General features: G+C 62.8%; 55 protein-coding genes (1 of these 55 cut by a window edge). 34 read left to right on the forward strand and 21 right to left on the reverse strand.

Translation table 11 applies throughout. The features are described from left to right. Positions 1–313: 313 nt before the first annotated feature. The 4 genes from C7I87_RS14175 to C7I87_RS14190 all read right to left on the reverse strand — a co-directional run bounded on the left by C7I87_RS14175 (position 314) and on the right by C7I87_RS14190 (position 3,428). The gene (locus C7I87_RS14175; protein ID WP_149904797.1) at positions 314–751 is read right to left on the reverse strand and encodes an HIT family protein; all 438 of its coding nucleotides are present in this window, start codon (positions 749–751) and stop codon (positions 314–316) included. 200 nt (positions 752–951) lie between these two features. Continuing rightward, positions 952–2,166, reverse strand: coding sequence for a GNAT family N-acetyltransferase (locus tag C7I87_RS14180; RefSeq protein ID WP_149904798.1), 1,215 nt, complete (start codon positions 2,164–2,166; stop codon positions 952–954). 54 nt (positions 2,167–2,220) lie between these two features. Beyond that, a complete protein-coding gene (locus C7I87_RS14185) occupies positions 2,221–2,949 on the reverse strand; it encodes a glycerophosphodiester phosphodiesterase (protein ID WP_149904922.1) in 729 nt (242 codons plus the stop codon). Positions 2,950–2,963: 14 nt separating this feature from the next. Continuing rightward, the gene (locus tag C7I87_RS14190) at positions 2,964–3,428 is read right to left on the reverse strand and encodes a RidA family protein (RefSeq protein ID WP_149904799.1); all 465 of its coding nucleotides are present in this window, start codon (positions 3,426–3,428) and stop codon (positions 2,964–2,966) included. A gap of 138 nt (positions 3,429–3,566) precedes the next feature. Here C7I87_RS14190 and C7I87_RS14195 point away from each other — a divergent pair, with 138 nt between their 5' ends. From C7I87_RS14195 to tsf, 4 genes are all read left to right on the forward strand, one after another. Continuing rightward, positions 3,567–4,397 carry a cell envelope integrity EipB family protein gene (locus C7I87_RS14195; protein ID WP_149904800.1) on the forward strand — a complete coding sequence of 277 codons (831 nt, stop codon included), beginning with the start codon at positions 3,567–3,569 and terminating at the stop codon, positions 4,395–4,397. 36 nt (positions 4,398–4,433) lie between these two features. Then, positions 4,434–4,712, forward strand: coding sequence for a DUF4031 domain-containing protein (locus C7I87_RS14200; RefSeq protein ID WP_149904801.1), 279 nt, complete (start codon positions 4,434–4,436; stop codon positions 4,710–4,712). 206 nt (positions 4,713–4,918) lie between these two features. After that, complete coding sequence (rpsB, locus tag C7I87_RS14205; RefSeq protein WP_023777441.1) at positions 4,919–5,701, forward strand: 30S ribosomal protein S2; 783 nt, start codon at positions 4,919–4,921, stop codon at positions 5,699–5,701. A gap of 110 nt (positions 5,702–5,811) precedes the next feature. After that, positions 5,812–6,732: a translation elongation factor Ts gene (gene tsf, locus C7I87_RS14210; RefSeq protein WP_027142611.1), complete on the forward strand. Its 921-nt coding sequence runs from the start codon at positions 5,812–5,814 to the stop codon at positions 6,730–6,732. A gap of 13 nt (positions 6,733–6,745) precedes the next feature. On the opposite strand, the gene C7I87_RS14215 is transcribed toward tsf, so the two are convergent. Then, entirely contained in the window at positions 6,746–7,681 is a 936-nt protein-coding gene (locus tag C7I87_RS14215; RefSeq protein ID WP_149904802.1) for a LysR family transcriptional regulator, read from the reverse strand. Between the two features lie 117 nt (positions 7,682–7,798). On the opposite strand from C7I87_RS14215, the gene C7I87_RS14220 reads away from it, so the two are divergent. The 13 genes from C7I87_RS14220 (at position 7,799) to lpxB (ending at position 20,910) form a co-directional block, all read left to right on the forward strand. Next, on the forward strand, positions 7,799–8,326 hold the full coding sequence (locus tag C7I87_RS14220; protein ID WP_149904803.1) for a nuclear transport factor 2 family protein: 528 nt from the start codon (positions 7,799–7,801) through the stop codon (positions 8,324–8,326). Between the two features lie 29 nt (positions 8,327–8,355). Then, complete coding sequence (locus tag C7I87_RS14225; protein WP_149904804.1) at positions 8,356–9,465, forward strand: aldo/keto reductase; 1,110 nt, start codon at positions 8,356–8,358, stop codon at positions 9,463–9,465. Positions 9,466–9,618: 153 nt separating this feature from the next. After that, the gene (gene pyrH / locus C7I87_RS14230; RefSeq protein ID WP_140757466.1) at positions 9,619–10,341 is read left to right on the forward strand and encodes a UMP kinase; all 723 of its coding nucleotides are present in this window, start codon (positions 9,619–9,621) and stop codon (positions 10,339–10,341) included. A 109-nt stretch (positions 10,342–10,450) separates the two neighbouring features. Beyond that, the gene (frr, locus tag C7I87_RS14235; RefSeq protein WP_027142617.1) at positions 10,451–11,005 is read left to right on the forward strand and encodes a ribosome recycling factor; all 555 of its coding nucleotides are present in this window, start codon (positions 10,451–10,453) and stop codon (positions 11,003–11,005) included. Between the two features lie 32 nt (positions 11,006–11,037). Next, complete coding sequence (locus C7I87_RS14240; RefSeq protein ID WP_149904805.1) at positions 11,038–11,772, forward strand: isoprenyl transferase; 735 nt, start codon at positions 11,038–11,040, stop codon at positions 11,770–11,772. Continuing rightward, the gene (locus tag C7I87_RS14245) at positions 11,769–12,584 is read left to right on the forward strand and encodes a phosphatidate cytidylyltransferase (protein WP_149904806.1); all 816 of its coding nucleotides are present in this window, start codon (positions 11,769–11,771) and stop codon (positions 12,582–12,584) included. The genes C7I87_RS14240 and C7I87_RS14245 overlap by 4 nt, the downstream gene beginning before the upstream one ends. A gap of 97 nt (positions 12,585–12,681) precedes the next feature. After that, entirely contained in the window at positions 12,682–13,824 is a 1,143-nt protein-coding gene (rseP, locus tag C7I87_RS14250) for an RIP metalloprotease RseP (RefSeq protein WP_149904807.1), read from the forward strand. Between the two features lie 217 nt (positions 13,825–14,041). Then, positions 14,042–16,423: an outer membrane protein assembly factor BamA gene (gene bamA, locus C7I87_RS14255; protein ID WP_149904808.1), complete on the forward strand. Its 2,382-nt coding sequence runs from the start codon at positions 14,042–14,044 to the stop codon at positions 16,421–16,423. Positions 16,424–16,496: 73 nt separating this feature from the next. Next, positions 16,497–17,552, forward strand: a complete 1,056-nt coding sequence (gene lpxD, locus C7I87_RS14260) for a UDP-3-O-(3-hydroxymyristoyl)glucosamine N-acyltransferase (RefSeq protein ID WP_149904809.1) — start codon at positions 16,497–16,499, stop codon at positions 17,550–17,552. After that, positions 17,545–18,012, forward strand: a complete 468-nt coding sequence (gene fabZ / locus C7I87_RS14265) for a 3-hydroxyacyl-ACP dehydratase FabZ (RefSeq protein ID WP_015317790.1) — start codon at positions 17,545–17,547, stop codon at positions 18,010–18,012. Before lpxD ends, fabZ begins: the two co-directional genes overlap by 8 nt. 13 nt (positions 18,013–18,025) lie before the next feature. Next, positions 18,026–18,859, forward strand: a complete 834-nt coding sequence (lpxA, locus tag C7I87_RS14270; RefSeq protein WP_149904810.1) for an acyl-ACP--UDP-N-acetylglucosamine O-acyltransferase — start codon at positions 18,026–18,028, stop codon at positions 18,857–18,859. Then, on the forward strand, positions 18,831–19,745 hold the full coding sequence (locus C7I87_RS14275; protein ID WP_149904811.1) for an LpxI family protein: 915 nt from the start codon (positions 18,831–18,833) through the stop codon (positions 19,743–19,745). Before lpxA ends, C7I87_RS14275 begins: the two co-directional genes overlap by 29 nt. Then, positions 19,738–20,910: a lipid-A-disaccharide synthase gene (lpxB, locus tag C7I87_RS14280; RefSeq protein ID WP_149904812.1), complete on the forward strand. Its 1,173-nt coding sequence runs from the start codon at positions 19,738–19,740 to the stop codon at positions 20,908–20,910. The genes C7I87_RS14275 and lpxB overlap by 8 nt, the downstream gene beginning before the upstream one ends. Positions 20,911–20,944: 34 nt before the next feature. Here the strand turns inward: lpxB and gltA are convergent, their stop codons facing one another. Beyond that, entirely contained in the window at positions 20,945–22,267 is a 1,323-nt protein-coding gene (gltA, locus tag C7I87_RS14285; RefSeq protein ID WP_149904813.1) for a citrate synthase, read from the reverse strand. Positions 22,268–22,450: 183 nt separating this feature from the next. Continuing rightward, positions 22,451–23,875 (reverse strand): glutamate--tRNA ligase, encoded by a 1,425-nt coding sequence (gltX, locus tag C7I87_RS14290; protein WP_149904814.1) that lies wholly within the window; start codon positions 23,873–23,875, stop codon positions 22,451–22,453. Positions 23,876–23,978: 103 nt separating this feature from the next. Between gltX and C7I87_RS14295 the strand changes: the two genes are divergently transcribed. Then, positions 23,979–26,432 carry a ComEC/Rec2 family competence protein gene (locus C7I87_RS14295; protein WP_149904815.1) on the forward strand — a complete coding sequence of 818 codons (2,454 nt, stop codon included), beginning with the start codon at positions 23,979–23,981 and terminating at the stop codon, positions 26,430–26,432. Here the strand turns inward: C7I87_RS14295 and lexA are convergent. Then, positions 26,426–27,169 carry a transcriptional repressor LexA gene (gene lexA / locus C7I87_RS14300; protein WP_149904816.1) on the reverse strand — a complete coding sequence of 248 codons (744 nt, stop codon included), beginning with the start codon at positions 27,167–27,169 and terminating at the stop codon, positions 26,426–26,428. The genes C7I87_RS14295 and lexA overlap by 7 nt on opposite strands. 412 nt (positions 27,170–27,581) lie before the next feature. Then, positions 27,582–28,355 carry a GntR family transcriptional regulator gene (locus tag C7I87_RS14305; RefSeq protein WP_149904817.1) on the reverse strand — a complete coding sequence of 258 codons (774 nt, stop codon included), beginning with the start codon at positions 28,353–28,355 and terminating at the stop codon, positions 27,582–27,584. 151 nt (positions 28,356–28,506) lie between these two features. Here C7I87_RS14305 and C7I87_RS14310 point away from each other — a divergent pair, with 151 nt between their 5' ends. The 4 genes from C7I87_RS14310 to kynU are packed head-to-tail and all read left to right on the forward strand — an operon-like array spanning position 28,507 to position 32,541. Next, positions 28,507–29,493, forward strand: coding sequence for an ABC transporter substrate-binding protein (locus C7I87_RS14310; RefSeq protein ID WP_149904818.1), 987 nt, complete (start codon positions 28,507–28,509; stop codon positions 29,491–29,493). A 58-nt stretch (positions 29,494–29,551) separates the two neighbouring features. Further along, on the forward strand, positions 29,552–30,331 hold the full coding sequence (locus C7I87_RS14315; protein ID WP_149904819.1) for an ABC transporter ATP-binding protein: 780 nt from the start codon (positions 29,552–29,554) through the stop codon (positions 30,329–30,331). 5 nt (positions 30,332–30,336) lie between these two features. Continuing rightward, positions 30,337–31,260: an ABC transporter permease gene (locus tag C7I87_RS14320; RefSeq protein ID WP_149904820.1), complete on the forward strand. Its 924-nt coding sequence runs from the start codon at positions 30,337–30,339 to the stop codon at positions 31,258–31,260. Positions 31,261–31,293: 33 nt separating this feature from the next. After that, positions 31,294–32,541 carry a kynureninase gene (gene kynU, locus C7I87_RS14325; protein ID WP_149904923.1) on the forward strand — a complete coding sequence of 416 codons (1,248 nt, stop codon included), beginning with the start codon at positions 31,294–31,296 and terminating at the stop codon, positions 32,539–32,541. A 4-nt stretch (positions 32,542–32,545) separates the two neighbouring features. Here kynU and kynA read toward each other — a convergent pair whose 3' ends face one another. Both kynA and C7I87_RS14335 read right to left on the reverse strand, forming a co-directional pair. Next, entirely contained in the window at positions 32,546–33,382 is an 837-nt protein-coding gene (kynA, locus tag C7I87_RS14330) for a tryptophan 2,3-dioxygenase (RefSeq protein ID WP_149904821.1), read from the reverse strand. Next, positions 33,379–35,004 carry an AMP-binding protein gene (locus C7I87_RS14335; RefSeq protein ID WP_149904822.1) on the reverse strand — a complete coding sequence of 542 codons (1,626 nt, stop codon included), beginning with the start codon at positions 35,002–35,004 and terminating at the stop codon, positions 33,379–33,381. Before C7I87_RS14335 ends, kynA begins: the two co-directional genes overlap by 4 nt. A gap of 317 nt (positions 35,005–35,321) precedes the next feature. Between C7I87_RS14335 and C7I87_RS14340 the strand changes: the two genes are divergently transcribed. Continuing rightward, positions 35,322–36,152 carry an alpha/beta hydrolase gene (locus C7I87_RS14340; protein ID WP_149904823.1) on the forward strand — a complete coding sequence of 277 codons (831 nt, stop codon included), beginning with the start codon at positions 35,322–35,324 and terminating at the stop codon, positions 36,150–36,152. A 46-nt stretch (positions 36,153–36,198) separates the two neighbouring features. Here C7I87_RS14340 and glp read toward each other — a convergent pair whose 3' ends face one another. Genes glp through C7I87_RS14365 form a run of 5 tightly spaced genes read right to left on the reverse strand, consistent with a single transcriptional unit; the run spans position 36,199 to position 41,604 of the window. After that, positions 36,199–37,404, reverse strand: a complete 1,206-nt coding sequence (gene glp / locus C7I87_RS14345) for a molybdopterin molybdotransferase MoeA (RefSeq protein ID WP_149904824.1) — start codon at positions 37,402–37,404, stop codon at positions 36,199–36,201. Next, positions 37,404–37,886: a cyclic pyranopterin monophosphate synthase MoaC gene (gene moaC / locus C7I87_RS14350; RefSeq protein WP_149904825.1), complete on the reverse strand. Its 483-nt coding sequence runs from the start codon at positions 37,884–37,886 to the stop codon at positions 37,404–37,406. The genes glp and moaC overlap by 1 nt, the downstream gene beginning before the upstream one ends. Positions 37,887–37,888: 2 nt before the next feature. Beyond that, positions 37,889–38,701, reverse strand: coding sequence for an indole-3-glycerol phosphate synthase TrpC (gene trpC, locus C7I87_RS14355; RefSeq protein WP_149904826.1), 813 nt, complete (start codon positions 38,699–38,701; stop codon positions 37,889–37,891). A 3-nt stretch (positions 38,702–38,704) separates the two neighbouring features. Then, positions 38,705–39,715, reverse strand: a complete 1,011-nt coding sequence (gene trpD / locus C7I87_RS14360; protein ID WP_149904827.1) for an anthranilate phosphoribosyltransferase — start codon at positions 39,713–39,715, stop codon at positions 38,705–38,707. After that, positions 39,712–41,604 (reverse strand): SurA N-terminal domain-containing protein, encoded by a 1,893-nt coding sequence (locus C7I87_RS14365; protein ID WP_149904828.1) that lies wholly within the window; start codon positions 41,602–41,604, stop codon positions 39,712–39,714. The genes trpD and C7I87_RS14365 overlap by 4 nt, the downstream gene beginning before the upstream one ends. Before the next feature lie 143 nt (positions 41,605–41,747). Here C7I87_RS14365 and tpiA point away from each other — a divergent pair, with 143 nt between their 5' ends. The 5 genes from tpiA (at position 41,748) to C7I87_RS14390 (ending at position 46,867) form a co-directional block, all read left to right on the forward strand. Next, a complete protein-coding gene (gene tpiA / locus C7I87_RS14370; protein WP_149904829.1) occupies positions 41,748–42,518 on the forward strand; it encodes a triose-phosphate isomerase in 771 nt (256 codons plus the stop codon). Positions 42,519–42,685: 167 nt separating this feature from the next. Then, on the forward strand, positions 42,686–43,153 hold the full coding sequence (gene secG, locus C7I87_RS14375; RefSeq protein ID WP_149904830.1) for a preprotein translocase subunit SecG: 468 nt from the start codon (positions 42,686–42,688) through the stop codon (positions 43,151–43,153). 212 nt (positions 43,154–43,365) lie between these two features. Further along, positions 43,366–44,484: a L,D-transpeptidase gene (locus C7I87_RS14380; RefSeq protein ID WP_149904831.1), complete on the forward strand. Its 1,119-nt coding sequence runs from the start codon at positions 43,366–43,368 to the stop codon at positions 44,482–44,484. Positions 44,485–44,681: 197 nt separating this feature from the next. Continuing rightward, positions 44,682–46,319, forward strand: coding sequence for a CTP synthase (locus tag C7I87_RS14385; RefSeq protein WP_137931184.1), 1,638 nt, complete (start codon positions 44,682–44,684; stop codon positions 46,317–46,319). Positions 46,320–46,327: 8 nt separating this feature from the next. Further along, complete coding sequence (locus C7I87_RS14390; protein WP_149904832.1) at positions 46,328–46,867, forward strand: DUF1697 domain-containing protein; 540 nt, start codon at positions 46,328–46,330, stop codon at positions 46,865–46,867. 33 nt (positions 46,868–46,900) lie between these two features. On the opposite strand, the gene C7I87_RS14395 is transcribed toward C7I87_RS14390, so the two are convergent. Further along, positions 46,901–48,358, reverse strand: coding sequence for an NCS1 family nucleobase:cation symporter-1 (locus tag C7I87_RS14395; RefSeq protein WP_149904833.1), 1,458 nt, complete (start codon positions 48,356–48,358; stop codon positions 46,901–46,903). A gap of 362 nt (positions 48,359–48,720) precedes the next feature. Between C7I87_RS14395 and C7I87_RS14400 the strand changes: the two genes are divergently transcribed. Further along, positions 48,721–49,023 (forward strand): DUF982 domain-containing protein, encoded by a 303-nt coding sequence (locus C7I87_RS14400; protein ID WP_149904834.1) that lies wholly within the window; start codon positions 48,721–48,723, stop codon positions 49,021–49,023. A 512-nt stretch (positions 49,024–49,535) separates the two neighbouring features. After that, entirely contained in the window at positions 49,536–50,525 is a 990-nt protein-coding gene (gene dusA / locus C7I87_RS14410) for a tRNA dihydrouridine(20/20a) synthase DusA (protein ID WP_149904835.1), read from the forward strand. 59 nt (positions 50,526–50,584) lie between these two features. On the opposite strand, the gene C7I87_RS14415 is transcribed toward dusA, so the two are convergent. After that, positions 50,585–51,289 (reverse strand): TIGR02281 family clan AA aspartic protease, encoded by a 705-nt coding sequence (locus tag C7I87_RS14415; RefSeq protein WP_149904836.1) that lies wholly within the window; start codon positions 51,287–51,289, stop codon positions 50,585–50,587. 10 nt (positions 51,290–51,299) lie between these two features. Continuing rightward, the gene (locus C7I87_RS14420; protein ID WP_140824460.1) at positions 51,300–51,530 is read right to left on the reverse strand and encodes a DUF1289 domain-containing protein; all 231 of its coding nucleotides are present in this window, start codon (positions 51,528–51,530) and stop codon (positions 51,300–51,302) included. A gap of 198 nt (positions 51,531–51,728) precedes the next feature. Here C7I87_RS14420 and C7I87_RS14425 point away from each other — a divergent pair, with 198 nt between their 5' ends. Beyond that, on the forward strand, positions 51,729–52,727 hold the full coding sequence (locus C7I87_RS14425; protein ID WP_149904837.1) for a nicotinate-nucleotide--dimethylbenzimidazole phosphoribosyltransferase: 999 nt from the start codon (positions 51,729–51,731) through the stop codon (positions 52,725–52,727). Positions 52,728–52,747: 20 nt separating this feature from the next. Here the strand turns inward: C7I87_RS14425 and C7I87_RS14430 are convergent, their stop codons facing one another. Continuing rightward, entirely contained in the window at positions 52,748–53,272 is a 525-nt protein-coding gene (locus C7I87_RS14430) for a GNAT family N-acetyltransferase (RefSeq protein ID WP_246696273.1), read from the reverse strand. Between the two features lie 52 nt (positions 53,273–53,324). After that, complete coding sequence (locus tag C7I87_RS14435; RefSeq protein ID WP_149904839.1) at positions 53,325–54,845, reverse strand: sensor histidine kinase; 1,521 nt, start codon at positions 54,843–54,845, stop codon at positions 53,325–53,327. Between the two features lie 76 nt (positions 54,846–54,921). Between C7I87_RS14435 and C7I87_RS14440 the strand changes: the two genes are divergently transcribed. The 3 genes in view from C7I87_RS14440 to C7I87_RS14450 are tightly spaced (at most 33 nt apart) and all read left to right on the forward strand, a layout consistent with a single transcriptional unit that may run on beyond the window. Further along, positions 54,922–55,545 (forward strand): thermonuclease family protein, encoded by a 624-nt coding sequence (locus C7I87_RS14440; protein WP_149904840.1) that lies wholly within the window; start codon positions 54,922–54,924, stop codon positions 55,543–55,545. A 33-nt stretch (positions 55,546–55,578) separates the two neighbouring features. Next, entirely contained in the window at positions 55,579–56,190 is a 612-nt protein-coding gene (locus C7I87_RS14445; protein ID WP_149904841.1) for a glutathione S-transferase, read from the forward strand. After that, positions 56,187–56,737, forward strand: partial view of a uracil-DNA glycosylase family protein gene (locus tag C7I87_RS14450; protein ID WP_373424698.1) — the 5' portion only. The gene runs 67 nt beyond the window's last position; the window shows 551 of its 618 coding nt (coding positions 1–551); its start codon is at positions 56,187–56,189; the stop codon falls past the right edge of the window. The genes C7I87_RS14445 and C7I87_RS14450 overlap by 4 nt, the downstream gene beginning before the upstream one ends.

Here is a 56,737-nt window from a genome sequence, read left to right on the forward strand (position 1 = left end):
GAACCGAGGACACTTCCGGGCGACATGCATTAGGGCGGGAATGGTGCCGCTGGCCTTCAGAGGACTTCGGATCCGTCCTTTGCCGCGTTCCGGCTTTCCTGATCCATCTGGCGGCGAATGACTGCACGTGGATAAGCGCCATCTGCCACGGCCCCGGCCATGACCCGGTTGCGGCCTCAAGCGAATGAGCGACGAAGCGCCGATGTCGGATAGTCCTTCCGAAACCGTGACGGTTCCGGCGTGCGCCCGGTACGATGGCGCGCCAGTGATTTTCCGGATCGCAAGGGCAATAAGCGCGCCGGTTTATAAAGGATTAAAATCCACTCTGGAGGACGCTGCGGATCTTGTCTGCGTTCTGCGCCAGCACTTCAGGATTCTCCATCGCGCCCGTGTGCGGCTTCAGGGGGATGCCGTCGAAACGCGGGATGACATGGACATGCAGATGATAGACGGTTTGTCCGGATGCAGGCTCATTGAACTGCATGACGGTGACGCCATCGGCATTGAGAGCCTTGCTGACCGCGCGTGCCACTTTCTGAACGACCGTGAAAAGGGGGCTGAATGTCGACGGATCGGCGTCGAGCAGATTGCGCGACGGCGCTTTCGGCACCACCAGTGTATGGCCCGGTCCTTGCGGCATCACATCCATGAAGGCCACGACAGCCTCGTCCTCGTATACACGGTGCGAGGGTATTTCGCCGCGCAGGATTTTCGCGAAGATGTTGTCGGTGTCATAGGCGGCCTCAGTCATGGCGAACGCTCCGGAATATGCCTTATAGTCCGATGTAGCGAAGCCGCCTCCGAGCGGCAAGACGAAGCTGCGGAGATCGGCCGAGATCGACCGTGCCGGCCTCGACGAGATGTGCCAGGCCGAAAAGGAGAAAGAAGGTTGCGAAGCCGAGGGCCAGTCGTACGCTTGCCTTCGAGCCGGGCAGGCGTGTCGAAAAGCTGCTATTCCTCGAGATCCTTGCGAAACGGAGTATGTTCTTCCAGATATTCGCTCATCCGCTCCACCTCGCGCCGCTCGCGCCCGAGATAGTCGGCGACCGCTTTGCGCAGGCCGGGGTGCGCGATGTAATGCGCCGAATGCATGGTCACCGGCCGATAGCCGCGCGCCAGCTTGTGCTCGCCTTGCGCGCCGGCTTCGACCACCGTCAGCTTGCGTTCGATGGCGAAGTCGATGGCCTGATGATAGCAGACCTCGAAATGCAGGTAGGGGTGATCCTCGATGCAGCCCCAATTGCGGCCGTAGAGTGCGTCGGAGCCGATGAAGTTGATTGCGCCGGCAATATAGCGCCCGTTGCGTTTGGCCATGACCAGCAGGATATCGTCCGCCATGCGTTCGCCGATTAGCGAGAAGAACTGGCGATTCAGGTAGGGACGGCCCCATTTGCGGCTGCCGGTGTCCATATAGAAGGCGAAGAAGTCGTCCCAGGCCTTTTCGGTCAGGTCCTTGCCGGTCAGCCAGTCGATCGTGATGCCATCGCCAAGGGCTTCGCGCCGTTCCTTCTTCATCGCCTTGCGCTTGCGTGAGGCAAGCGTGGCGAGGAAGTCGTCATAGGTGGAAAAGCCTTCGTTGAAGAAGTGGAATTGCTGGTCGGTGCGATGCAGGAAGCCTGCGGCTTCCAGCGTCGCGACGTCGCTCTCCTGCGCGAAAGTGACGTGTGCCGAGGATACGCCGAGTTTGTCGGTCACCATTTTGAGCCCGGCGGCAAGCCCGGCCTTCACCGCATCCTGATCCTCGCCTTTGCCGACCAGCAGGCGCGGGCCGGTGACGGGCGTGAACGGCACGGCGCTTTGCAGTTTTGGATAGTAACGGCCGCCGGCGCGCTCGAAGGCATCCGACCAGCCGTGATCGAACACATATTCGCCCTGGCTGTGCGACTTGAGATAACAGGGAACAGCGCCGAGCAGCCTGCCTTGCGCGGTTTCCAGCCGCAGGTGATTGCCTTGCCAGCCAGTGCGCCGCACGGCGCAGCCGGAATCCTCCAGAGCGCTCAAAAAAGCGAATGAAACAAGCGGGTTATACCCAACTTCCGCGTCGCCACGCGTGGTTCCGGCAAAGCCGTTCCATTCATCGCAGGTAAAGGCTCCGATACCGGCGGCGATGCGGATCGAATAGTCCGCGTTCGCCGTTTGTCCGTCGCAGTCGTCGCCCTGATCCATGAGGCTTATTTAAGCTCCATTCGGGCCGCTACAAGTCACGTTTCGGGCACCTGCTCAGGCGACTTTGACCAGGTCGGGTTCGAACCCTTCGAACGTCATCTGGTCGGCATATCTAAAGGTCAGGTCGACCGCCGGCTGGTCATGCACCGTCCAGGTGATGACAGGCATTCTGAGCTTTTCGCGTACGAAGCTGACAAACGGGTTCGGCAGGTCGCCGGCGGCATAGGAGGTAAAGCAGAGTTCGTGCGCCAGCATGGAAAAATGTGCCTCGATCAGCTTGGCGTCCTTGCCATAGGCGGTCAATCCGGCCGGAATGCCGGGCGCATATTTGGGGAAATCGCGGATCAGCCAGTGATCGAACGACATGATCGCCGCCTTGCCCTTGTATCGCTTCAGCATCTTGCCGACTCGCCCCACCAGGCCTTCGTCACGGCCGGGAATCCCCTTCAGCTCGACAACCATGGGCACGCGGCCGTCGACAAGGTCGAGCGCTTCCTGCAGCGTCGGCACGTGATCCGCCGTGCCGCCGACCTTGAGCGCGGTAAGTTCGGCCGCGCTGCGTTGCCAGACGAAACCGTCCTGTCCGGTCAGCCGTTGCAAATCGTCATCATGGATGACCACGGGAACGCCATCCGACGACAGATGCGCGTCGCATTCGATGGCGTAGCCGCGTTCGGCCGCGGCAGCGAAGGCGGAAAGCGTGTTTTCCCAGCGCGTCTTGTTCATGTCGTGAAAGCCGCGATGGGCAACCGGCCGGGCAGTCAGCCAGGAGAGGTCGGTCATGTCCGCACCTTCACTCATTCGACTTCGAAGATCGCTTCGATTTCCACCGCGGCATTAAGCGGCAGGGAGGCGGTGCCGACGGCGGAGCGTGCATGCTTGCCGGCTTCGCCAAGCGCGGCAACCAGGAAATCGGACGCGCCGTTGGCGACCAGATGCTGCTCGACGAAGTCGGGGGTCGACGCCACGAAGACGGTGATCTTGACCAGACGGCGGATCTTCTCGAGGTCGCCAAGTGCCGCCTTGACTTGCGCCAGGATGTTGATGGCGCAGTATTTCGCCGCGTCCTTGCCGCTTGCCGTGTCGACGTCGCGGCCGAGCAGTCCGCTCGCCTGGAGCTTGCCGTCCTTGAGCGGCAATTGTCCTGCCGTGAACAGCAGGTTGCCGGTCCTGCAATAGGGCACGTAGTTGGCGGCAGGCGCGGCGGCAACAGGAAGCGTCACGCCGAGATCACTTAGCCGCTTTTCGATTGTTTCACTCATTGCTTTTCCCTATTGCTGGAAGGTGCTGCGCTAGCCGGGCCGAAATTGCTATTTTTGCCTCGCTTCCGCCACGACTTTTTTTAAGCTGGACCATCTTTCCCTGCGGCCTGCCATCAGCCGCGACGATTGGAGTACCTCATGCGCGCAACGCGCCTTGCATTCCGCGCCGTTCTGTTGTCGGCGCTCTTCCCCGTGGGCTCCGCTTTCGCCGTGCCGGCGCTGCAGGCGCATCGCGCCGTCTACGATCTCACCCTCAAGAAGGCGGATGATCGATCCGGCATCACCGGTATCACCGGCCGCATGGTCTACGAGTTCAACGGCTCGGCCTGCGAAGGCTATACGGTGAAATTCCGCTTCGTCACCCAGATCGCGACCAACGACAACACCAAGCTGACCGACCAGCAGACCACCACCTTCGAGGACGCGGAAGGCAAGATGTTTTCTTTCGTGACGAAGTCCTTCGTCGATCAGAACCTCGACAAGGAGGTCAAGGGCGTCGCGACAAAGAATTCCAAGGGGCTGAAGGTCGATATCGACAAGCCGGAGAAGAGCAGTCTGGAACTCGCGGCCACCCAGTTTCCGACCCAGCACCTGGTCGAGCTGATCGGCAAGGCCGAAAAAGGCGAAAACTTCTACCAGACCAACCTGTTCGACGGCTCGGAGGACGCCAACAAGGTGATGACGACCACGGTTGTGGTTGGCAAGAAGACCGAAGCCGACAAGGCCGATCCGGAAGCGCCGGCACTGGCCAAGCTTGCCGCCGACAAATATTGGCCGGTCGACATCGCCTATTTCGACGACAGTGCCCAGAACGGCGAGGAAGTGCCGGAATACCGGATCAGCTTCAAGCTGCACGAGAACGGCATCACCCGTGATCTCGTCATGGACTATGGCGACTTCTCCATGACCGGCAAGCTGGTCAACTTGTCGCTGTTCGACCAGACAAAGCCTTGCCCGGTATCGAAATAGCAGCGATGCGCAGGTGAGCTGGCCGCGGCGGGCTTGATGGCGGTCTATGTCGATGCGGCGATCTGGAAGTGGGCCGGCCATCGCTGGTGCCATCTGATGGCCGACGACACCGACGAGCTGCACCGTTTCGCATCGCAGCTTGGCGTGAAGCGCTCGTCCTACCAGGGACCGCCCAGGACATCGGCTCCCCACTATGACATAACCGGCTTCGAGCGCGACCGGGCGGTGCGGCTCGGCGCCGTCGAATGCAGCCGCGAGGAGATCGTCGCGATCTTCCGGCGCGTGCGGGTGCCCAACGGCAAGGTAAAGCGCTGAGCGCAGGGCGCGGATCGTCGCATGTCACGCCGCGGATGCCGCGGTGCTTGCGTTTATCGCGCTTCCCCTCTATATGCGCGCTCATTCCACACACGGACTTTGGTGTCTGCCCGGGAGAAATCCGGCTGAAACCTCCGGTGGCGTTCGAGGACCTCGGTCCAAAAAATGCCTGTGTCCGTGGAGGCTAACCGGAAAGGAAAATGAGAATGGCACTGCCTGATTTCAGCATGCGCCAGCTTTTGGAAGCTGGCATTCACTTCGGCCACCAGACCCACCGCTGGAACCCGAAGATGGCGCCCTACATCTACGGCGCCCGCAACAACATCCACATCATCGACCTGTCGCAGACGGTGCCTTTGCTGCACCAGGCGCTGAAGCAGGTTTCCGACACCGTTGCCAAGGGCGGCCGTGTGCTGTTCGTCGGCACCAAGCGCCAGGCATCCGACATCGTCGCCGATGCCGCGCAGCGTTCGGCCCAGTACTACGTCAATTCGCGCTGGCTCGGCGGCATGCTGACCAACTGGAAGACGATCTCGAATTCGATCCAGCGTCTGCGCAAGCTCGACGAGATGCTGGCCGGCGAGGCGCAAGGCCTGACCAAGAAGGAACGCCTGAACCTCGATCGTGAGCGCGAGAAGCTCGACAAGGCGCTCGGCGGCATCAAGGACATGGGCTCGACGCCCGACCTGATGTTCGTGATCGACACCAACAAGGAGGCGATCGCCATCCTCGAGGCGAAGCGCCTGGGCATTCCGGTCGTCGCTATCATCGATTCGAACTGCGATCCGGACAAGATCGACTTCCCGATCCCCGGCAATGACGACGCGGCCCGCGCCATCCAGCTTTATTGCGACCTGATCGCCAAGGCTGCGATCGACGGCATCGCCCGTCAGCAGGGCGCGCTCGGCGTCGACATCGGCGCTTCGGTCGAAGCTCCGGTCGAGCCGGCGCTCGATCCGGCTCCGGCGTCGGAAGCCCCCGAGGCTTGATAATCGAAGGCCGGCTTGCGGCCTTCATCTTTCTCATATTTTGGCACGCTAAACAGACGCACCGTCGAGATTCGATGGTGCGTCGGCGCATTTGAAACAAAGAGGCGACAATGAGCATTTCGGCTGCACAGGTCAAAGAACTCCGCGACTTGACCGGCGCGGGCATGATGGACTGCAAGGCGGCGTTGAACGAGACCAACGGCAACATGGAAGAGGCCGTCGACTGGCTGCGCAAGAAGGGCATCTCCAAGGCCGACAAGAAGGCCGGCCGCACCGCCGCCGAAGGGCTGATCGGCGTCGACAACGGGGTGCGCGAAGCCGCCGTCGTCGAGGTCAATTCCGAGACCGACTTCGTCGCCCGCAATGCAGCCTTCCAGGAAATCGTTGCCAACGTCGCCAAGGTGGCGCTTGCCTATGGCACGACCGAGGCTGTTGCCGCTGCCAAATATCCGGGCTCCGACAAGTCGGTCACCGACACCATCAAGGATGCTGTCGGCACCATTGGCGAGAACCTGGGTTTCCGCCGCTCGGCCAAGCTGACCGTGCCGCATGGCGCGGTTGCGACCTACGTCCACAATTCGGTTGCCGATGGCCTTGGCAAGCTCGGGGTGCTGGTCGCGATCGAGACCACCGGCAATGAGCATGCCGCCAATGCCTTTGGCCGCCAGGTCGCCATGCATGTCGCCGCCACCAACCCGATGGCGCTGACGGCGGAACAGATCGACCCGGCAGCAGTCGAGCGCGAGAAGGCAATCTTCTCCGACCAGGCGCGCCAGTCCGGCAAGCCAGAAGCCATCATCGAGAAGATGGTCGAGGGTCGCCTGCGCAAGTTCTATGAGGAAGTCGTGCTCTTGAAGCAGGCCTTCGTGCTCAATCCCGACATCACCGTCGAGAAGGCGCTGAAGGATGCTGAAAAGGAAATCGGCGCGCCGGCCAAGATCACGGCCTATCTGCGCTTCGCGCTTGGTGAGGGCATCGAGAAGGAAGAGTCCGATTTCGCCGCGGAAGTCGCGGCGGCGGTCAAGAAGTAAGCGTCCTACCGCATTATTGCGACTGTGTTTTTCGGCCGGGCGTCCGCAAGGAAGCCCGGCCGATCTCGTTTGCGGTATCGATAAAGGCCCTGAGCTTCGGCGCCATTGCCGCGCGACGCGGAAAGTAGAGGAAAAGGCCGGGTTCCTCGATCGCCGATTGCGGCAGAACCTGCACCAGGCGCCCGGCCGCCAGATCCGCGCGCGCCAGCGGCTCGAACATATAGGCCAGACCGACGCCAGCGAGCGCCAGATCAATGGCCGCGAGAGAGTCCGTCACGATGGCTGTACCGCTGGTTTCCATGACGACATCCTTGCCGTCCTCGGTCAAATCCCAGCGATAGAGGGCACCCGAGCGGACAAGCCGGTAGCCGATGCAATTGTGATTCGCGAGATCGGCTACGCGGCGCGGACGGCCGCGTCGCCCGATATAGGCGGGAGAGGCGACGATGACGACTTTGAAGGGCTGCGTCAGCCGGATGGCCACCATGTCCTGCGCGATCATCTCGCCGAGCCGGATGCCGGCGTCAAAACCTTCGCCGACGATGTCGACCAATCCCTGATCGGCAAAAACCTCCACCGTAATGTCGGGATAGCGCTCGGCCATCGCGGCGACGACCGGCGTCACCGCCAATGGGATCGCGATGTTGGAGGCGTTGATCCTGAGCAGGCCGGACGGCCTGCCCTTGACGCTGCGGATACGGTCCATCCGCTCGGCAATATCCTGGAGGGCAGGGGCCGCCGTTTCCACAAGCGCCTTGCCGGCCTCAGTGAGTGAAACGCTGCGCGTCGTGCGCGCAAACAGCGGCTGGCCGATCCGCTCCTCGACGAGGCGCACCGCATGGCTGACCGCCGACGGGCTCATCCCCAGTTCGGCCGCGGCAAGCGCGAAGCCGCCGCGCCGGGCGACGGCAACGATGACAGGCAAGTGGGTGAGCAGGTCCCGGTCCATTCATGAACTGTATCGCATAGTTCATGCAGATAATGCAATCTTATCAGCGCCAAGACAGAGGTCCACATTGTCACCAATACATCGGCGATCGGGCTGACGGCATAAAGGAGAAGAGACATGAATGACTTGAAACACGTTACCTTCGCCGCAGGCCTTGCCTTGGCACCCGTCGATGCCGGTGGTGCCGAACCCATCGGCTGGCAGGCGCTTGCAGATGAACGCGCCGTCATCCGTATCGCCGATGCCATCGATCGCGCCGTCGACGCGCAGGACTGGAAACGCGCCCGCTTCTATTTCGCGGATCGCGTCACCGCCGACTTCAGCAGCCTATCCGGGCAGCCTGCGGCCAACATTGCTTCCGACGATTTGATCGGCGCCTGGGCCGGTAACCTCAAGGGCAGCAAGACCAGCCTGCACCTGCGCACCAATCACCAGGTCGTCCTCGAGGCGGACACGGCGACCGTTCTGTCGAACGGCTATGCCTGGAACCGAATGGAGGGCAATGGCGACCCGCTCTGGGAAGTCTGGGGCACATACGAGCACCACCTGACGCGTTCCGGCGCGACCTGGAAGGTCGATGGCTTCACCTTCCGCATGACGCATGAACGCGGCAATTCCTGGGTCAAGGCGACGCCTGGCCAATGACGCCCACATCAAGCGGATAGGGAAAGACAATGACGATGAGCTACTACACACTCGGCAACAGCGGTCTGCGCGTCAGCCGGCTGGCGCTGGGCACGATGACCTTCGGCACGGAATGGGGCTGGGGCGCGGACCGGGATACGGCGCGCGCGATGTTCGACGCCTATGTCGAGGCCGGGGGCAATTTCTTCGACACCGCCGACCTTTATACCCGCGGCACGGCCGAGACCTGGCTCGGTGAATTCGTGGCCGAGCGAGGCTTGCGCGACAAGGCGGTGATCGCCACCAAATTCACCATGAACTCCAACCCCGGCAATCCGAACGCCGGCGGCAATGGCCGCAAGAACATCATGCGTGCCGTCGACGCCTCGCTGAAGCGACTGGGGACGGACTACATCGATCTCTATCTCATGCATATCTGGGACAGGCTGACGCCGGCCGAGGAAGTGCTGCGGACGCTCGACGATCTGGTTCGGGCAGGCAAGATACGTCATGTCGGCCTGTCCGACGTGCCGGCCTGGTATGCCGGACGGGCGCAGGCGATCGCCGAACTGCGCGGCTACGAGCCAATCTCGGCGCTGCAGCTCGAATATTCGCTGGCGGAGCGTGCCATCGAGCATGAATTCGTGCCGTTCGGGACACGACATGGCGCCGGCATCATGGTCTGGAGCCCGCAGGCCAGCGGGCTGTTGAGCGGCAAGTATCGCCCGGCGCAAGCGCGCAATGCCGGCCGGCTCGACGGCTTCCGCAACACCACCCATCCCGGCTTCCAGAAATTCACCGAGCACAACTGGACTGTCGTGGCGGAGTTGGAAAAAGTCGCCGCCGAACTCGGCCGCGGCATGGCTCAGGTGGCGCTCAACTGGGTGGCAACACAGCCAGGAATTGCCACCGTCATTCTAGGGGCAACGCGGCTTTCGCAGTTGCAGGACAACCTTGCGGCGCTCGATTTCTCCATACCGACGGCGCTTCGCCAGCGGCTGGACAAGGTAAGCGGCACGCCGGCGCCTTTCCCGCATTCCTATTTCGGCCCCGAGATCCAGGTCCGTGTCGCCGGCGGAGTCGTGACCGGCGACAAGCCGTCCGGCTATGCATTGCCGGTCGTGGTCGAAGGCGAGGCCGTTGCCATCAGCAGCAACTGATCCAAAAAGCCTGGAATTTTGCATAAGGGCGCGGCGTGACATCGCTGCGCCCTTCGTGTATCCGGTCAACCCGTCATGACAGCACCGCCGGGCGAAGCAGGAGGCCTTTTTTCGCCTTCAGAGCTTGCCGCGCCGGGATTTTCGAGGAACCAGATGACGGCGAAGCCCCTCTACCGACGTGTTCTGTTGAAAGCTTCGGGCGAAGCGTTGATGGGCGAACAGCATTTCGGCATCGACGTCTCGGTCGTGGACCGCATCGCCGGCGACATCGCCGAGGCGCGTGCGCTGGGCATCGAGGTTGGTGTCGTCATTGGCGGCGGCAACATCTTTCGTGGCGTAGCCGTCGCCTCCAAGGGCGGGGACCGCGTCACCGGCGACCATATGGGCATGCTTGCCACGGTCATCAATTCGCTGGCGCTGCGCACGTCGCTGAACAAGATCGGCGTCGACGCCGTTGTGCTGTCCGCAATCGCCATGCCCGAGCTTTGCGAGAGCTTTTCGCAGCGCCAGGCGACCGCCTACATGAACCAGGGCAAGGTGGTGATCTTCGCCGGCGGCACCGGCAATCCGTTCTTCACCACTGATTCTGCTGCCGCGCTCCGTGCGGCTGAAATCGGCGCCGACGCGCTGTTCAAGGGCACCCAGGTCGACGGCGTCTATTCGGCCGACCCGAAAAAGGACCCGAATGCGACACGTTTCGAGCGCATCAGCCACGCCGAAGTCATAAATCGCGGCCTTTCGATCATGGATACGGCTGCGATTGCACTTGCGCGCGAAAACAACATTCCGATAATCGTCTATTCGATCCACGAAAAGGGTGGTTTCGGCGATATTCTGAGGGGCGGCGGCCGTTGTACGGTCGTCGCGGACGAGTGATCCGGGGCCTGATCTTGAAGAAGGGAAACCGGGTTTCGAAATTGGGCTCGAACACGGGGCCTTGCCCCCGAAGCAGTGAACCCGCGGCAGACGGGTCGAGGAGACGAAGATGAGTGGTGAGTACGACGATCTCAAGCGGCGCATGGATGGGGCAATCGCCGCGTTCAAGCATGATCTGGCCTCGCTGCGGACCGGTCGCGCCTCCAGCAACCTGCTCGACGCGATCCAGGTGCAGGCCTATGGCACAACCATGCCGATCAATCAGGTGGCCAACGTCACCGTACCGGAGCCGCGCATGATCTCGGTCTCGGTCTGGGACAAGTCGATGGTCGGCGCGGTCGACCGCGCAATCCGGGAATCCAATCTGGGCTTCAATCCGATCGTCGACGGCACCAACCTGAGAATTCCGCTGCCGGAGCTCAACGAACAACGCCGCAAGGAACTGGTCAAGATTTCGCATGGTTACGCCGAGAACGCCCGTGTCGCTGCGCGCCACGTGCGCCGCGACGGCATGGACTTCCTGAAGAAGGCGGAGAAGGACGGCGACATCAGCGAGGACGATCAGCGCAAGCGTTCCGATCAGGTCCAGAAACTTACCGACGAAACAATCAGCACCATCGATCATCTGCTTTCCGACAAGGAAGCTGAAATCATGCAGGTTTAGGGTTAGCCATTGGCTGACCCGAAAGCGAGATCATGACAACGCCCGCGCATGTCGCGATCATCATGGATGGAAATGGACGCTGGGCCAAGGCGCGCGGCATGCCGAGGCTCGCGGGTCATCGCGCCGGCGTCGAGGCGCTGCGCAAGGCGGTGCGCGCCGCCCCCGGTCTCGGCATCTCCTTCCTGACCGTCTATGCTTTCTCGTCGGAGAACTGGTCGCGGCCGAAGTCCGAGGTCAGCGACCTTATGGGTCTCTTGAAGCTGTTCATCCGTCGCGACCTTGCCGAGTTGCACCAGAGCGGCGTACGGGTCAGGATCATCGGCGACCGGGCAGGGCTGCAGGCCGACATCAGGGGGCTGCTCGAGGAAGCCGAATCGCTGACGGTCCACAACACCTCGCTTACGCTGGTGATCGCCTTCAATTACGGCGGGCGTGACGAGATCGTCCGCACCGCGCGCAAGCTTGCCTTGGCCGTGGCGCGCGGTGAAATCGATAGCGAGGCGATCACCGCCGAAAGCTTTGCCGGCTCCCTCGACACGCAAGGCATTCCCGATCCGGAGCTGGTCATCCGCACCAGCGGCGAGCTTCGCCTGTCCAACTTCCTCTTATGGCAGGCGGCCTACAGCGAACTTGTCTTCCTGCCGTGCTACTGGCCGGATTTCAATCGCGAGCATCTCGCCGAGGCCTTGCGCGAATACGCCAGCCGCGAGCGCCGCTTCGGCGGACTGGGCCCGCAAGACGTCGCTCCGCGGCCCGCCGCGGGATGAGCAACCTTCAGCTGCGTGTGATTTCGGCTGTCGTGCTCGCCATTGTCGCCCTTGGCCTGACTTGGCTTGGCGGCCTGCCGTTCCGGCTGCTGTGCGCCGTCATGTCGGCAATGATCTTTTATGAGTGGACACGCATGTCGCGCCCCGCCGCGACCGACGGGCTTGGTTTCCTGCCGGAAGTGCTGATGGTCATTTTCGTCGGTGCCTTGATCGCCGGCCTGTCCGCATTGTGGCTGCTGCCGCTCGTCATGATTCTGGTCGCGATAACGGCGACCACCGCAGGACTTCGCAAGATCGGCCAGTGGGACGCTGGCGGCCTTGCCTATGCGTGCGTATCGGGGCTGTCGCTTGCCCTGCTGCGCGATGGCGACCATTCGGGTCTCGTCGCCATCCTGTTCCTGTTCGCGGTCGTTTGGGCAACCGACATTTTTGCCTATTTCGTCGGACGCGCCGTCGGTGGGCCCAAACTGGCGCCGTCGATTTCACCAGGCAAGACGCGTAGCGGTGCGTTCGGCGGGGCGGTCGGTGGCGTCGTCGCGGGACTTCTGCTGGCAGTCATTGCCGGCGCCGGCAACCTGGCGTTGCTCGGCCTTGTGGCGCTGGTGCTGTCTGTTGTCGCCCAAGCTGGCGACCTGTTCGAATCCTGGGTCAAACGGCGGCACGGCCGCAAGGATTCGGGCGTGCTCATTCCTGGCCATGGCGGCGTCATGGACCGCGTCGACGGGCTTGTCGCGGCGGCTCTCGCCCTGTACGTCATTGGATGGATTTCGGCGGGCGCCGATCATCCGGCGCAGGGGCTGTTTCCCATCTGAACCTTGTCGTTTTCACGATCTGGTGCGGCATGCCTTGGATTCGCCTGGATTGATGTCACAGTCACGGCGCGACCGCGGAAGAATTTGAGGGCCTGAGTTGAACGAGATTCTTCACGCGATTTTCAGCACGGATGGCCTCTTTCTAGGCACTCTCGTGCCGTTTCTGTTCGTGCTGACCGTGGTGGTGTTCGTTCACGAGATGGGCCACTACCTCGTCGGCCGCTGGTGCGGCATCGGGGTCAGGGCCTTCTCGATCGGCTTCGGTCCGGAACTCATCGGCTTCAACGACAGGCACGGCACGCGCTGGAAGCTTTGCGCCATCCCGCTTGGCGGCTATGTCAAGTTTGTCGGCGACATGAGCGCCACCTCCAGCCAGCCGACATCGGAAGAACTCGAAACGCTGACCGATGAGGAACGCAAGGTTGCCTTCCACACCCAGGCGATCTGGAAGCGCGCCGCAACGGTGGTGGCCGGGCCGCTGTTCAACTTCCTGCTGACGATCGTCGTCTTTTCCGTGCTGTTTGCCTCCTATGGGCGTTATGTCGCAGAGCCCATGGTGGCGGAGGTCACCGCCGACAGTCCAGCGGCCAAGGCCGGCATTTTGCCTGGCGACCGATTCGTCAGCGTTGACGGCAGCAAGGTCGAAACCTTCGGCGACGTGCAGCGGCTGGTGTCGGGCCGGGCCGGCGATACCATCACCTTCGTCATGCTGCGCAGCGGCAAGGAGGTCACGGTGACCGCGACGCCGCAGTTGATGGAACAGGAGGACGCGCTCGGCAACAAGGTCAAGGTTGCGGTGATCGGCGTCGTCAACAACAAGGAACTCGGCCAGCCTCGTCTCATCACATACACCCCGGTGGGAGCCGTTGCGGCAGCCGTTGAGGAAACGGGCCACGTCATCGAGCGCACAGGCCAGTTTCTGCAGCGCTTCGTCGTCGGGCGCGAGGACAAGTGCCAGTTGGGCGGTCCGGTCAAGATCGCCGACATGGCCGGCAAGGCTGCCAAACTCGGTTTCGAGTGGCTGGTGCAGCTTGTCGCGCTGCTCTCCGTCGGCATAGGCATTCTAAACCTTTTGCCGATTCCCCCCCTCGACGGCGGCCATCTGTTGTTCTACGGGGTGGAGGCCGTCATCCGCCGGCCGGTGTCGGAACGGATGATGGAAATGGCCTATCGGGCCGGTCTGCTTCTGGTGCTGTGCTTCATGGCGTTCGTGTTCTGGAACGATCTCTTTGGGTGCTGAAATCATGAAGGAATTTGGCCTGGGCATGGTCGATGTTGAGACGCCGTTTACCATGCACGGGGATATGAGTGACGCGAAAGCCACGCAACAGGGTTAAGTAAATACAAATTAACCAGAAGCCTTGCGTGTAGGGAAAATCCGGTTAATACGGTAGGGGAAATGACCGCACGTCCGGTTTTCTCGCCGTGGGGACTACGAGAAAAGGTTATTAAGCCCGATGAAGGCAGCATCCAAGTTTCTAAACGCCGCGTCAGCGGCGGCACTGTCCGCCGCTCTGGTCGTACCAGGTGCGCTCGCAGTGCAGTTCGTTGCCACATCGGCGGCCGAAGCCGCTGTCGTAAGCAGGGTGGAGGTGAGCGGCAACCAGCGTGTCGACGCCGATACCATCCGCAACTACATCACCATCAAGCCCGGCAAGGCCTTCTCCAGCTCCGATGTCGATAGCGCGGTCAAGGCGCTGTTCGGCACCGGCCTGTTCTCGGATGTCCAGATCAACCAGGTCGGCTCGACCCTGGTGGTCAAAGTTTCCGAGTACAAGGTCGTCAATCAGGTCCTGTTCCAGGGCAACAAGAAGCTCAAGGACAACGCGCTTCAAGCAGCGGTTCAGCTGAAGCCGCGCGGCACGTTCTCTCAAGCTACGCTCGATTCGGACGTCGAGGCGGTCAAGGCCGCTTACAGGCGCATCGGCCGTGACGACGCCGGCGTGACCACGCAGGTCATGGATCTCGGCGACAATCGCGTGAATGTGGTCTTCCACATCACCGAAGGCGATCGCACGCAGATCGCGGCAATCAATTTCGTCGGCAACAGCGCCTATTCCAGCCGCCGCCTGTCGGACGTGATCAACACCAAGCGCTCGTCCTGGGTCTCGTTCATCCTGCGAGACGACGTCTATGACGAAGACAAGCTGCGCGCCGACCAGGAACTGCTGCGCCGTTTCTACTACAATCACGGCTATGCCGATTTCCAGGTCGTGTCCGCTGTCGGCGAACTCGACAATGCGACCAACAAATACACGGTCACCATCACCGTCCAGGAAGGCGAGCGCTATACTTTCGGCGACATCAGCGTCGAAAGCACGATCCCGGAAGTGGACTCCAAGTCTCTGGAGTCGGTGGTCGAAACCCGCAAGGGCGATGTCTACAACGCCAAGAATGTCGAAGACTCCATCATTGCCTTGACCGAGAAGGTGGCCGGTTCCGGCTACGCCTTCGCGCAGGTGACGCCGCGTGGCGACCGCAACTTCGAGAACCACACCATTTCGGTGGTCTACACGGTCGACCAGGGCACCAAGGCCTATGTCGAGCGCATCGAGATCCGCGGCAACGATCGTACGCGTGACTATGTCATTCGCCGCGAATTCGATGTCAGCGAAGGCGACGCGTTCAACCAGGTGCTTGTCCAGCGCGCGAAGAAGCGCCTGGAAGACCTGAATTATTTTGACAAAGTCGACATTTCGACTGTGCCTGGCTCGGCACCTGATCAGGTCGTGCTGGTGGTCGACGTGGTCGAGAAGTCGACGGGTGAATTCTCGGTTGGTGCCGGCTATTCGACCGGTGGAGATTCGGCCGGACCGTCCGTCGAAGGATCGATCACCGAGCGCAACTTCCTCGGCCGTGGCCAGTTCATCAAGGTGTCGGCCGGCGGCGGCAAGAACTCGCGCGATTACAGCCTGTCCTTCACCGAGCCCTATTTCCTCGGACGGCGCATCGCTGCCGGCTTCGACATCTACAAGTCGACGCGGGAATACAACAACAACTACGACAGCGACACCACCGGCGCGACGATCCGCTTCGGACTGCCGATCACCAACAGCATCACGACCCAGCTGGCGTACAACATCTCGCAGGAGAAGTATAAGGTCGACAAAAGTTGCGGTCCTACCAGCGACATCGATCCCGACGGCACCTGTAACATCTCACAGGCCATCTTGGACGGCATTGAGCAGAGTCCGTGGATCAAGTCCTCGGTCAGCCTGGGACTGGTCTACAACACGATCGACGACATGAAGAACCCACACGAGGGTATCTACGCCAACACGACCGTGGAGGTCGCGGGTCTCGGTGGCGATGCCAAATTCGTGAAGATCACTGGACGCGGCAGCATCTATCAGACGCTGTCCGAACAGCTTGACCTTGTCGGCCTCCTTTCGGGTGGCGCCGGTCATGTCGAGGGCTACGGCAGCGACGGCGACCTGCGCATTTTCGACCACTTCCAGAGCACCGATCGCATGATCCGCGGCTTTGCCTATGGTGGTATTGGCCCGGTCGCTGCTGGTACCAGCGGCGATCATCTGGGTGGCACGACCTACTTCAACGCTTCGGCCGAAGCCCAGTTCCCACTGCCGGTTATTCCCGAGAGCTTCGGTTTGCGCGGTGCGGTGTTTGCCGATGCGGCGACGCTCTACGGAAACAAGATCGCCAATCAGGCGCTGGTCAATCAGGACTCGACCGGTTTGCAGGTGCGCGCCTCGGTCGGTCTCGGCCTGATGTGGGCCTCGCCGTTCGGGCCAATCCGTATCGACTATGCGATTCCGGTCAAGAAGGAAGCAACGGACGACGTGCAGGAATTCAACTTCGGCATATCGACCCGCTTCTGATCGGCGGCCAACGATGCTCCCGGGTTTTGGATCCGGGAGAAATGTTCCGACCTAGCTGGATATAGCTTCTGGAATGACCGATCCGGTGTTCTTCGCGCCATCACGCCGGTATACGGCGGCCGAAGTCGCGAATCTGACCGGCTCGGCGCTTGTCGATTCCGGCCAATCCGACGTTTCGATCGAAGCGCTGGCGCCAGCCAGTGAAGGTGGCGCCAACGCGCTCGTCTTCGTCGACGGCAGGCGCAATTCAGCGCTGATGCCGTCGCTGCGGGCGGCAGCGGTCCTGTGTCCGGCGGACTTCGCAAACAAGGCGCCTGCCGGCATTGCTGTGCTGATACATCCCAGGCCGCAGCAGGCTTTTGCTCTGGTTGGGCGCCTCCTGTTCCCGACAGCCGCCACGCCGGGGCCGATGACGGGCGAAACCGGTGTTTCGCCGCATGCCCATATCGACCCGACCGCGCATGTCGAGGCCGGTGCTATCATCGAGGCCGGCGCGGTCATCGGCCCAGGTGTCTCGATCGGTAGCCGCACCGTCATTGCGCCAAACGCCGTCATCGGACAGTCTTGCCGGATCGGCCGTGACGGCTATGTCGGCCCGGGCGCCAGCATCCAGTATGCACTGATCGGCAATCGGGTCATCATCCATGGTGGCGCCAGGATCGGCCAGGACGGCTTTGGCTTTGTCGGCGGCGCCAAGGGGCCGGAACGGGTTCCGCAAATCGGTCGCGTCATCATCCAGGACGATGTCGAGATCGGCTCCAACTCCACAGTCGATCGCGGCGCCATGTCCGATACGGTCATCGGGCAAGGTACCAAGATCGACAATCTCGTGCAGATCGCCCATAACGTCCGCATCGGTCGCAATTGCATAGTAGCCGGGCTTTCAGGTATTTCCGGTTCCGTGGTGGTGGGGGACAATGTCACCATGGGCGGCGGCGTCGGGCTTGCGGATCATCTGACGATTGGTACAGGTGCCAAGCTTGCCGCCAGAAGTGGATTTATGAGCAATGTTCCCGCCGGCGAGATATGGGGTGGCTATCCGGCACAGCCGATGGCGGAAGCCATGCGAGAGATAGCCATGTTGCGCACGATGGCCAGGGCACGCAAGCAGGGCAAGGACAATGGCTGACATGGTGGCGGCGACAACGCTGGAAGCGGTCGACATATTGGGGCTGATGAAGCTCCTGCCGCACCGTTACCCGTTCCTCATGATCGACCGCATCGTCGACATCGATGGCGACGACTCCGCCATCGGCATCAAGAACGTGACCATAAACGAGCCGCATTTTCAGGGGCATTTCCCGGAGCAGCCGGTGATGCCGGGCGTGCTGATCGTCGAGGCCATGGCGCAGACGGCCGGCGCCATCTGCATCCGCAGCCTCGGGGCGTCGAAGCCGTCGCTGGTCTATTTCCTGACCATCGACAACGCCAAATTCCGCAAACCGGTCGTTCCCGGCGACCAGTTGAAGATCCATGTCAAGAAAATCAAGAAGCGCGGCAACCTGCTCAAATTCGCCTGCGAAGCCCTGGTCGAAGGTACCAAGGCAGCCGAGGCCGAGATTTCAGCCATGATGGTCACCGGCGACTGACGATCGAGTGCCTATGAAAATCAAGACGTCGATCCATCCTTCCTCCGTCGTGGAAGAAGGCGCCCAAATCGGCCAGGGTGTGCGAATTGGGCCGTTCTGCCATGTCAGCGCCGACGCTGTGATCGGCGACGGCGTCGAACTGGTCAGCCATGTCTCGGTCATGGGCGCGACCACCATCGGAGCGTCGACCAAGGTCTATCCGATGGCGATATTGGGCGGACCGCCGCAGAACACCAAGCACAAGGGCGGCCGTACCACGCTGGTCATCGGCGCCAACTGCACCATCCGCGAAGGCGTGACCATGCATGTCGGCACCGACACCAGCCGCGGCGAAACGACAGTGGGCGACAATGGCAATTTTCTGGCTTACGCCCATATTGCCCATGACTGTGTCGTCGGCAACAACGCTACCTTCGCCAATGGGGCGACATTGGGGGGACACTGCGAGATCGGCAACAATGTCTATATCGGCGGCCTCAGCGCCGTTCATCAATTCGTGCGTGTCGGCGACAACGCCTTTCTTGGCGGGTGCTCGGCTTTTGTCGGTGATGTGATTCCCTATGCCATCGCGGTCGGTAACCGCGCCAGCCTGCGCGGCTTGAACATCATCGGCCTCAAGCGCGCCGGTCTGCCGCGTTCCGAGATCTATCTGCTGCGCAAGGCCTACAAGACGATCTTCGACCGCTCCCGCACCGTCGGCGAGAACATCGAGCTCGCCAAGGCCGAGTTCGCCTCGTCGCCGACTGCCATGAAGATCATCGACTTCATCACCAGTCGCGGCAAGCGGCACTATGCGGTGCCATCGCTCAAGGGCGGCGATGGCGACGATACCGATGACGAAGGCTGAGACAGCCACGGCTGGTCTTGATCTCCCGCCTGATGCCAAGGTCGGCATCATCGCCGGCGGCGGTAGCCTTCCTGTCGAAGTCGCTGCCGGTCTGGTCGAACAGGGTCATCCGCCCTTCATCGTGCTTATGGAAGGTGAGGCCGACCGTCTGCCCGAGTTGTGTCAGTATGAGCACGAGACCCTTGCCCTGGAGGCGATAGGATCGCTCGTTCCGCTGCTCAAGCGTAACCGGATTACCCATCTGGTGCTTGCCGGCGAGATAAAGCGCCGACCAAGACTGACACATCTGCGTCCAAGCCTCAGCCTGCTCGCCGTGATACCCGTCGTTGTCATGGCGTTGGCGCGTGGCGATGATGGGCTGCTCAAGGTGGTGGCGCGCGGGCTCGAGGCGCGGGGGATCAAGGTCGTGGGCGCCCACGAGATCGTGCCGAACCTTGTCGCCGCCGAAGGAGTGTTGACCAGGGCCGCGCCTCAGAAATCGGACTGGCGCGACATCGAGGCAGGTTTCGCCGCGGCAAAGGCCATCGGGGCACTCGATATCGGACAGGCGGCGATCGCGGTTGGCGGCCGGACCATCGCGCTTGAAGGCATCGAGGGCACGGCCGGATTGCTGGACCGCGCCAGGCTGCTGCGCGGCCACGGCCGTATCGCCGGCAAGACGCGCGGCGTTCTGGTCAAATGCGCCAAGCCTGGCCAGGAGCTGCGCGCGGATCTTCCTTCCATGGGGCCACAGACGGTGGAAGCAGCGCATGCGGCCGGGCTTGCGGGCATTGCCGTCGAAGCGGGACGCTCCCTGATCCTCGAAGGCCCCGCAACCCTTTCGCGTGCCAATGACCTTGGGCTGTTCATTGTCGGCCTGGCCGCAACGGAGTCCGGGGATGGCTGACAGAGCGCTGAAGATCGCGATCGTCGCGGGCGAGGAGTCAGGCGACCTGCTTGGCGCCGACATCGTTCGGTCGCTCCGCCAGACAACAGGTCGCGAGGTGCAACTCGTCGGCCTCGGCGGCCGCCACCTGCAGGCGCTCGGGCTGGTTTCCCCGTTCGACGCCGGCGAGGTCGCGTTGATGGGGTTCAGCGCCGTCCTGCGTGACCTGCCGCGCCTGATGCGGCGGATCGGCCAGATGGCAGGAATGGTTGCGGACGCCAAGCCTGACTGCCTCATCACCATCGACAGCCCCGATTTTTCGCTGCGCGTCGCCAAAAAGGTGCGCGCGGCCAACCCGTCGATCCCGATCGTCCATTATGTCTGCCCGAGCGTCTGGGCATGGCGGCCGGGCAGGGCGGTGGCGATGAAGCCCTATGTCGACCACATCCTGTGCATCCTGCCGTTCGAGGTGAAGGAGCTCGACCGGCTGGGTGGTCCGCCCGGCACCTATGTCGGGCATCGCCTGACGCATGATCCGGGCGTGCTGGCGGCGGCAAAGGCGCAAGCCCAGCCGCGTGACCTTTCACCGGACCGCGTGAAGACGCTGCTCGTCCTGCCCGGCTCGCGGCGCGGCGAGGTGCGGCGGCTGCTCGAGCCGTTTGGCGAGACCGTGTCGATGTTGCGGGCTCGTGGGCATCGGCTCCGGCTGATGCTGCCGACGGTTCCGCATGTCGCGGATACCGTGCGGTCCGCGGTCACGCGCTGGGACGAGAAGCCCGAGATCATCCTTGGGCCCGAGCGCAAATGGCAGGCCTTCGGCAAGGCCGACGCCGCGTTGATCGCGTCCGGCACGGTGTCCCTGGAACTGGCATTGTCCGGGGTGCCGATGATCTCTAGCTACCGGCTCGACCCTGTCGCGCGCGTCGTCGCGCCGTATCTCGTTTCCGTCTGGTCGGCCCTGCTGCCCAACCTGATCTCCGATCGCGCGTTGATCCCGGAGTTCTACAACGAGTACGTCAAACCGAACAATCTGGCGCGGCAGCTGGAAGCGTTGTTCGCCGACAGTGGCATGCGCGCCTGGCAGAAAGACGGGTTTGCCGAGATCTCACGGCGGATGGCGACGGACAAGCCGTCCGGTGAGATCGCGGCGGGCGTGGTCTTGCGTCACATAAAAAAGGCGCCCTGACGGACGCCTTTTTCGGTCATCAGTCCGGCACCGCTCAGCGCTTGGCGATCGGTACGTAGTCGCGCTCCGGCGCGCCGGTGTAGAGCTGGCGCGGGCGGCCGATCTTCTGGCGGGGATCCTCGATCATTTCCTTCCATTGCGCGATCCAGCCGACCGTGCGGGCAACAGCGAACAGCACGGTGAACATGGTGGTGGGGAAGCCCAGCGCCTTCAGCGTGATGCCGGAGTAGAAGTCGACGTTCGGATAGAGCTTCTTCTCGATGAAATAGGGATCGGTCAGCGCGATCTTTTCCAGTTCCATCGCGATGTCGAGAAGCGGATCGTCCTTGATGCCGAGTTCGCCCAGAACCTCATGCGCCGTCTTCTGCATGATCTTGGCGCGCGGATCGTAGTTCTTGTAGACACGGTGGCCAAAGCCCATCAGGCGGAACGGATCGTTCTTGTCCTTGGCACGGGCGATGAATTCCGGGATGTGATCGACATGGCCGATCTCGCCCAGCATGTTGAGCGCCGCTTCATTGGCGCCGCCATGGGCCGGGCCCCAAAGGCAAGCGATGCCGGCGGCAATGCAGGCGAAGGGGTTGGCGCCCGAAGAGCCGGCGAGACGAACGGTCGAGGTCGAAGCGTTCTGCTCATGATCGGCGTGCAGGATGAAGATGCGCTCCATGGCGCGGGCCAGCACCGGGTTGATCTTGTATTCCTCGCATGGCACGGCAAAGCACATGTGCAGGAAGTTGGCGGCGAAATTCAGCTCGTTCTTCGGGTAAATGAAGGGCTGGCCGATGTGGTACTTGTAGGCCATGGCCGCGATCGTCGGCATTTTGGCGATCAGGCGCATGGACGCAACCATGCGCTGGTATGGGTCGGAGATGTCGGTCGAGTCGTGATAAAAGGCCGAAAGAGCGCCGACCACGCCGCACATCACCGCCATCGGGTGCGCATCGCGGCGGAAGCCGGTGAAGAAGCGCGACATCTGCTCGTGCACCATGGTGTGGCGCGTCACGCGATAATCGAAATCGTCCTTCTGCGCCTTGGTCGGCAGTTCGCCGTAGAGCAGGAGGTAGCAGACCTCGAGGAAATCGCCGTGTTCGGCCAACTGGTCGATCGGGTAGCCGCGATGCAGGAGGATGCCGGCGTCACCATCGATGAAGGTGATCTCCGACTCGCAGCTTGCCGTCGAGGTGAAGCCGGGGTCATAGGTGAAGGCGCCGGTGGTGCTGTAGAGCGAGGCGATGTCGATGACGTCAGGTCCGACCGAGCCGCTTCGCACCTTGAACTCGTGGGTCTTGCCGGCGAATTCCAGCGTTGCCGTGGCCTCCTGGCCGCCCACATCCATTTTTTTCGCAGCTTCGGTCATTGCAAACTCCTTCTTGTTTCCTCATGCCGGCAAAGGCAAATTCCGCAGAGCGACACGTCGAAATCACCGCAATGCGCGTATTCGCCACCGCATTCTAGGAGGTGCGTGCCAGATTGGGCCAGAGCCTAATGTTGCACTGCGAAACGCGCCTTTCAATGCCAATCTTCTTGGGCCAGTTTGCTCCTAATCGATTTGATCCGCTATGCGCGCCAGGCTTTCCTCACGCCCCAGCACGGCCAGCACGTCGAAAACGCCTGGTGACGTGCTCTTGCCGGTCAAGGCGGCCCGCAACGGCTGGGCCACGGCACCAAGTTTGTGGCCGCCAGCCAGCGCATAGTCGCGGATAGCGGCCTCGGCCGTGGCCGCGGTCCAGTCGCCTGACAGCGACTTCAAAGCTTCGTGAGCGCCGCGCAGGATCTTGCGGGCATCGTCATTGAGCAGGAGTGCCGCCTTGTCGTCGATCGGCAACGGCCGCGCGGCAAACAGGAAACCGGCTCCGTCGACAAGCTCGACCAGCGTCTTGGCGCGCTCCTTCAGGCCCGGAAGTGCCGCCAGCAGCTGCGCCTTGTTCTTCTCGTCGAGGCGCGCCGCCATCGCCGGGCCGCCCTCGAGATAGGGCAGGGTGGGGATGAAGATATCGAACAGTTCGGTATCGGCCATGCGGCGCATATGCGCGCCATTGATCGCTTCCAGCTTGGCGAAATCGAAGCGCGCCGCGCCCTTGTTGACGTCGCCGATGTCGAACCAGGAGATCATATCCTTGATCGACATGATTTCGTCGTCGCCGTGGCTCCAGCCGAGGCGTGCCAGGTAATTGAGCAGCGCCTCCGGCAGATAGCCCATGGCGCGATAGGCCTCGACGCCCAGCGCGCCGTGGCGCTTTGACAGCTTGGCGCCGTCGGCGCCATGGATAAGCGGGATATGCGACATCGAAGGCACGTCCCAGCCCATGGCGTTGTAGATCACGGTCTGGCGCGCGGCGTTGGTCAGGTGATCGTCGCCACGGATGATGTGGGTGACGCCCATGTCGTGATCGTCGACGACGACGGCATGCATGTAGGTCGGGTTGCCGTCCGAGCGCAGGATGATGAAGTCGTCGAGATCCTTGTTTGGGAAGCGCACCTCACCCTGAACCCGGTCCTGCACCACTGTCTCGCCCTCGGTCGGTGCCTTGATGCGGATGGCGCCCTTGACGCCGGTGGGTGCCTCCGAAGGGTCGCGGTCACGCCAGTGGCCGTTATAGCGCGGCGGCAGGCCCTTGGCGCGTGCTGCCTCGCGCATCGCCTCGAGCTCGGCCGAAGTCTCGTAGCTGTAATAGGCCTTGCCCAGGCGCACCAGTTCCTCAGCCACCTCGCGATGGCGCGGCGCGCGCTCGAATTGGGAGACCGCATCGCCGTCCCATGACAGGCCAAGCCAGGTCAGTCCGTCGAGAATGGCCGATGTGGCCGCATCGGTCGAACGCTCGCGATCGGTATCCTCGATGCGCAGCAGCATCGTGCCGCCGGTGTGCTTGGCATAGAGCCAGTTGAACAGCGCCGTGCGCGCGCCGCCGATGTGCAGATAGCCGGTCGGCGAGGGGGCAAAACGGGTGATGACCTTGTCGGGCATGAAACTCTCGGAAAACGTCTGAAGCTGGGTGCGGGGTGCGCGGACTTTCGCGCGTCGCGCGTTCATGTAGCATAGGGTGTCGAGGGCGCAAGGGGCAGACCCGATGACTGGACGAGGCCGGGGCTCGGATCGGGGCGAGGGCGCCATTGTCGGCGTCAGCGAGCGGTCCCTGTTTGCGACGCCTCCGGCGATCCCACTGCCATCGCCGCTCGTGGCTGCACCCGCAACCCAGCCGCTGCAGGCGGATGGCCCGACGCCAACTCCGTCTCCTGCCGCACGCAGGATTGTGCGCGTACGCCGGCAAATCGGCCTGATATCACTGCCTCGCCTGCGCCACGGCGTGGCCAAGGCGGCGGAGTTAGAGCTCGACCGAGGCATCGCCTTCCTGCTGGTGCCGGTCTGCCTGGCCGTTGGGGCCGTCGGCTATTTTTCGCTGGCGTCCGAGCCTGATTTTGCAAAACCCGTCGCGGCGGTCATGCTGGCGGCGGTCTGCGCATTCGTCTCGCGCTCCTGGCCCAAAACTCATCTGTGTTTCATGGCAATGCTGTTGTGCGTGCTGGGCCTGCTCGCGGCGAAGGTAGAAACATGGCGAGCCGGAACTCGGATGCTGGGCTCGGAAATCTCGACGCAACTGACCGGCCGCGTGGTCTCGGTCGAAGAGATGGAGACTGGCCGCATCCGGCTGACCATGGACGTGATTTCGACCGCCCGGCCAAAACTGCGCTATGCGCCGGAAAGGGTCCGGCTTTCGGCACGCAAGATACCGCCGGAAATGACCGCCGGCTCGCTTGTCACAGGCTACGCCAAACTGCTGCCGCCGACCGGTCCGGTGCGGCCGGACAGCTATGACTTCTCCTTCGACAGCTATTTCGCCGGCATCGGCGGCAGCGGCTTCTTTCTCGGCAATCCAACGGTTGTTTCCGCCGACTACGGCGAGATGCCGCTGTCGGCACGCCTTCTTTCAGGCATTGAAAATGCCCGAGAAGCCATCGCCGGCCATATCAGGGGCAGCATTGGCGGCGCCGAAGGCGAGATCGCGGCGGCGCTGATCGTCGGCGTACGCGCCGGCATTCCCAATGAAATCAACGAAGCGATGCGGCGCACCGGCATCTATCACATCATCTCCATTTCGGGACTGCATATGGCGCTGGTAGCCGGCACCATCATGGGTCTGCTGCGCGGTGCCTTCGCGCTGTTTCCGCGCTTTTCCGCGCGCCGGCCAGTGAAGAAATACGCCGCCGCCGCCGCCCTTTTCTCGATCGCCGCCTATCTCGTCATCTCCGGCGTCGTCGTTGCGGCCGAACGCAGCTTCATCATGCTGGCGGTGATGCTGGTCGCCGTCTTGTTCGATCGCGCGGCGCTGACCATGCGCAACCTGGCGATCTCGGCGATCGCCGTCATCCTGGTTTCTCCGCACGAGGTCGTCGGCCCGAGCTTCCAGATGTCGTTCGCGGCAACCGCGGCTCTGGTTGGCGCTTATGCCGGCTGGGCCGACCACCGCGCGGGAAAGACGAGGCCACCGCCGCCAAAGCGATCCCTACCCGGGTTCCTGACGCGAAAATTCCTTTTGGCGACAGGTGGATTGGTCATGACGTCCATCATCGCCGGCAGCGCAACGGCGCTGTTTGCCATCTGGCATTTCCAGCGGGTGTCGCCGCTCAGCGTGTTCGCCAATCTGGCCGTAATGCCGATCGTGTCGCTCGTGATGTTCCTGGCAGTTGCCAGCGCCTTGCTGATGCCGTTCGGGTTGGATTGGCCGGCTCTCTACCTCATGGGCAAGGGCCTGACGGCGATGATCGCCGTATCGGCATGGATATCGGAGCGCTCTCCCATCGATGGGGTCGGGCTGATTTCGCAGCAGTCCGTACTGCTGGTCACCGTCGCGCTGGTCATCGCGACTATGGCGACGACTTGGCTGCGGCTTGCCGCGCTGCCATTCGCACTTGCCGGCCTGTTGACTGTGTCGGACACCCGCACGCCCGATGTGCTGATCTCGGAAGATGCGCGGCTGGTGGCACTGCCGATCGGCAATGGCGAACTGGCCGTCAACCGGGAACGTCCGAACGAATTCGCAACCGACAACTGGAAACGCGCCCTGGTCTCCGAAACAATCGTCAAACCGGAAATATTCGACAAGACGGACGGGCAATTCGATATCGCCAGTCCCACCGACCTGCCGCAGGGGTCGCCGTTCTATTGCCGTGAAGGCCTGTGCCTTGCCAGGCATCCCTCCGGTGCGATCATCGCCTATGTCGAGGATCGCAAGAACACCTGGAAGGCCTGCGCATTCGCCGACCTGATCGTCGTCAATGACGCGACCGCCTATGACGCCTGCCACAATCCGCTGGTTCTCGTCGTCACGAAGCGGCAGCTCGCCCGCAAGGGGAGTGCTGCCGTCTTCTTCGACCCCCAGTCGGCCACGACCCCGGCCGCGATCGAATTCGCCGTCGACGGACCGTATCGGCCCTGGCACGAGCAGCGAAAATTCTCACGCGAGGCGAGGGGGCTGCCGCCCTTTAAAAAGCCCGACAAGCCCGGTGGCAAACCGGCTCAGTAGCGCCTGATCAGCCCAACGAGCTTGCCTTGCACCTTGACCCGATCCGGTCCGAAGATCCGGGTTTCATAGGCGGGGTTGGCGGCTTCGAGTGCGATCGAGGCGCCTTTACGACGGAACCGCTTCAGCGTCGCTTCTTCCTCGTCGACCAGTGCCACGACGATTTCGCCAGGGCTTGCCGTATCGGCATTGCGGATGATGACCGTGTCGCCGTCGAAGATACCGGCCTCGATCATCGAGTCGCCTTTGACCTCCAGCGCATAGTGCGCGCCGCCTATGATCATGTCCGGCGGCACCGAGATCGAATGCGTCTGATGCTGGATGGCATCGATCGGCACACCGGCGGCGATACGGCCCATGACCGGGATGGACACGGCTGAAACCGCATCGTCGTCGTTGCCGGCCGCCGGCAGGCGCGAAGGCGCCGCCGCCGGCCTGATCTGGCGGCCGAGATTGCCTTGGCCAAGGCTGCCCTGGATGACGCTTGGCGAGAACTTCTTTGCCGCATTGAGTCCCGGCGCGATCGAGTCCGGCAGCCGCAGCACTTCCAGCGCGCGCGCCCGGTTGGGTAGCCGGCGAATGAAACCGCGTTCCTCCAGCGCCGTGATCAGGCGATGGATCCCCGACTTGGAGGCAAGATCGAGGGCTTCCTTCATCTCGTCGAAGGAGGGCGGTATCCCGCTTTCCTTGAGCCGTTCGTGGATGAACATCAGCAGTTCATGTTGCTTGCGTGTCAGCATGGCGGCCCCCAAGGCATTGAACGAAAGGTCTGAACCGGAATCGAAAAAACAAACCCAGAACAAACACTATCTGTTCCAGTTGTGTTCCGCAACCGTTTAAAGTTTAATGAATTTGTTAAGGCGTCTGAAGTTTTTTGCCCGGGCCAATTGGCAGGCGCCGATCTTTTCCGCCATCGGCGGGCACATTGAAATCGTTTTGGTTAATGGCCTGTGGCCCCATCCGCCGCCTAGGCTTGGCATCAGCCGTTTTGGAGCACATCCATAGAGTGGATTTGCGGAATTGTTCGATCCACTCCGGCGGAACGAAACGAAATCAAAACGCCAACGGCCGGTGGCTTTGGTAGAAGCAACGGATCCAGGGTCGAACTCCTCCGAGCAAGTGCGTGCGAGTGGCGCCGCGGCAGCGCTGAAGTCATCCGACAACAGCTTTCAAGCTGCCGGCGCGGGCGGCGTATTTGGCGCCGCCGCTGTCTTCGCTGTGGACATAGACGTGCAGGGTGTAGCCGATATGCGCCGTCATCAGCGCCTTGGCCCGCTCGATGTCACGATCGAGTGCCGCTTCCATGATCGCGGTATGGTGTTCGATGGCAATCGCTTCGCGCAGTGCCTCCATCGCCTCTTCATAGCCATCCTTGAGGCCGGCCGCGGCCCGCAATGTCGGCGCCAGACCAAGAAAGCGATGATGCCGGCGCAGCTGATCCGAGATTGTCGAGCGGAAACGCAGCAGCCAGTCGCATGTGGCGGCGCTCAGTAGCGCCGCATGGAAAGCCTCATGGTTCTCGTCCCATTTGTCGACGGCCGCATCCGAGGGATCATCGACCGCGGTCTTGCAACGGGAGAGCCGGTAGTGGGCGGTGACCACGGCATCCTCCCACTCCTTGCCGCCTTTCTCCATCGATTCGAGGAACAGGGGTATCTCGACCACCATCCTGGCGCGTGCCAGATCCTCCAGTTCGGCCCGCGACACCGGCGCAACGGTAAAACCACGATTGCTGATGGCGGCGACCAGACGTTCGGCCTCAAGCCGCGACAAGGCTTCGCGCAATGGCGTCCAACCGACTCCATAGGTGCTGCGCAGCGCACTCAGCTTGAGCGGGGCGCCGGGCATGAGGCGCGTGGTCAGGATATCGCGTCGCAACAGCTGATAGGCTGCCTCCGTCTTTGTGGAGCTGGTTTGATCCTGCATCGCGGTCTATCCATCGTCTGGCTGCCCGAAATTATATATGATGTTGGGGCATGGCAAGAATTATATATAATGTTTGACATGAGCCAGCGGACTCACCATGATCGCCGCAGTAGCCGCTGCAAGCGGCGCTGATCAAATCTGGGAGGAAATGATGTCGAAGTCGAAATCCGCTTGGTTGTCGGGTTTGTTCCTGGCCGGCGCGTTGATGGTGAGCGCGGGTAATGCCGCTGCCGATCAGGTACGCATCGGCATTGCCAATTTCGGCGAGCATCCGCAGCTCAACGCCGCTATTGCCGGCTTCAAGAAGGCGTTGACGGACAATGGGTTCGTCGAGGGCAAGGACGTCGTCTACACGGAGAGCCATACCAATTTCGATGCATCGCTGGTGCCGCAGATGATCGCTAAGCTGCAGGCGGAGCAGCCCAAGCTGATCTACACCATCACCACGCCGGTCTCGCAGATCGCCAAGAAGGCGCTCGCGGGCTCCGGCATTCCGATCGTTTTTGCCGCGGTCACCGATCCGGTGGCGGCCAAGCTGGTGCCGTCATGGGACGCCGGAGACGAAGGCATGACCGGCGCCAGCGATCTGCAGGACGTCGCCGCGGTGATGGCCTTCACCAAGAAGCTCCTGCCGAACGCCAAGCGCTTCGGCGTGCCTTACAATCCGGGCGAGGCCAATGACGTTGCCTTGGTCGAAAAGATTAAGGCGGCGGCACCCGCCGCAGGCTTCGAGGTGGTGGAGGTCGGCATCGACAACGTCAACGACATCCAGCAACGCATCGCTTCGCTCGCCGGCAAGGCCGACGTGATCTACGGGCCGGCCTCGAACCTGATCCAGCCGGCGATCGCCGCTGTCTCCGCCGCCGCCCGCCAGGCCGGTATCCCGGTCGTCAACTCCGATGACAGCGCGGTCCGCAACGGCACCGTGCCGGCGAGTTTCGCGGTCAACTACACGCAGGTCGGCGTCAATGCCGGCAACATCGCCGCCGAGATCCTAAAGGGCAAGGATCCCAAAACGATCGCGCCGTCGCGCCCGGCCTACAAGGACCACATGGCAACGATCTCGCGCAAGGCGATGGCCGCGTTCGGCATCGAGATACCGGCTTCGATGGCCGATTGCGGCTGTATCGTCGACTGACATCGGGGCTGCGAGGGTGACGGCACGGACGCCGTCACCCTGAGGTCAGGGAGGAACGATGCTCGAGATCCGATCCGCGCGTAAAGTGTTCTACAAGGGCCAGCCCGACGAGAAGGTCGCGCTGGACGGTCTCAGCCTGTCGCTGGCCACAGGCGAGTTCGGCATCGTCATCGGCTCCAACGGGGCGGGCAAGAGCAGCATGCTCAACGCCATTTCCGGCGCTCTGATCCTCGATTCCGGCCAGATCCTGATCAATGGCGCCGATGTGACAGACATGCCGGTGCACCAGCGCGCCGCGAAACTGGCCCGCGTGTTCCAGGATCCGATGCGCGGCACCGCCGCGAGCATGACAGTTGCGGAAAACATGCTGCTGGCTGATTTGCGCAGCAGCAAGCGCACCTTGCGCCAGGGACTGAACGCCACCCGGCTTGCGTCCTACAAGGAACGCCTGTCGATACTGGGCCTCGGCCTTGAAAACCGCCTAGACACACGCGTCGACCTGCTCTCGGGTGGACAGCGGCAGTCGCTGTCGCTGATCATGGCGGTCGGCGGATCGCCGGATTTGCTGCTGCTCGACGAGCATACCGCAGCGCTCGACCCGCGCACGGCCGAGATCGTCATGCAGGCAACGGTGCGCGCCGTCAGGGCACTGAAGCTGACGACTTTGATGGTGACCCACAACATGCAGCATGCCGTCGACTACGGCAGCCGGGTGATCATGCTCGACGCGGGCCGCGTGCTCCTGGAGGTCGCCGGCGAAGAGAAGGCGAGGGTCACGGTTATCGATCTGATCGGCCATTTCTCCGTCAAGACCGACCGCATGCTGCTGGCGAACTGATCATCATGGGCTTCATTCAGGAGGTTCTCACCAGCTTCGTCGCGATCATGCCGGTCACCCTGGCGCAAAGCCTGATACTGGCCTTTGTCGTGCTCGGGATCATGATCCCGTTCCGTATGCTGAATTTTCCCGATCTCACCAGCGAAGGCGCTTTTCCGCTGGGCGGCTGCGTCTGCGGCGTTCTCCTTGCCGCCGGCGCATCGCCGCTGATGGGCGTCGCCGCGGCCCTTGTTGCCGGCTTCGCGGCGGGCTGTTGCACCGCCTTCATCCATCTGCGTTTCCGCATCCACACGCTTCTTGCGGGCATTCTGATGATGACGATGCTCTACAGCATCAACCTTCGGATCATGGGCAAATCCAATCTCTCCGTCTTCGGCTCGCCGGCGGTGTTCGACTGGGTACCGTTCGCGCGGCCTGGGTTCCCGGCCAGCAAGATCATCGTCGCGGGGCTTCTCGCGCTTGTCGCCTTCATGCTGCTCTACATGTTCTTCAGGACCGAGAAGGGGACTGCCGTGCGCGCCGTGGGCGCCAATCCTGACATGGCCGAGGCGCAAGGCATCAATGTCTGGGCTGCGACCATAGGCGGTGTCGGGCTGGCGAGCGCTTTTTCGGCATCGAGCGGCGCGCTGATGGTGCAGTCGCAAGGGTTCGCCGACGTCAATATGGGTCTAGGCATTCTCATCAACGGCCTTGCCGCGCTGATGATTGGCGAGGCCGTCGTCGGCAAGCAGACGGTCTGGCGTCAGCTGCTGGCGCCCTTCGCCGGGGCGATCATCTACTACCAGCTGGTGTCGTTCTGCCTTGCCGCCGGCATGCCGCCGCCTGATCTGAAGCTTGCCACGGGCCTGTTCGTGCTGGCCATGCTTGCCTTGCCCAGCCTCAAGCGTGGCCGCGGGCCGGCGCCAGCACGCGAAGCGATCCGTGAATAACCAGGCGTGAAAAATCAGGGAATGTCACAAATGATGCGTGCAACGCTCGATCTCGCAGCCGTCGAAGCCATGGATGCGGCGGACCCACTGCGTGCCATGCGCGACCGGTTCATTTTGCCGAAAGGCGTCATCTATCTAGACGGCAATTCGTTGGGCGCGGCGGCTCCCGCGGTCTTCAGCGAGCTGCAGAAGGCTGCGACGCAGGAGTGGGCACAGGATTTGATCCGTGCCTGGAACACCGCCGGCTGGTTCGACATGCCGGTCGCGCTTGGCGATCAGCTGGGACGGCTGATCGGTGCGGCGGCGGGGCAGACGGTGGTGTGCGATACGACCTCGATCAACATCTACAAGGTGCTGCATGCCGCGCTTGGCATGCGGCCGGACCGGTCGGTTATCGTCGCCGAAGGCGACAGCTTTCCAACCGACCTCTACATGGCCGAAGGCGTAGCCTCGACGCGACCCGGCACCGTGTTGCGGCTAGAGGGCGTGGATGCGCCGACGATTGAGGACCTGATCGACGAACGCGTCGCCGTCATCCTGGTCAACCATGTCAACTACAAATCCGGACAGCTGCGTGACATGGCCGCGCTGACGCGCAAAGCCCATGAGGTCGGCGCGCTGATCGTCTGGGATCTCTGCCATACGGCCGGCGCCTTGCCGGTCGAGCTCGACAGCGCCAATGCCGATTTCGCCATCGGCTGCACGTACAAATACCTCAACGGCGGTCCGGGCGCGCCAGCCTTCATCTACGCCGCCGAGCGTCATCACGACAAAGTCCAGCAACCGCTCAGTGGTTGGTGGGGTCACGCGCGGCCCTTCGCCTTCGAACAGGGCTATGCTGCGGGCAGTGGCATCCGCCGGTTCCTGTGCGGCACGCAGCCCGTCTTGTCGATGCGGGCGCTGAGGGGGGCGCTGGATGTCTGGGACGATGTCGACATGGCGGCGGTGCGCAAGAAGAGCATCGCGCTCACCGACCTGTTCATCCAGCTCGTCGAGACCAGATGCGGCGCCTACGGCCTGGAGCTGGAAAGCCCGCGCGACGGCAATGCGCGTGGCAGCCAGGTTTCGTTCATTCACCCACATGGCTACCAGGTGATGCGGGCCCTGATCGAGCGCGGCGTGATCGGCGATTTCCGCGCGCCGTCGACGATCCGCTTTGGCTTCACGCCGCTCTATGTCGGTTACACCGATGTCTGGCAGGCGGTCGAGGTGCTGGAAGATATCCTGCGCACCGGTGCCTGGAAGGATGTGCGCTTCGCGGTCAAGACTGCTGTTACGTGAGCAGTCAAAGCCGGGTACGGACGTTCCAGAGTTCTGGAAACAGGACGACCTCGAGCATCTTCTTGAGATAGGAGGCGCCCGATGTGCCGCCGGTGCCGCGCTTCAGGCCGATGATGCGTTCCACCGTGGTGACGTGGTTGAAGCGCCAGCGGCGGAAATAGTCCTCGAAATCGACCAGCTTCTCGGCCAGTTCGTAGAACATCCAGTAGCGTTGCGGATCGCGGTAGATGGTCTGCCAGGCTACGAGGACTTCTTCGTTCTCGGTCCGCGTCTCGCGCCAGTCCGCGCGCTTTGCGTCCGCTCCAATGTCGAAGCCGTTGCGTGCCAGAAGCAGCAGCGCTTCGTCGTAGAGCGACGGCTCGGTCAGGATTGCCTCCAGTTTGGCGCTGAGGTCCGGCAGGTGCTTGTGCGGTCCCAGCATGGCGAGGTTGCGATTGCCGGCCATGAACTCGATGGCGCGATACTGCCAGGACTGGAAACCCGAGGACTGGCCGAGCGCATCGCGGAACTCGGTGTATTCGCTTGGTGTCATGGTCCGCAGCACGTCCCAGGCGTTGTTCAGCTGTTCGAAAATGCGGGCGACGCGCGACAGCATCTTGAAGCTCGGCTCAAGCCGGTCGGCGCGGATGGAGCGGATCGCGGCACCGATCTCGTGCAAGGCGAGCTTCATCCAGAGTTCCGATGTCTGATGCTGGATGATGAACAGCATTTCGTCATGCGCCGACGACAGCGGCGCCTGCGCGTCGAGCACTTTCTCCAGGTGCAGATAATCGCTGTAGGACATGCGTTCCTTGAACGACATCTCAGCACCTTCGGACGCCGGATCGTAGGGTTCGCTCAATTGATTTTCTCCGTACGCAGCCGGAAGCGCTGGATCTTGCCGGTCTGGGTCTTGGGCAGAGCGGCGATGAATTTGACCGATCGTGGGTATTTATAGGGCGCGATGGTTGCCTTGACATGGTCCTGCAGGCGCTTGACGGTCATCGCGTCTGGCGCCACGCCTTGCGCCAGCACGACATGCGCCTCGACGATCTGGCCGCGCTCGCCATCCTCGGCGCCGATGACGGCGCATTCGGCGACATTGGGATGCGACAGCAGCGCCGCCTCGACTTCGGGGCCGGCAATGTTGTAGCCGGCGCTGACGATCATGTCGTCGGAACGCGCGGCGAAGTGGAAGAAGCCGTCCTCGTCCTGCGTGAAGGTGTCGCCGGTGAGGTTCCAGCCGTCGCGCACATAGTCCTTCTGCCTGTCATCGGCCATGTAGCGGCAGCCGGTCGGGCCGCGCACCGCCAGCCGTCCGGGCTCGCCGCGCGGCACCTCGTGCATCTCGTCGTCGACGATGCGCGCCTCGTAACCGCCGACCGGCTTGCCGGTCGAACCCGGCTTCCTGTCGTCAAAGCGGTTGGAGATGAAAATGTGCAGCATTTCGGTGGCGCCGATGCCGTCGAGGATCGGTTTGCCGGTCTTTCTCGTCCACTCTTCGAAGACCGGAGCCGGCAAGGTCTCGCCGGCCGAGACGGCGACGCGCAGCGATGACAGATCAGCGCCTTCGTCCATGGCCTTCAGCATTGCCCGGTAGGCGGTCGGCGCGGTGAAGGAAATGGTCGCTTTGTAGGTCTCGATGATGTGGATCATGTTGGGCGGCGTTGCCTGTTCCAGCAGCGTCGCCGCCGCGCCGAAGCGCAGCGGAAAGATGGCCAGCCCGCCAAGGCCGAAGGTGAAGGCGAGCGGTGGCGAGCCGACGAAGATGTCGTCCGGCGTCACCTGCAGGACTTCACGGGCGTAGGCATCGGCGATGATCAGCAGATCGCGGTGGAAATGCATCGTCGCCTTCGGCACGCCCGTGGTGCCCGAAGTGAAGCCGAGCAGGGCGACGTCGTCGCGGCCGGTGTTGACGGCGGTGAATGTGACTGACTTGTCGAGAGCGGCGCGATCGAGCTCGGCATCATGGTTTGCGGTGCCATCGAAGCCGATCACCTGCTTCAGGAACGCGCTGTCCTTGGCGCAGGCGGTCATCTCGTCCATCAGTCTGGTGTCGCAGAGCGCGGTCGTGATCTCGGCCTTGTCGACGATCTTGGTGAGTTCACCGGCGCGCAGCATCGGCATGGTGTTGACGACGACGGCGCCGACCTTGGTGGCGGCAAGCCAGCAGGCAACCATTGCCGGGTTGTTGGCGGAGCGGATCAGCACCCGGTTGCCCGGCTCGACGCCATAATTCTCGACCAGCGCGTGGGCGAGCCGGTTCGTCCAGTCGGACAGTTCCTTGTAGGTGCGGCGGCGGCCGTTGCCGATCAGGGCGGTGTGGTCGCCGAGGCCCTTCTCGACCAGCCTGTCGGTCAGTTCGACCCCGGCATTGAGATGTTCTGGGTAGTCGAAGCCGTCGAGCAGAAAGTCGGGCCATTGCTCGGGCGGCGGCAGATGATCGCGCGTGAACGTGTCGGTATGCGCTGAAGGCCCAAGCATGTCGCCGCTATCCCTGTCTGCTGCGCGGCCAGCGTGCGGGAGCACCTGGCCGGAGGCGGTGGATCTGAATTCCTGTCTCTCGCGAAAGGCTTCGTGCGGCCGGCAAACACCCTGTCGAAATGCCACCGCAAAGGCGATCACCGACACGTTCGGACAGCACAGCGGACCTCCCATTTTTTGTCGGCTGTTCTGCAGGCAGGATCGCACCAGTCGAAATTTGTTTCAAGCCTAAAATGTTCTGCCCTGGAGCATTGACGCATGACATGGCGGCGGCCACTGCTACTGTTGAAACGAAGCCGCTTCGGGGGAGGGTGCCGATGCTCGACCATCGCATTGCCGATTGGAACAATGCCTACGCCAACGGCGCCAATATCGCCGGCAGCGACCGTTGGCCGGCCGCCTGGGCGGAACCCGCGCAAGCGTTCCGCGATGCGCTGTCGGCGCAGGGCCGGGCACGCATCGACATCGCCTATGGCGATCGGCCGCGCAATCGGTTCGACCTGTTCCTTCCCAAGGCCGCCCCCAGGGGACTCGTGGTGTTCATCCATGGCGGCTATTGGATGGAGACCGACAAGAGCTTGTGGTCGCATCTCGCCGGTGGCGGGGTCGGCAACGGTTTTGCCGTGGCCATGCCGTCCTACACGCGGTGCCCGGACATACGCATTGCCGGTATCGTCAACGAAATCGGCGCGGCGATCGGCAAGGCCGCGACAATGGTCGACGGGCCGCTGATGCTGACCGGACATTCGGCCGGCGGACATCTCGCCAGCCGCATGGTGACGACATCAACGCCTTTGGCGGCCGATGTCGCGCGGCGCATACGCCATGTCGTTTCGATTTCAGGCTTGCACGATTTGCGTCCGCTGATGCGCACCGACATGAACGCAGCGCTGAAAATCGATGAGCATGAGGCGCTGACGGAAAGCCCGGCACTGCTGCGGCCCATGGACGGTGTCCGTATCACCTGCTGGGCCGGCGGCGGGGAGCGTTCCGAGTTCCTGCGCCAGAATGCGTTGCTGGCCAACATCTGGACCGGGTTGGGTGCCGCCACCAGCGCCGTGGTCGAGCCCGATCGGCATCATTACGACGTTGTCGATGGCCTTGCCGACCCTGCGCACGCGTTGACGCGGACCTTGATCTCGGAATAGCCCGGACCATTTTTTTGCGGTTGTCCGCTATTTAGGAGACAATTCTTCAGCGTAACATCAGAACGCTGCAAACGTCTCCGGCAGCGGATGCAGGGGCAAATGGCGGCCGTACGACCAGCCCGTTGGCGTCGGCCAGCATCCTCAGCATCGAGGAATCTTGGATGCCGAACGGCGTTGCCACCAGTTCGCCGTGGTCTTCCCTGACCACCGCCCGCACATAATCCTGGCGCAGATCATTGGCCGGCATTGCGGTGCCCAGCCGTGCTTGACGGATGTCCTGACGGTAGGCGCGACCGCCCAGCCTTGCCAGAAGCGGCTTCAGGAACAATTGCGAGCAGACCAGGCTTGCCACCGGATTGCCGGGCAGGCCGATGCATCTGATATCGCCGAGGAGTCCGAACATCAGCGGCTTGCCGGGACGCATGGCGATCTTCCAGAAGCCGAGGGTCATGCCTTCGCCAGTTAGCACGTCATGGATCAGGTCGTGGTCGCCGACCGAGGCGCCGCCCAGCGTGACGATGACATTGGCGCCCGCCGCAACCGCTTTCCTGACCAGGGCGGCGATGGCGTCCTTGCGGTCCGCGGCAATACCGAGATCGAGCGCGCGGGCACTGACCGACTGTGCCGCCGCGGCGACGCCATAGGCGTTGGACGAGATGATCTGGTCCGGCCCGAGTTCGCTGCCGGGCGGCAGCAACTCGTCGCCGGTGGCGATGATGGCGACCAGCGGCCGTTTCACCACGTTCACTCGGGGGTGGTTGGCCGATGCCGCCAGCGAAAGGGCTGCCGGGTCCAACACGCGCCCCTTTTCCAGCAAGAGGTCGCCCTTGGAAAAGTCGAGGCCGACACGGCGGATGTTGCGCCATTCTACGGTAGGCTCGATCACTTCGATGTCGCCGCCGCCAAGATCCCGGACGTTTTCCTGGATGACGATGGTGTCGGCGCCGTCAGGCAGCGGTGCGCCGGTGAAGATGCGCACGGCTTGTGCCCGCCCGACCGTGCCGTCAAAGCCACGCCCGGCCGGCGCCATGCCGATCACCGAGAGTTTCGACGGCACCGACGCCACGTCGGCGGCTTGTACTGCATAGCCGTCCATGGCCGAAGTGTTGAACGGCGGCTGGGTGCGAAGCGCTGCGACTGGTTCCGCCAGCACACGATCGGCAGCCTCGATGAGAGGAACGCTTTCGCCGCCCAGCGGCACGGCGCCATCAAGCAGGCGTTCGAGCGCCTCCGCGACGGGAACCAGCGCCATCAGGCACTCGCCTTGTAGTCGCCGGACTTGCCGCCCGTCTTTTCGACCAGCCGGATACCTGAGATGACCATGGCGCGGTCCACCGCCTTGGCCATGTCGTAAATGGTCAAGCAGGCTACGGAAGCGGCGGTCAGCGCTTCCATTTCGACCCCGGTCTTGCCGGTGACGCGCGCCAGGGCAGTGACCTTCAGGCCCGGCAGCGCATGATCAGGCTCGATGTCGACGGAGACCTTGGTCAACAGCAGAGGATGGCAGAGCGGGATCAGCTCATGCGTCTTCTTCGCCGCCATGATACCGGCGATGCGCGCGGTGCCGAGCACATCGCCCTTCTTGGCGTTGCCGGCGAGAATGGTCTTCAATGTCTCGGGCTGCATGGAGACAAAGCCTTCGGCGATCGCGGTGCGCGTCGTCTGTTCCTTGTCGCCGACATCGACCATGTTGGCCTCGCCCTGCGCGCCAAGGTGCGTGAGGTTGGCCGCCACGATCAGATCGCCTCGGCTATTGCCTTGCCCGTCAGGAGCAAGCGCGTCGCGGCGGCGACGTCCTGTTGCCGCATCAGGCTTTCGCCGACGAGGAAGGTGCCGATGCCGCTCTTCCGCATCCTGAGACAATCGTCATGGGTGAAGATGCCGCTCTCGCTGACCAGTAGGCGACCGGCGGGTACCATCGCCGCCAGCCGCTCGGATGTCTCGAGGCTGGTCTCGAACGTTCTCAGATTGCGGTTATTGATGCCGATCAGCCGCGACGACAATTTCAACGCGCGTTCCGTCTCGGCCTCGTCGTGCACCTCGATGAGTGCATCCATGCCGAGTTCGAACGCGGTCGTTTCCAACTCATGCGCCAAGGCGTCGTCAACACTGGCCATGATGATCAGGATGGCGTCCGCGCCCCAGGCGCGGGCTTCATGGACCTGGTAGGGATCGAACAGGAAATCCTTGCGTAGCGCGGGCAGGGCGACGGCTGCTCTTCCCCGGGTGAGGAATTCCGGCGCGCCCTGAAAAGACGGCCCGTCCGTCAGTACGGAAAGGCAGGCGGCGCCGCCTTTCTCATAGGCCTTCGCCAATGCCGGCGGATCGAAATCGGCACGGATCAACCCTTTGGACGGACTTGCCTTCTTGATCTCGGCGATCAGTGCGAAGCCGCCCGACCTGCGCTTCGCTTCGAGCGCGGCGAGAAAGCCGCGCGGTGCGTCCGCGTCCTTCGCGCGCGCCTTGATCTCGGCCAGCGGCACGCGTGCCTTGGCGGCGGCTATCTCGTCGCGCTTGTAGGCTTCGATCTTGCGCAGAATGTCAGACACGGTTCACCCGTTCGAAATTTCGACCAGCCGGTCGAGCACTTGCAGCGCCCGGCCGCTGTCGATCGCCTGCGCGGCGATGGCGATGCCGTCGCCGAGCGTCGTCGCCTTGCCCGCAATCACCAGTCCGGCGCCGGCATTCATCAACACGGTGTCGCGATAGGCGCCGGCGGCGCCGCTCAGCATGTCGCGCAAGGCCTTGGCGTTGTAGGCGGCATCGCCGCCGCGCAACTCATCCTTGGTATGGCGCTTCAGTCCAACCTCTTCCGGGGTCAGGATGAAGCTGCGGATCTCGCCGCCAACCAGTTCGGCGACCAGCGTCTCGCCTGTGGTGGTGATCTCGTCATAGCCATCGCCATGCGCGACCCAGGCATGCTCGGTACCGAGCGCCTTCAGCGTCTCGGCCACCGGCATGACCCATTCCGGCAGGAACACACCGACCATCTGCCGTTTCACCCCGGCCGGATTGGAGAGGGGCCCAAGCAGGTTGAAGATGGTGCGGGTGCCGAGCTCGACGCGGGTCGGGCCGACATGCTTCATCGCCGGATGGTGCGCCGGCGCGAACATGAAGCCGACGCCAGCCTCGTGGATGCAGCGGCCGATGAACTCGGGCGAGAGATCGATCTTGACGCCGAGCGCGATCAGCACATCGGCCGCGCCGGTCAGCGAGGACAGGCCGCGATTGCCGTGCTTGGCGACGGGAACGCCGCTGGCGGCGATAACAAACGCAGATCCCGTCGAAATGTTGACACTGTGGGAATTGTCGCCGCCCGTGCCGACGATATCAATGGCGCCGGCGGGTGCCTCGACGCGAAGCATCTTGGCACGCATCGTCGCGACAGCGCCAGAAATCTCGCTCACGGTTTCACCGCGCACCCGTAGTGCCATCAGGAAACCACCGATCTGGCCCGGAGTCGCGTCACCCGACATGATGATGTCGAAAGCCTCCCGCGCCTCCTCGAAGGACAGGGCGGTACCGGTCGCGACCTTGGCGATATGGGTTTTCAGCGCGCTCATCTTGTCGAGGCTTGCGCAATGGCGGCCTGGTCGACCCGAACGTCGTACTGTGTCTGCAACTGCGCCACCAATTGGTCGAGCAGGTCGTCGGACATGCCGGAGGTGAAGGATTTCTGCGCGTCCTCCGGCACCGAGCTGGCATCGGCCCCTGCGGGTTCGAACACTTCGGCGACCTTGAACAGGATTTGGCCGTCGCCTGTGGGCGAGGGGATCAACCCGGTACCGCCTTCGCCGACGCCGAACATCACGGCGGCGCCCTCCTTGCCGAAATCGGCATCATCGGCTTCGCGCTTCAAGCCGCGCTTGGTCTGCTTTTCCAGCTTGAGGTCCCCGGCGATGACGTCCAGCGTGGCGCCGGCCTTGAGCCGCTTCTCAAGTTCGTCCGCCTTGGCGGCGAGCCGCTTGGTGATCTCGGCTGCCGTCCAATCGGCGACAACTTTCTGGCGCACCTCATCAAGAGTGCGGTCGCGAGCCGGCGTGATAGAGCTAACCTCATAGAAGACGAAACCGTTGTCCGCCGTGGTCAGCGCCTCATTTTCGGTGTTGGGTTCCGCATCGAAGACGGCCTTGATTAGCGACGGCGATTCCGGCAGGTCCTTGACGACGGAGCCATCGGGCCGCAATCCGTTGCGATCGATGGCGTCGATGGTGATGTCCTTAAGCTTCAATTTGGCGGCCGCGTCCGCCAGCGAACTGCCCGATGCACGGGTGTCCTCATAACTGTCGTGCACATCCAGAAGGATGCGGCTTGCCTCACCCAGCGCCAGGTCCTTGCGGATCTGGTCGGACACTTCGGCGAGCGGCTTCACCACCTCGGGCTTGATTTCGGTGACGCGCAGCAGCACCGGACCGAAGGTGCCCTGGACGACTGGGCTGACTTCATTGACGTTGAGCGCGAAGGCGGCATCGGCAACCGCCTTGTCGGCGATCTTGTCCTTGGCAAGGGTGCCAAGCAGCGTGTCGGCCGGGGTCTTGCCCTCGGCGGTCACCAGCTTGTCGAAGGTGGCGCCGGCCTTGAGCGAATCGAGTGCTGCCTTGGCGGCATCCGGCGTCTTGAACACAAGTTGCTCGATCGTACGCATTTCGGGCGTGGTGTAGCGTGCCTTGTTCTTGTTGTAGTCGTCACGGAGCTGCTGGTCGGTGATCGCGGTCGTATCCATGATGTCCGCCGGCTCGAGGCGGACATAGGAAAATTTGCGGTATTCAGGTGCGGCGTAGGTCTTCTTGTTAGCCTCGAAATAAGCCTGGAGCACGCTGTCGCTCGGCGCCTCGATCGGCTCGACCAGCGTCTTTGGCAATGTCAAATAGTCGATGGTGCGGTCTTCGCCGCGGTAGAGCGCGACCGCCTTGAAGAATGTGTCCGGCGCCTTGAGGCCATCCGAGACCGCCTCAACGATCTGCTGGCGCACCGCCACCTGGGCGCGGTTCTTCAGGTAATCCTCGGGCCGCATGCCAACCTCGCGCAGCATGTAGTCGAATGTCCTTCGGTCGAACTGACCGCCAGGGCCCTTGAAAGCCGGATCTTCGCGGGTGAGTTCGGCCAGCCGGTCCTTGGAGAGGCCGAGGCCCAGCTTGCGTGCCTGTTCGTCGAGAACGGCACCGGAGACGAGTTGCGCCAGCACCTGATTGTCGATGCCGAGCGCCTTTGCTTGTTCATGAGTGAGGCGCTGACCGAACTGCTGCGACATGACGGCGAGCTGGCGGTCATAGGCAAGGCGGTATTCGTTGATCGATACCTTGGTTCCACCAGCGGTTATCACCGAATCGTGGCCCGCAAAGCCGCCCATGAGCTTTCCGGATATGCCCCAGGCAGCGAAACTGACCACCAGCAGCGAAAGCAGCGTCTTCGCGACCCAGGTACCCGCCGCGCTTCTCAATATACCAAGCATGGTTACTTCCGATTTATGCGCATTTTCGCATGCGCCGAGTCTGAAACAAGCGCAATAGCGCCCTTCCGGTCCACTGTCGATTGCTTTGTGGCCTGATTTTGGTAGTGAGGGCCAGAGCCTGATATTGCCCGGAGAAGCACACCATGACGCCAGGAATTCGCCCGCTTGTCGCCGGCAACTGGAAAATGAACGGCACCAGCGCCTCGCTCAACGAACTCAGGATGATCGGCAACGGTTTCATGAGTGGGCTCGACGCCGAGACCGAAGCACTTGTCTGTGTTCCCGCGACCCTGCTTTCCCATGCCGCGGAGATCCTGTCGCGCACGCCGGTTCATGCGGGCGGTGAGGACTGCCACACCAAGGAAAGCGGCGCCTATACCGGTTGCATCTCCGCGGAGATGCTGAAGGACGCGGGTGCGAGCCATGTCATCGTCGGTCACTCCGAATGCCGCGAACAGAGCGGCGAGGACGATGCGACGGTCCAGGCCAAGGCCACCGCGGCCTGGCGTGCAGGGCTCGTGGCCATCGTTTGCATCGGCGAGACGCAGCAGCAGCGTGAAGCCGGCGCCACGCTGGATGTACTTTCGCGCCAGGTCGAAGGCTCGGTGCCGCCGAGCGCCACGCCGTCCAATACCATTATCGCCTACGAGCCGGTGTGGGCGATCGGCACCGGCCTGACGCCAACGGCGACCGATGTGGCCGAGGCGCATGCGCATATCCGCGAAAAGCTGTCGGAAAAGCTGGGGACCGCCGCTGCCAGGATGCGCATTCTCTATGGCGGCTCGGTCAAGCCGTCCAACGCCGTGGAGCTGCTGGGCGTCCGGAACGTCGATGGCGGGCTGGTCGGCGGCGCCAGCCTGAAAGCAGCTGATTTCCTGGCCATCGCCGAGGCCTATCGCAGCATTGCAGGCTGAGATCCCTGACGATGGGCGGGTCTCGTCCCGTCCAAATTCGTTGCAAAGGACGCGTTGCTTCCCATATTCCGGCCACGGGCTTGGAAATGCCGTGAAAGCATTGTATTGAGCCGCCTCCAATTCACCGGCCGTGTCCGCGGCCGGCCAGGGCCTTGCCAGGATAAACTATGCAAACCGTACTGATCGTCATCCATCTCATGGTCGTGCTCGCCCTTGTCGGCGTGGTGCTGCTGCAGCGCTCCGAAGGCGGCGGTCTCGGCATTGGTGGCGGATCGGGCTTCATGACGGCGCGGGGCGCGGCGAACGCGTTGACCCGGGCGACGGCGATCCTGGCGGCAGCATTCTTCGTGACGTCGCTGACCTTGTCGATCATCGCCCGCTACGGCGAGAAGCCGATCGACATTCTCGATCGGGTTCCCGCGACCTCGAGCGGTGCCGGCAAGGGTGTGCTCAATCAATTGCCTGGCACCACCACCCCGGCTCCCGCCGGCAACACCACGCCGACGCCGCCGTCCGGAAACGACACTGCGGCAAAGCCTCCGGCAACGGCCCCCACCGCGCCCGCAGCAACGCCGCCTGCGACCAATGGAACCACCGGCACAGCGCCAGCGGCGCCCCAGGTTCCGAACCAGTAATCTCTCACTTTTCCAAAACGCGATCTGTGTTCGTTTGAACACAGTCGCGGCAAATGCTGCGCGATCACGAAGATTCGACGGGCAGCAGCGCGGTCTCGCGCTTGAGGCATCCGCGCTTATTCGACTATAGATTGCACGCGGCATTTTCGGCGTCCTTGGGGGACGCCGGGCGACGCCGTGGGCAACAAGCATTGAACGATCGGATCTTCGCCATGCAGCTTCGCAGCTTCATTTTCCTGGGACTTTGCGCCGCAATCGGCATGAGTTCCCCGGCCCTCGCCACCATGCCGGCAAACGTGGCCGCACAACAGTCGGTCTCGCTTGAAAAAACGGACGCCATCCCTGTCGCGGCCAAGAGCGATGCGGCGCAGTTGAAGCTTCTCAAGAGGAAGAAAACCCCGACACCAGACGATCTCGCCCAGATCAAGAAGATCGAGGCCAGGATCGCCGCTGGCAAGGAAGACGCCAAAGCCAAGGCCCTCGAAGCCAGGAAGCTGGCGATGCGCGAAGCGGCGAAGGCCAGGGCCGATGCCGAACGGCAGGCCTTCCTGGCCCAGAAGGGTGCGCCGGCGACTGAAGTGGCCGAGGCCAAGCCAGTCAAGAAGACCACCAAGATCATCGAACCACTGACGCCGCTGGCGCCGATCCAGTCGGCAGAGCCTATCCCGGCCGAAGCGATGAATGTCGCTTTGACGGGTAATAATGGCGAACTGCGCAGCGAAGTCGTCGGCGGCCAGAAGCAGTCGAGTGGCGGCCTGTTCGCCGGTCTGTTCGGCGGAACCTCATCATCGATCAGCTATCTGCCCGAGACACGCGCGCTCGACTCGGCACTTGCGCAGAAGAACGCCAAGAAGCCGTTCAAGGTGAAGCCGGAATTCGTGCCTCAAGATGTGGAATTCACGGGCTATGATGCCGGCACGATCGTCATCGACACCAGCGCTCGCCGGCTCTATCTCGTCGAATCGTCCACGACCGCGCGTCGCTACGCCATCGCAGTCGGCCGCGAAGGCCTGCAGTTCAAGGGCACCGTCGCGGTCGGCGACAAGCAGGAATGGCCGCGTTGGATCCCCACGCTCGACATGCAGAAGCGCGAGCCGAAGCACTACGGCCAGTACAAGGACGGCATGGCCGGCGGCGGACAGAACCCGCTCGGCGCCCGCGCCATCTATCTCTATGACGGCAAGAAAGACACGCATCTGCGTATCCATGGCACCATCGCGCCGCAGTCGATCGGAACCAGCGCTTCCAATGGCTGCTTCCGCATGATGAACGAGCACGTCATGGATCTCTACAGCCGCGTCCGGGTCGGCACCAAAGTCGTCATCATCTGACGTTTCCAAGATCATGCCGAAAGGGCCGGCTCAGCCGGCCCTTTCGTTTTGCTTAAGATCCCCGTCAAACCTGTTTGGTCGTGATCCTGTCCGAAAACCGGATTCCACTTTTCGGGGTCATGGTCCGAGCGCCTTTTTGGGAAAAAGCCCTCGCGGCGGTTTTTTCTCTGGCGGAATCAATCAGGCCGCGTTAAGCGATGACTCCCATGGCGCGATATGTATTCATCACAGGCGGCGTGGTTTCCTCACTTGGAAAAGGCATTGCCGCAGCGGCCCTTGGGGCTCTCCTGCAGGCGCGAGGCTATCGCGCACGCATCAAAAAACTCGACCCCTACCTCAATGTCGATCCCGGCACGATGTCGCCGTACCAGCATGGCGAGGTGTTCGTCACCGATGACGGGGCCGAAACCGACCTCGATCTTGGCCATTACGAGCGCTTCACCGGCCGTTCCGCCAATCAGCAGGACAACATCACCACCGGACGTATCTACAAGAACATCATCGAGCGCGAGCGGCGCGGCGACTATCTCGGCGCCACCGTGCAGGTCATCCCGCACGTTACCGATGAGATCAAGAATTTCGTCCTCGACGGCAATGACGACTATGATTTCGTGCTGTGCGAGATCGGCGGCACGGTCGGCGACATCGAGGCGATGCCGTTCCTCGAGGCGATCCGCCAACTCGGCAACGATCTGCCGCGCAACAACGCCGTCTACGTGCATCTGACCTTGATGCCCTATATCCCGACGGCGGGTGAGCTGAAGACCAAGCCGACCCAGCATTCGGTGAAGGAACTGCGCGGCATTGGCATTGCGCCCGACATTCTTCTGGTGCGCGCCGATCGCGCCATTCCCAAGGAAGAGCGCCGCAAACTGTCGCTGTTCTGCAATGTCAGGGAAAGCGCCGTGATCCAGGCGCTCGACGTGCCGCATATTTACGACGTGCCGATGGCCTATCACAAGGAAGGTCTCGATTCGGAAGTGCTGGCCGCTTTCGGCATCGATCCGGCGCCCAAGCCGCGCATGGAGCCGTGGCAGGCGGTCTCCAACCGCATCCACAATCCGGAGGGCGAGGTCACCATCGCCATCGTCGGCAAGTATACCGGCCTCAAGGACGCCTACAAATCGCTGATCGAGGCGCTCTCGCATGGCGGGCTGGCCAACCACGTCAAGGTCAAGCTGGACTGGATCGAATCGGAAATCTTCGAAAAGGAGGACCCGACGCCTTGGCTGGAGAAGGTGCACGGCATCCTGGTGCCCGGCGGCTTCGGTGAACGTGGCTCGGAGGGCAAGATCCTGGCGGCGAAATTCGCGCGTGAGCGCAAGGTGCCATATTTCGGCATCTGCTTCGGCATGCAGATGGCCTGCATCGAGGCGGCGCGCTCTCTGGCCGGTGTCGAACATGCCTCCTCGACCGAGTTCGGCCCGACCAAGGAACCGGTCGTCGGTTTGATGACCGAATGGCTGAAGGGCAACATGCTGGAAAAGCGCAGGGCGAGCGGCGACCTCGGCGGCACCATGCGGCTCGGCGCCTATCAGGCCGAGCTCGCCAAGGGCTCGAAGATCGCCGACATCTATGGCGACACCCAGATTTCCGAACGTCACCGGCACCGCTACGAGGTCAATATCGACTACAAGCAGCGCCTGGAGGATTGCGGGCTGGTGTTTGCAGGCATGTCGCCCGACGGTGTGCTGCCCGAGACGGTCGAATATCCCGACCATCCCTGGTTCATCGGCGTGCAGTATCACCCCGAGCTGAAGAGCCGGCCGCTCGATCCGCATCCGCTGTTCGCCAGCTTCATCGAGGCGGCGGTGGAGCAGAGCCGGCTGGTCTGACCGCTTCCATGCGGACTTATGTCGCGCTCCTCTACAGCATCATCCTGGGAGAGGGGCGACGGGTCGTCATGTCCGACCTGAAGGCGATGGCGGAAAGCCTCGGCCTGAAGAATGTCCGCACCTTGGTGGCGACCGGCAACCTGGTCTTCGAGAGCGAAAAAACCTTGATCTCCACGCTTGAGAAACGTCTGGAGGCCGCCTTCGAACAGGCCTTTGGGCGTCGCGTCGACATCATTGTCCGTAGCGCCGGAGATTGGCTGAAACTCGCAACCGGCAATCCATTCCCGACCGAATCCACGGAGGCGGGAGACCAGGTCGCCGTGCGCGTGATGCGAGAACCTGTGGCCGAAGATGCCATGGCGGGGCTTCAGGCCCATGCCGCCGAGGGCGAGAAGGTACTCTTGGTCGGGGGCGATATATGGCTCGTGTTCTCGCGGGAGAGGCCAAGCTCGCGGCTGCTTGCCGCGGCCAATCACAAGCGCCTCGGCGTCGGCACTTCGCGCAACTGGAACACGGTGCGCAAGCTGGCCGAGATGGTCGCGGAGTAAAGCGGGGCGGCTCGAGGCCGCCCCGACAATCCATCAGGCTTTGGCCGTCTTGGCGCTGGCGCCTACGGCCGCGGTGCGCAGCACGTAGTAGATGACGCCGGCAATCGCCACGCCGAAGAACCAGCCATAGACGCCCCACCAGGACGGCAGCCAATTGGTGAAGTTCGGCAGGATCGAGGAGAAGATGGCGCCGATGCCGGCGGCGATGAAGGCATTGACATGCCAGCCGCCCTGGAAACGGAACTCGCCGTCCTCGCGATAGAGCGCCTCGACGTCGACCTCACCTTTGCGGATCAGGTAGTAATCGACCATCATCACGCCGAAGATCGGCCCCATCGTCGCGCCGATGACGTTGACGAAGGAGGCGGCGCTGCCGTCCCACGGGGCGAAGGGATAGAGCACCAGTGCGATGACGGCCGCGATGTAGCCACCCTTCTTGAAGTCGATCTGACGCGGGAAGACGTTGGAGAAGTCGAACGCGGGTGAGACGAAGTTGGCCACCACGTTGATACCCAAGGTCGCCACTGCGAAGGTCAAGGCCGCAAGGGCAGCCAGGAACCAGCTGTCGAACTTGGCGGAGATCTGGTCGGGATGTAGTAGCACCTCATGGTAGACGTCGTAGGCGGCGATGGTGGTGACGCCAGCCACCAGCGAGAACAGGATGAGGTTGATCGGCAGGCCCCAGATATTGCCCTTGCGCAGGGCTGCCTGATCGGGCGCATAGCGGGCGAAATCGCAGAAATTGAGATAGAGGGCCGAAAAATACGTCACCCAGATCGCGGCCACAGCGAACAGCGACGTCCAAGAGCCCGGCGTTCCGGGCACGCCGGCGTCCTTGGTTTTTTCCAGAAGCACGTCCATCGGGATATCGCTGGTGAAGGCGAAGGTTCCGGATTTGACGCAGAGATAGATAGCCAGGAGCAACATCATCACCCAGACGGCGGGACCCGCCCAGTCCTGGAACCGGCGCACCGTTTCCATACCTTTCTGGATGATCAGCAGTTGCAGGGCCCATATGACGACGAAGCAGATCACCTCCAGGCCGGAATGGCCGAGAAAATGCGTGTTGGCGTTGAAATCGGCGAACCATTGCGAGCGGATGAGCAATGCTACGATGGCACCGGAGGCGGCGGCTGTCTGCGCGCCGTACCAGAAGCAGGCGACGATGGCGCGCACCAGTGCCGGAATGTTGGCGCCCCAGATGCCGAACGAGGCGCGGGCTAGCACGGGGTAGGGCACACCGGTCTTCACACCGGCGTAACCGACCATGTTCATCAGCGCGTAGATGATCAGCGAACCGATGCCGATGGCGATGATGAAATTGACGAAGCCGCCACAGAACAGAAACAGGCTGGCGGCGAGGTAGTAGCCCCACAGGCTATGGACGTCCGACGTCCAGACGTTGAAGATCGAGAACGGTCCCCAGTTTCGAACCTTGGCAGGAGCGAGGTCTTCATTGTACAGGTCAGGCGATGCGCCTTGTATTGTCATTGCAATGTCCCCTTCTTGCAGCACGCGCCCTCACGCGTTGACCGCGGAGGTTACGCCTGACGCGGGGGAACCGACAAGCAACCTATTTGCCGGCTTTGGCCTTAAAGATATTCAATATGAACCGCGATTATCGACGGGCCATGATGATGAGCCGCTTTTGACACCAGCCTGTCTGTCGATTCGAATTTTCGATCCTCGGCCGCCATTCGGCAAGGCCCGTCAGGATTGCCTACGCCGACATTGGTCATCGCATCCGGCCGCCAGATTTTTTTAAAGATTCTGTTTTTCCGGTGGAACCAACCGCCGGACGGCGCGTTTCGTAGGGTTCGATTGAGCGCATCTCGATCGACCGGGAGGAAACGATGAACTACCTACATTTCTTTTCGCCCGTGCGGATATCGCGCGGGCAGGGATATCCTGTCGAAGAAGTGGATAGTGTCGCCGAGGCGATGGTTTTCTTGCGTAAATGGCCGACGGGACGGCGTGGGCCTGTGTATCAGTGTGCGCTGAATTGCTGTTCGGCCGCCCTGTCGGGACAGATGTCGGCAGAGGAAGCCAGAAAGGCGTTCACCGGATTTGCCCGGATCACGCGGCTTCTCGACGATGACATGGCAATGCCGATGGGCGGCAACAGCATGGCTGACATACGCGCGCTGCGCCGATAAACGCAGCGCTGCTTTGCTTCTGGCAGGGTCGCGTCCGTTGCGGGCGCGATGTGGTTGTGTTGCGCTTCGGAGCAGGCCAACGTCCAGTCACCAATCGACACAGCGTCGATTAATCGCCCAAGCCATCATCCATCCGCTTGCCGGCGGGCGACTTCGCTTGTCCGGAGGCGGGCCGAGGTCGGCGCCTGGGTCACCGCTGATCAGCGCGGCACGCTGCTCACCAACCGCAAACTTGCGGCCGGAGGCGGAGACGGCGGCATAGTAGCGTGGATGGCTTCATAGCCGCGCAGAAACCGTCCCCCACCACAGTCGATCACCGCATCCGGCTCGAGCAGGGCCATCATGCCATCGACGTCGCCCGCATGTTGCCGCGCAATCGGCAAGAGACTTGAAAGCACCTGCGCCGGTAGCCAAAGAGGGCGGACAGTTTGAATGGGGCAGTAAATACGCTACATGTCGCGGCAAGATCCGGTCCAGGTGGACGGATCGCCTGGAAAACCAATCCCAACACCATGTTGAATGCAAAACTCGCAATCGCGCCGATGATGGACTGGACTGACCGGCATTGCCGGTTCTTCCATCGCCAGATGACGGCCCGCGCGCTGCTTTATACCGAAATGGTTGTGGCCGATGCTGTCATTCACGGCTCACGCGAGCGGCTGCTTGGCTTCGATGAGGTGGAACATCCCGTCGCCCTGCAACTTGGCGGCTCGGATCCCGCAAAACTTGCCGAGGCGGCGCGCATTGGTGAGGCCTTCGGTTATGACGAGATCAATCTCAATGTCGGCTGCCCGTCCGACCGCGTCCAGTCCGGTACATTCGGCGCCTGCCTGATGAAAGTGCCCGGCCTCGTCGCTGATTGCGTCGCCGCGATGAAAGCTGCGGTGACGGTGCCGGTCACGGTCAAATGCCGCATCGGCGTCGACGAACAGGATCCGGAGCCGGCGCTCGATGCGCTGGCGGACGGGATTTTCAATGCCGGTGCTGATGCCTTGTGGGTGCATGCGCGCAAGGCGTGGCTTGAAGGGCTGAGCCCCAAAGAAAACCGCGACATCCCGCCGCTCGACTACAACAGAGTCTATCGGCTGAAGAGCAAAGACCCCAGCAAATTCATCGGTATAAACGGCGGTATTCAGTCGCTTGAAGAGGCGCAGATGCATCTCGATCATGTCGACGGAGCCATGCTCGGCCGCGCTGCCTACCACACGCCAGGCATTCTGTCCGGTGTTGACGCCGCCTTCTACGGAGCGCGGCCGAAAGCGTTCGATTTCGCGGCGCTGATCGACGCGATGGCGGACTATGCGGGGCGCAATATCGAACAGGGCGGGCGGCTCGGCCATGTCACCCGCCACATGGTCGGGCTGTTTCACGGGCTGCCTGGCGCGCGCCGCTACCGCCAGATCCTGTCCACCGATGCGAACCGGCCCGGAGCCGGGCCGGACGTGCTGAAGGTGGCATTCGCGGCTGTCGAATTCAGTGGAGCGGCGGCCGAAGCGGCCTGACCTTCTGATTTTATGCATGTCGTTATCCCGGAACCGAGGACACTTCCGGGCGACATGCATTAGTCCCTGAGGATCATACGGTCGCCGCGCACGTCGAATCCCGACAGCGAGCCGATGAAATTCATGCCGAGCAGACTTTGGCTCAGCATGCCGGGAGCGGCGATCATCACCGGCATATTCTTGCGCACGATGCCGCCAATCGCCACCTCGTTGGTTTTGACCGCAGCGGCGCGCGCCATGCCGTTGGCTGTCGAAACCGGTATCGTGTAGTTGAGCGCCGCCGGATTGAAGCCGGCGGCCTGTGCATCTTCCGAAGTAAGGACCGTGCTGGTCGCGCCGGTGTCGACAACGGCCCGCACCGGATTGCCATTGACGAGGATGCGCGCCTCGAAGTGACCGTTGTCGGCCTTGTCGAGGGTCACGGTGGCGTGGCCATCTTCGACGCCGAGCGCCAGCGGGCTGCCGGGAACGAGGCCCGCGGTCACCCGGCTGGCGACGTCCTGCAGTTCGTACCGATATTGATAGCCGGCGACCAGCGCGAGCACGATAGCCGCCCAGGTGCCGAGATTGCGGGCCATCACTCCGAGCGGAGCCGACCGCAGCAAGCCGGCGCCGATAAGCGCGCCGAAGGCCCCAAGCCAGATCAGCCGACCAAAATCGTAATTCTCGACGCCGAGCGTGCGGCCGGCGGAATCGTTGAGCATGAGCAAGGCTGCCCCCACGCCGATCACCGCCATCACAGTCCAGAACAGCCGACTGCTCATCGGTCCCTCGCTAGAGTGCGTCGCGCTCGCGCGCCATGCGGGTGCGGCGCGTTTCCCGGCGCGGCCGGCGCTCGACGGTTTCCAGCCGGGCCGGCAGTTCGGCCATCACGCCGCGGCGCGTCTCGGGCGTCATTCCCATCCAGGCGCCGATCTCCTCGCGCGTGCGGCCGCAACCGAAGCAGAAGCCGGTTTTCATATCGATCGAACAGACCAGGATGCAGGGAGATTCGATGGCCGTCATGACTTTCTCTTGAGGGACCCGGTCCGGAATCCACTCTTCCATCTCCACATGGTGCAACGGCAAAGCCAATGCAAGCTCTCGCGATTGCGCCTTGCCTGGCCGCCTTTGCGGCAAATCAGGAAGGATGATCGAGGAGGTTGTGCCGATCACGCAAGGCAGCTATGCCGCTCCTCGATTCTAGGAACGATTGTTCGCGACATGACCAGTGCACTGCCTTTCGACGATTTCCGCAACCTGCTCGACAATTTGCCGGCAGCCGACATCAAAGCCGAGGCACGCGTGCGCACGCTGTTTGCCAAGGCCGACAAGCCGGAAAATTCGCTTGGCCGCGTCGAAGACATCGCCGCATGGCTTGCCACATGGAGCGGTCGTGCTCCGCCCGCGGTGACCAGGCCCCTGATGGCTGTCTTTGCCGGCAACCATGGCGTTGTCAGGCATGGCGTTTCGCCAAGGCCCGTGGCGGCGACCGCCAACGCGGTCGAGCTTTGCGCGGCCGGTGGTGCCGCGATCAATCAGATCTGCATTGCCAACGACCTCGGCCTGAAGGTGTTCGATCTTGCCCTGCACATCCCGACCGGCGACATTACCGAGGATGCCGCGCTCGATGAGCGCGGTTGCGCCGCCACCATGGCCTTCGGCATGGAGGCGATTGCCGGCGGCACCGACCTGCTTTGCCTCGGCGATCTCGGCGTCGGCAATTCCACCGTCGCCGCCGCCCTGTTCGCCGCGCTGTTCGGCGGCAGGGGCGCCGACTGGGTAGGCCCGGGATCCGGCGCCGATGCGGCGATGCAGGCCCGCAAGGCAGAGGTGGTCGATGCGGCGCTGGCCTTTCACGGCCACAATCTCGAAGACCCGCTGGAGGTGCTGCGCCGGGTCGGCGGCCGCGAGTTCGCGGCAATAGCCGGCGCCATCCTCGCCGCGCGGATGCAGCAGATACCGGTATTGCTCGATGGCTTCGCGGCAACGGCAGCCGCGGCGGTGCTGCATGCCGCGAACCCTGCAGCACTTGATCATTGTCTTCTCGCCAGCCTGTCGCTTGAGCCCGCGCATGCAAGGGCCGCCGAGCACCTCGGGCTGCGTCCGCTGCTAGATCTCGGCATCAGCCATGGCGAAGGTGCGGGAGCAGCCCTTGCAGCCGGGCTGGTCAAGGCAGCGGCGCTGACCAGTTCAGGCATGGCGGCGGCTGTGCGGAGCTAGCATCTCCCCGTCCTCGCGCGTCAACGCCGGCTATTGGGAATGCGGTAGACGACGGAGGTATATTTCGAATTCGAGCGTGTCTCGACTATCGAACCGCCAAGACCTTCCGCGATCCTTCTGCTCGCCACGTTCTCTTCCGCGACTGGATACTCGAAGCAATCCGGATTGAACACGTTGGACGCCCACGCCGCCACGGCGGCAACGGCCTCACGGCCGATGCCGTTTCCATGTACGTCCTCCCTTAGCCAAATTCCGATCTCGGGACAGGCAGTCCTGGCCGCATGAAGGTCGACAAGCCCCAGGCAGCGAACGTCCGCCAACGAACGCACAACGAAATGCAAATCCGATCCGTCAAGGATCGGCACCAGCCAGGATCGCCATACCTCGGCAAAGGCGGTTGGTGATCGAGGTGGTTCCCACTGCATGAAACGGGTGATCGAGGGAGTGATGGCGGCAAAGATTTCTGCAGCATCGTCGGCCGTAAACAGCTTCAGGCGAAGCCGCTGCGACTTGATTTCGACGCCGCTGGCATCCCACTTCGCCATCATTACGATCCGCGTTCCTTTTCAGTCCATGTCGGCGCAGGTCCCTACGGCGCTACCGCCGCCTCGCGGCCACCGCCGCGGTCGGCAGCGCCGGCAGTTCTTCCATCACCCGGCTCAGCGGGAAGATGGCGATCGCTTCCGTTCCCTCGCGCAGCTTCGAGTGAAGCTCGAACTCACCGCCGTGCATGGCGAGCAGCCCTTGCACGATCGGCAGGCCAAGCCCGGTGCCTTGTTCTGCGCTCTTGATGGCGATCGAACCCTGGCCGAAGGCTGAAAGCACGACCGGAATCTCGTCCTCGGGAATGCCGGGGCCGTTGTCCTTGATCGAAATGTACTGGCCGCCGCCCGCCGTCCAGCCGACCCGCACGCGGATTTCGCCGCCGGTGGCGGTGAATTTGATGGCGTTGGATAGAAGGTTGAGCGCGATCTGGCGCAAGGCGCGCTCGTCGGCGAACAGCCGCGGCAATGTCTGTTCGAAATCTTGGACGACGCGGATATCCTTGTTGCGCGCCTTCAGCTCCATCATGTGACAGCAATCCTCGACGATGTTGAGCAACATCACCGGCTCTTCGTTGAGCTGGTAGCGGCCGGCCTCGATGCGCGACAGGTCGAGGATCTCGTTGATCAGGTCGAGCAGGTGCTGGCCGGAATCATGCACGTCATGGGCGTAGTCGCGATAGGTGGGATTGCTCATCGGCCCCAGCACCTCGTTCGCCATCACCTCGGAAAAGCCGAGAATGGCGTTGAGCGGCGTGCGCAATTCATGGCTCATCGAAGCGAGGAAACGCGATTTTGCAAGGTTGGCGTCCTCGGCCCGCCGCCGCGCCTCGTCCGACATCGATTTCGCCGTCTCCACTTCGGCGATCAGCGCGTCCTTTTCGGAGCGGAACGACAAGAGCAGCAGGGAGAAGCGATTCAGGTGACTGGCGATATAGGCGAAGAAAGGCAGCGACAGGACAAGCAGCCCGGCCATAATCGCCTCGACCGGCATCCACGACCTGGTCGCGGCATAGGCGTAGAGCGCCACTGGAACCGCGAAGGTCGCCAGCAGCGCGCCACTCAGGGACGAGGCCATGAGCGCGGTCCCTGCCATGGCTAACAGCAGCACCACCGCCTTGACCACCTGGAACTGGTCGGCCTCGCAGGCGCCACAGCCCAGCCATACGAACCAGGCCCAACCGACGCCGCAAAGGAAATGCCCAACCAGGAATTCCCTTCGCGTTTGCAATGCGTTGAGTTCGGAAGCTTCCGTACGCTCGATGCGCCGCGCCATGAAGACGACCATTGTATAGCAGGTGAGCGTAAACAACGCCCAGAGCCCGATCTCATTGCCGACACCGGCCAGACGGCCGGCCGCGGCAATCGCCAGGACAAGCAGCGGGATGACGACGGCACCGCTTGTCATCGCCCCGGCATGGAGCTTCAGCAGTTCGCGGTCGAAATCGGGATTGCCGACCTGCTGCGAAAGACGGTCGCGCGTCTTGCGCACCGCGCGCGCGACATCGCTGTTGCGATGCCGTTTCCTGCGGTCCACAATGAACTTGTCCGCTGTGTTCGAGCGTTGCAAGGGCATCAAAAGCTTCAATTTATGCGCGCAGCGATTTCAAGGTGTTAAGCTACGTTCGAATGATTAACCAACCGTTTGCCATATGAGCCGTTCCTGGTCGCCAAGGTCGCGCCCGCGGTACGCGGCACCGCGCCCGAGAAGCCTGTGGCGCAAGCTGCTGGACTACGGGCTTACCGTCGTCATTCTGGGGCTGCTGATCCTGCTCGCGGCGCGTCTCGATCGGGTGGAGACGCGCAAGACGCAAGGTACGGCCATCATCAATGACGGCGATTCGATCACGCTCGGCACCGAGCGCATCCGCATGCGTGGCATCGACGCTCCGGAATACACCCAGACCTGCCGCAAGAACGGCGCCGATTATGCCTGCGGTACGCTGTCGCGCCAGTCACTGGTGCGGCTGATCGCCGGCAGGCCGGTCACCTGCAGCGGCTGGCAGCGCGATCGCTACGGCCGGTTGCTTGGCGACTGCAAGGCCGGCGGCATCGACCTCAACCGCGCCCAGGTCGAGGCCGGCTGGGCCGTCTCCTATGGCGACTTCGAAGGCGAGGAAGCGATAGCGCGCGCGGCAAGGGTTGGCATCTGGGCGGGTACGTTCGACCAGCCGCAGGACTGGCGCGACAGCCACCACGGCGACGTCGTGGAGCGAAAACATGGCACGCTGGCGTCGATCGGCGACGCCGCGCGCGAGATATTTCGCCTCTGGTGAAGCGTGTCTGGCGAAAGGAAAAGGAGGATCGAAATGAAGCTGTTCGACGGCGGTCGTGCGCCCAACCCGCGGCGTGTTCGCGTTTTCCTCGCCGAGAAGGGGATCACGGTTCCGTTGGTCCCCATTGACATGGGCGCGCTGGAACACAAGCAGCAGTCGGTCAGTTCGCGCAACCCGCTGCGGCGCCTGCCGGTTCTGGAGCTCGATGACGGCACCATCCTCACCGAATCCGTTGCTATCTGCCGCTATTTCGAGGAACTCTATCCCGAGCCGGCATTGTTCGGGCGCGGCGCGCTTGGCAAGGCGCAGGTCGAGATGTGGCAGAGGCGGATGGAGTTCAACCTGCTCAGCAGCGTCGCGCAGGCTTTCCGCCACATCCATCCGGCCATGAAGGAATGGGAAATCCCGCAGATTCCCGAATGGGGCGAGGCCAACAAGCCGAAGGCGGTGGATTTTCTCAGGCTGCTGGACGCTGAACTGGGCAGCCGCGAATTCGCCGCCGGCGACAGCTATTCGATTGCCGACATCACCGGCCTGATCGCGATCGACTTCATGAAGCCGGCACGCATCAAGGTCCCGGAGGAGTGCACCAACGTGCTGCGTTGGCATCAGGCTGTCTCCAGCCGGCCGAGTGCAGCCGCTTGAGCGTCGAACTGGACAAGTTCGCCGCGACGGTCCGCGCCTGCCGCATCTGCGTCGACAATCCCGTCGGCAAGCCGCTGCCGCATCAGCCTCGCCCGGTGCTGCGACCCTCGTCCAATGCCCGCATCCTGATCGCAAGCCAGGCGCCGGGAACCAAGGTGCATCTGTCGGGCATGCCCTTCACCGACGCTTCCGGTGACCGCCTGCGCAACTGGCTCGGTGTGACCAGCGACGAATTCTACGACATCGAGAAATTCGCCATCGTGCCGATGGGCTTCTGCTTTCCTGGACAAGACGCCAAGGGCGGCGACCTGCCGCCGAGGCGTGAGTGCGCCCCTGCCTGGCGCGCGCCCTTGATGGCATTGATGCCATCGATCGATCTGGTGCTGACGATCGGCATCTATGCGCAGACCTGGCACATGGGCTCGGCGCGCCGCCCTTCTCTGACGAAAACGGTGATGAATTGGCGCGCCATCTGGGAGGATTCTGTCGGCCCCAAAGCGCTGCCGCTACCGCATCCATCCTGGCGCAACACTGGCTGGTTGAAGCA

The sequence above is a fragment of the Mesorhizobium sp. SARCC-RB16n genome, from assembly GCF_008520305.1.
Classification (GTDB): Bacteria; Pseudomonadota; Alphaproteobacteria; order Rhizobiales; family Rhizobiaceae; genus Mesorhizobium.

Coding starts and splice junctions, on each gene's coding strand:
- C7I87_RS14435 (WP_149904839.1), bottom strand. CDS start 54,845: ATGCCCTTGCAACGCTCGAACACAGCGGACAAGTTCATTGTGGACCGC.
- fabZ (WP_015317790.1), top strand. CDS start 17,545: ATGGCTGACATGGTGGCGGCGACAACGCTGGAAGCGGTCGACATATTG.
- C7I87_RS14335 (WP_149904822.1), bottom strand. CDS start 35,004: ATGCTTGGGCCTTCAGCGCATACCGACACGTTCACGCGCGATCATCTG.
- C7I87_RS14190 (WP_149904799.1), bottom strand. CDS start 3,428: ATGAGTGAAACAATCGAAAAGCGGCTAAGTGATCTCGGCGTGACGCTT.
- pyrH (WP_140757466.1), top strand. CDS start 9,619: ATGACGGCGAAGCCCCTCTACCGACGTGTTCTGTTGAAAGCTTCGGGC.
- tpiA (WP_149904829.1), top strand. CDS start 41,748: ATGACGCCAGGAATTCGCCCGCTTGTCGCCGGCAACTGGAAAATGAAC.
- C7I87_RS14425 (WP_149904837.1), top strand. CDS start 51,729: ATGACCAGTGCACTGCCTTTCGACGATTTCCGCAACCTGCTCGACAAT.
- C7I87_RS14380 (WP_149904831.1), top strand. CDS start 43,366: ATGCAGCTTCGCAGCTTCATTTTCCTGGGACTTTGCGCCGCAATCGGC.
- C7I87_RS14215 (WP_149904802.1), bottom strand. CDS start 7,681: ATGGACCGGGACCTGCTCACCCACTTGCCTGTCATCGTTGCCGTCGCC.
- C7I87_RS14440 (WP_149904840.1), top strand. CDS start 54,922: ATGAGCCGTTCCTGGTCGCCAAGGTCGCGCCCGCGGTACGCGGCACCG.
- C7I87_RS14445 (WP_149904841.1), top strand. CDS start 55,579: ATGAAGCTGTTCGACGGCGGTCGTGCGCCCAACCCGCGGCGTGTTCGC.
- C7I87_RS14240 (WP_149904805.1), top strand. CDS start 11,038: ATGACAACGCCCGCGCATGTCGCGATCATCATGGATGGAAATGGACGC.
- C7I87_RS14395 (WP_149904833.1), bottom strand. CDS start 48,358: ATGACAATACAAGGCGCATCGCCTGACCTGTACAATGAAGACCTCGCT.
- C7I87_RS14390 (WP_149904832.1), top strand. CDS start 46,328: ATGCGGACTTATGTCGCGCTCCTCTACAGCATCATCCTGGGAGAGGGG.
- C7I87_RS14365 (WP_149904828.1), bottom strand. CDS start 41,604: ATGCTTGGTATATTGAGAAGCGCGGCGGGTACCTGGGTCGCGAAGACG.
- C7I87_RS14340 (WP_149904823.1), top strand. CDS start 35,322: ATGCTCGACCATCGCATTGCCGATTGGAACAATGCCTACGCCAACGGC.
- C7I87_RS14315 (WP_149904819.1), top strand. CDS start 29,552: ATGCTCGAGATCCGATCCGCGCGTAAAGTGTTCTACAAGGGCCAGCCC.
- tsf (WP_027142611.1), top strand. CDS start 5,812: ATGAGCATTTCGGCTGCACAGGTCAAAGAACTCCGCGACTTGACCGGC.
- gltX (WP_149904814.1), bottom strand. CDS start 23,875: ATGCCCGACAAGGTCATCACCCGTTTTGCCCCCTCGCCGACCGGCTAT.
- C7I87_RS14310 (WP_149904818.1), top strand. CDS start 28,507: ATGTCGAAGTCGAAATCCGCTTGGTTGTCGGGTTTGTTCCTGGCCGGC.
- lpxD (WP_149904809.1), top strand. CDS start 16,497: ATGACCGATCCGGTGTTCTTCGCGCCATCACGCCGGTATACGGCGGCC.
- C7I87_RS14400 (WP_149904834.1), top strand. CDS start 48,721: ATGAACTACCTACATTTCTTTTCGCCCGTGCGGATATCGCGCGGGCAG.
- lexA (WP_149904816.1), bottom strand. CDS start 27,169: ATGCTGACACGCAAGCAACATGAACTGCTGATGTTCATCCACGAACGG.
- lpxA (WP_149904810.1), top strand. CDS start 18,026: ATGAAAATCAAGACGTCGATCCATCCTTCCTCCGTCGTGGAAGAAGGC.
- bamA (WP_149904808.1), top strand. CDS start 14,042: ATGAAGGCAGCATCCAAGTTTCTAAACGCCGCGTCAGCGGCGGCACTG.
- secG (WP_149904830.1), top strand. CDS start 42,686: ATGCAAACCGTACTGATCGTCATCCATCTCATGGTCGTGCTCGCCCTT.
- C7I87_RS14275 (WP_149904811.1), top strand. CDS start 18,831: ATGGCGACGATACCGATGACGAAGGCTGAGACAGCCACGGCTGGTCTT.
- C7I87_RS14415 (WP_149904836.1), bottom strand. CDS start 51,289: ATGAGCAGTCGGCTGTTCTGGACTGTGATGGCGGTGATCGGCGTGGGG.
- C7I87_RS14295 (WP_149904815.1), top strand. CDS start 23,979: ATGACTGGACGAGGCCGGGGCTCGGATCGGGGCGAGGGCGCCATTGTC.
- rpsB (WP_023777441.1), top strand. CDS start 4,919: ATGGCACTGCCTGATTTCAGCATGCGCCAGCTTTTGGAAGCTGGCATT.
- frr (WP_027142617.1), top strand. CDS start 10,451: ATGAGTGGTGAGTACGACGATCTCAAGCGGCGCATGGATGGGGCAATC.
- C7I87_RS14305 (WP_149904817.1), bottom strand. CDS start 28,355: ATGCAGGATCAAACCAGCTCCACAAAGACGGAGGCAGCCTATCAGCTG.
- kynU (WP_149904923.1), top strand. CDS start 31,294: ATGCGTGCAACGCTCGATCTCGCAGCCGTCGAAGCCATGGATGCGGCG.
- C7I87_RS14420 (WP_140824460.1), bottom strand. CDS start 51,530: ATGACGGCCATCGAATCTCCCTGCATCCTGGTCTGTTCGATCGATATG.
- C7I87_RS14195 (WP_149904800.1), top strand. CDS start 3,567: ATGCGCGCAACGCGCCTTGCATTCCGCGCCGTTCTGTTGTCGGCGCTC.
- C7I87_RS14200 (WP_149904801.1), top strand. CDS start 4,434: ATGGCGGTCTATGTCGATGCGGCGATCTGGAAGTGGGCCGGCCATCGC.
- C7I87_RS14180 (WP_149904798.1), bottom strand. CDS start 2,166: ATGGATCAGGGCGACGACTGCGACGGACAAACGGCGAACGCGGACTAT.
- C7I87_RS14185 (WP_149904922.1), bottom strand. CDS start 2,949: ATGACCGACCTCTCCTGGCTGACTGCCCGGCCGGTTGCCCATCGCGGC.
- gltA (WP_149904813.1), bottom strand. CDS start 22,267: ATGACCGAAGCTGCGAAAAAAATGGATGTGGGCGGCCAGGAGGCCACG.
- lpxB (WP_149904812.1), top strand. CDS start 19,738: ATGGCTGACAGAGCGCTGAAGATCGCGATCGTCGCGGGCGAGGAGTCA.
- C7I87_RS14385 (WP_137931184.1), top strand. CDS start 44,682: ATGACTCCCATGGCGCGATATGTATTCATCACAGGCGGCGTGGTTTCC.
- dusA (WP_149904835.1), top strand. CDS start 49,536: ATGTTGAATGCAAAACTCGCAATCGCGCCGATGATGGACTGGACTGAC.
- glp (WP_149904824.1), bottom strand. CDS start 37,404: ATGGCGCTGGTTCCCGTCGCGGAGGCGCTCGAACGCCTGCTTGATGGC.
- C7I87_RS14175 (WP_149904797.1), bottom strand. CDS start 751: ATGACTGAGGCCGCCTATGACACCGACAACATCTTCGCGAAAATCCTG.
- trpD (WP_149904827.1), bottom strand. CDS start 39,715: ATGAGCGCGCTGAAAACCCATATCGCCAAGGTCGCGACCGGTACCGCC.
- C7I87_RS14430 (WP_246696273.1), bottom strand. CDS start 53,272: ATGGCGAAGTGGGATGCCAGCGGCGTCGAAATCAAGTCGCAGCGGCTT.
- C7I87_RS14225 (WP_149904804.1), top strand. CDS start 8,356: ATGACGATGAGCTACTACACACTCGGCAACAGCGGTCTGCGCGTCAGC.
- C7I87_RS14245 (WP_149904806.1), top strand. CDS start 11,769: ATGAGCAACCTTCAGCTGCGTGTGATTTCGGCTGTCGTGCTCGCCATT.
- C7I87_RS14320 (WP_149904820.1), top strand. CDS start 30,337: ATGGGCTTCATTCAGGAGGTTCTCACCAGCTTCGTCGCGATCATGCCG.
- C7I87_RS14220 (WP_149904803.1), top strand. CDS start 7,799: ATGAATGACTTGAAACACGTTACCTTCGCCGCAGGCCTTGCCTTGGCA.